A 55509-nucleotide genomic window follows, 5' to 3' on the forward strand; every position below is an offset into this window, starting at 1 on the left:
GGGCCAGGTCAAATAATTCCCGGGAAGAAATACCAGAAGGTAGTGTTACCCATAAAAACATACCTCCTTCTGGCCGGGTATAAGTAACTCCTTCTGGAAAGTACTCATCCATTAAAGATAACATGAGCTGGCATTGTTCATAATAACTCTTTTTTATGGTGGATATATGATCTTTTAAATCATTATCCTCCAGGAACTGGCAAACCACCCTCTGGGTAAAATAATTGGAATGTAAATCAGAGGCTTGTTTAGCAATTACCAGTTTTTCCATAATTTCTTCTTCAGCTACTATCCAACCTAAACGCATACCAGGAGAGACAATCTTAGAAAAAGAACCAAATAATATTCCTTCCTCATGGAAGGACTTAATGGGAGGAATATCCGTGCCTCTAAACCTGATATCACCATAGGGATTATCCTCTACCAGTACAGTATCACCTTCAGATAGAAGACCGGCTATTTTTTTCCTTTTTTCCAGGGAATAGCTTATACCGGTGGGGTTCTGGAAATTGGGAATAGCATAGTATAATTTTATTTTATTTTGAAGCAGAATATCTTCCAGATAATCCATATCCGGACCATCATCCTCTAAGGGCACTGACTTAAAAATTGGTTCATATAAACTGAATGATTGTATGGCCGCCAGATAAGTGGGTTTTTCCAGAAGAACCCTATCGTTTTTATCCAGGAACACCTTACCCACCAGATCCAGGCATTGCTGGGAACCATTGGTTATTAAAATTTCATCTGCATCTATTCTCAATCCCTGACTGGCATATCTCCCGGCAATATATTCCCTTAAAGGTAGATGTCCTTCGGTGGTACTGTACTGCAATACTTCTTTACCATACCGGGATAGAACATCATGGGATGCTTTTTTAATTTTCTCAACAGGGAAGCTAACAGGATGAGGTAAACCTCCGGCAAAAGAGATTATTTCTGGACTCTCAGTTACCTTTAATATTTCCCGGACAAAGGAAGGAGGTATATGGGACATCCTATCTGCAAATTTATATTTCATAAAAATCCTTCCTAATATTTCATAATTTTATAGATTCCATACGATCCAGGGCGGTTTCCAGAGCATCATAGGAAGTTGCATAGGAAATACGTATATGATTTTCACCACACTTACCAAAACCTTCCCCGGGAACCACCACCACCTCATTTTCCAGGGCTTTTTTAACAAATTCAGAAGAATTACCCACTTCCGGGAAAATATAAAATGCTCCCTCAGGTTGTCTGCAAGGCCAACCCATCTCATTTAACCGGGATACCACCATATCTCTTCTTCTTTTAAATTCACCTACCATTTCTGCCACGCAGTCTTGAGGCCCTTCTAATGCAGCTAGAGCGCCTTTTTGAGAGATGGAACTGGCACAGGCCGTGTTATATTGATGTACTTTCAGCAATTCTTCAATTATTTCTTCCCGGGCAGCAGCATAGCCCACCCGGAAACCAGTCATGGCATAGGTCTTAGAAAAACCATTGATGGTTATGGCCTTATCTGAAAATTCAGCCGGGGAATGCTGCTCTTTTTCATAGATTATTTTTTCATATATCTCATCTGATATGATGAATATGCCCTTATCCTGGGTAAGCTCGGCTATGGCCTTAACATCCTCTTTTTTCATAACACTTCCGGTAGGGTTAGAAGGGGAATTAAGAATCAAAGCCTTGGTTTTAGGGGTAATCCTTTTTTCAACATCTTCCACCGTCATCTGGAAATTATTTTCTTTTTTAAGAGGTACGGGAATAGTTTTCCCTTCAGAAAGCTTAATACAGGCATCATAAGATAAAAATCCAGGATCTGGAATAAGAACCTCATCACCCCGGTCTACCAGGCCTTGAGTACACATGTAAATGGCTTCACTGGCCCCTACTGTTACAATAACTTCTTCAGGACTAGCCTGAATGTTATTATCTCTCTTTAATTTGTGAGATATGGCTTCTCGTAATTCAATAATTCCTTTATTGGAGGTGTAATGGGTAAATCCCTCCTCCAGGGCATCCACCACCGCTTTTCTTATATGGAGTGGAGTGTCAAAATCAGGTTCTCCAATACCTAAATTTATAGCATCAGGACTTGCTATTTCAAACATTTTACGTATCTGGGATAATTCTATTGATTTTACTCGATTAGCAGGATTTATCATTTAATTCACCTAATTTTTATAATAATTAATCACTTTTATTTACATAATGATTTAGATGATGAACAATTATAACAGGCTGTTTCTTCACACCAGGGAGTTATTTCTCCTTCTTTCATTTTATCATATTCTTCTTTTAAGAAATCTGCTCTTAAACCCACATCAATATTCTTCCATGGCAATTCCAAACCAAAGTCTCTTCTAGTTGAATAAGCTAACCAGTCCCGGAAGGATAACTGATTTTTATATGATTTTTCAATTAAATCTGCCACTTCTAAACCTCCAGTTGAAAGCACATACTGGATTAGACCGGAACGGGGACTATCCACCTTAAGGGGATAACCCTTAAGCTGGGATTTGATATAGTTCAAACGGGACTTTATTTCTTTTACATCATAACCTTCCCACTGTAAAGGGGTGTGGGGTTTGGGAATAAGAGGGTTAACACTAAAACGTATAGCATTCTTACGGGGAGAGAGCTTTAAAAGGTCCTTCATCATAGTAACCAGCTCTTTTGTATCCTCATAAGTTTCAAAAGGTGAACCTGATAAAAAATACATTTTAATATTCATACCCATATGCAAAGCTTTTTTAAGGACTTTTATAGTTTTCTCATCACTCACTGGTTTATTTAAACTTTTTCTAACTTTCCACACTGATTCCGGGGCCAGGGTTATGGTTTTAAGGCCACTTTGTTGTAAGGATTCTAGAGTACCTGATGTTATAGATTCAATCCTTAAAGAAGGGGTCCCTACTTTAAAACCTCGCTCTAAAAGACCAGCACATAGCTCATCTATACGGGTGTAATCAGAAACTGCAGCACCAATTAAAGCTATTTTTTGAAGTCCGGTGGCATCATAGCCTTTTTCTGCAATTTTAAATAATTTATTTAAAGATGCTTCCCGGCGGGGACGGTATAAATATCCGGCCATGCAGAAACGACACCCCCGGGTACAACCCCGGGAAACCCCAAGTAAAAAAGAGGATCCCAGAGCCGGTATTAAATTTTTATCATCAGTTTCCGGGACCACCTGGTAAATGGGGTGGCAGGCCTGGTCCATATCCTTTACCAAAGCTTTTTGCACCGGATTATCTGGAACATACACTCCTTTAATATCTTTAAAAGCATCAATTTCTCCCTTAGGATCATCCAGTTCCAGATAGGTATCTATTAACTCATCCATGATTACTTCTGCCTCTCCCACAATAAACAAATCCACAAAAGGGGATAAGGGCAGGGGATTGGCGGTGGCACAGGGCCCTCCGGCAATAACTAAAGGATGATTATGGTCACGGTCTTTTTTCCGATAAGGAACACCACCTTTTTCCAGCATCTCCAGAAGATGGAAGTAATCCTGTTCATATTGCAGGGAAAAACCAATCATATCAAAGTTTTTAAGGGGGGTGGATGATTCCAGGCTGCGATAGTAAGGGTAAACCACCCTTTCACACCATACATCCTCCCGGGAGTTAAGAAAATGATAAATAATATGAAAACCCAGTGAAGACATGGCAGTACGATATAAATTAGGATAGCATGATGCAAAACGTAAATCTACCTGGCGGGGATTTTTCAACACAACGTGGTGTTCTTTTAACATAATTTATAATTTTATTTAAACTATTATCAACATATCGTTTTTAGATAAACTAAGAATCTAAGATTTAAGTGAAAAAATTAATCAGCTATTTGATGTTATAGATGGTTTAATTGGAATATAACTGGTAATCATGGTTAATGATGTGGCAGGGGTATAGATGGTTTAATGGGAATATAACTGGTGATCATGGTTAATGATGTGACAGGTATAATTAGTGGAGAAATACTTATTTCTGCTAAAATAAGTATAATTAAAAGATAATAATCATTAAATATTGTTAATTCAATTTTTGAAATTGTATTATACAAATAAAAGGTCCATATGATGGCTTCAAAAAAATATAAAAAGGTGGCAGTTGGGGGAACCTTTGATAAGTTCCACCAGGGTCACCGCTCCCTCCTGGAAGAAGCATTTAGAATTGGGGATGAAATAATTATTGGGGTTACTTCTGATGAGTTCGGAGGTAAAAAAGGGGATGTGGAATCCTGTGATACCCGGATGTCTAATTTAAATGAGTTTTTATCCACCATCTACCCCCAAAAATTCCATATAAAAAGACTGGAGGATCCCTTTGGAACCACCATCCATGAAGCAGATTTTGAGGCCATTGTGGTAAGTCAGGAAACCGAACCCACCGCAGTTAAGATAAATGAGATTAGAACCAAAAAAGGCATGGATCCTATGGATATAGTGGTCATAGAAACAGTGTTTGCCGAGGATGGTAGGCCCATATCTTCTACCCGTATACGAAAAGGAGAGATAGATCGCAAAGGACACATTTTAAAGAAACTAAGGAGTGTGTTTAAGTGAAGGTGATAGTTGGTTCTAAAAATCCAGTTAAATCCCGGGCAGTGGAAAATATTCTAAAAAAAATCTATCCCGAACAAGAAGTGGAAGTACTATCTCGGGAAGTGGACTCAGGAGTACCAGATCAACCCCTGGGCCAGGATGAAACCATCCAGGGAGCAGTTAATAGGGCTAAAAATGCCTATAGTGAAGAATTTGATTTAAGTGTAGGTATTGAATCTGGTCTGGTGCCGGTTAAAGAAACTATCACTGGTTATGTTGATATGCAATGGTGTGCTATCTATGATGGGGAAAAAGTTACTTTAGGGGTAAGTGCTGGTTTTGAATATCCTCCCCATGTGGTGGAGGAAGTTTTAAAGGGTAGAGAGGTAGGTCATATAATGGATGAGCTTACCGGGGTGGATAATCTGGGTAAAAAAAGAGGGGCGGTTAGTTTTTTGACTGATGGTTTGCTGGATCGGGTGGGTAATAGTGAGCAGTGTGTGTTGATGGCTATGGTGCCCTGGATGAATTCGGATCTTTATAAAATTTAAGGTGTGATTTATTGAAAAATAACATAAAAGGATTAAAGGACTACTTAAAGAAGGATAATTACTTTATATCTTATTTATTAACTCTACTATTAATCACTGTTATTATCACTTACTATAAAATCCAGGTTCAAATGACCATGGGGCCCATGTGGGATGCCTTTGATTTTCTGGCCAATGCAAAATACTTTGCCGGCCAGGGTTTTGGTTATATTGATCCAGCCAGACCACCTTTTTTATCATTCCTAACCTCTCTTTTATTTAGAGCAGGATTTGAATCAGAAATAGCTATTTTTATAGTGGATGGTATCTTATTTATTCTGGGAGTTATAGGACTTTATCTTTTCTTTAATTTACGTTTTAAACCATTATTGAGTTTCATAGGATCTCTATTTTATGTTTCCTTTCCAGTTGTATTATTATGGGTTGGGGCTGGTTATACCGATGTTGCCAGTGCATCTTTGTCCATTTGGGCACTTTATTTTACGGTGCTGGCAGTTAAAAGAAATAGTAAATTTTTTTACATATCTTTCCCAGTTTTTACATTAGCATTTTTAACCAGATACCCTTCAGCCATCTTAATATTCCCTATTGCTTTTTATGTATTGATAAACGACTCTCTAAAAAATAATTTAAAAGATATTATCATGGGAATAATTGCATCAATTCCCTTATTAATCCCGGCACTCATATTCTATTATAATAACTTTGGAAATCCTATAACTCCCCTCTTGGGGTTCTATTCAGCTACAACTGCTCAAACTGCAGGGCCCAGATTCGCCTACAACCCTGAAATATGGTACTATTTTAAAAATTCCCTTTACTCCTTAATTAACCTTGATTTTTTAAATAGCCCTTACTGGATTGTAATGATTATTTTCGCAGTTATAGCTGTTTTAATGGGCTACATGATTATTTTAGGAACTTATATTAATATTAGACAATTTTTAATATCCCGAAAAGAACGCTTAAACTTAAAAAACATTAAAAATAGGAAAATTTTATTCTTAGCTTGTTTTTTAGTATTATTTTTAATTAGTTTTAATAAGGTAAATTATTTAGTATCTATTTCAATTTTTTCAATAAGTAGTTATATTTTATATCTAATATTAAGAAGTGATGATTTAGAGAATCTGGATTTAGACATGCTTTTTTTACTCTGGCTAGCTTCTTATCTTATTTTTCATAGTGTATATTCTGTAAAAGTTATTAGATATTTTATTCCCATGGCCCCTGCTATTTCCTATTTTATTCTGATGGGTTTGAGTGGGTTTACTGAAAATACAAAGATTAAAATAAGGAATATTAGTATAAAAAATGGAATATATATTCTACTTGTATTTGCACTTTTAATTTCAAGTATTCAATTTGTGTATCAATTAGAACATGATCCTATAGCTAACGGCCAAAACTTTAGTTTAAATATTTCGGATAACGGGCAAAGAGAATTCATTATCCTCAACAATGATTATAGCGGCGAGCTATATCATGAGATATATAATACTCATAATGAATTAAAAATGATTAGTAGCTGGCTAGAAAATCATGATCCAGATTATAAAAATAAGATTATCTGCACAGACTATTTCTGGCCACACCTTAGATGGTACTTTAAAAAAAATATTTATGCTATAAATGTATTTGATAAAGAAAGAGATGGTGAAATAAATGATATTTTAATTGATAATGAAGTTGATTATTTTATAAGCTTAGCTTCTAACCAAAAATTAAATGACTATGAAATAATTGCTTCTTTTAAAACTAGATGGAGCAATATAATCATCTTTAAAAAAAAATAAATCTAATTTAATCATAACGTTATAATTTTAAATCTGCTATTGATAAATTTAGATAATCAAATAGGCTTTTAATAATATGTCAAAAAAAAAATTAATAATTACATTAACTTCTATTTTTTTAATAGTTTCCATAGCCTTATTTTTCAGAATAGAATCGGTTAATTTACCTGGAGTTGGAGCACAAAATCAGGAATTTTACAGGGATTTTGAAGGCAAACCCTATATGTATGAACTGGATTCATACTACAACTACCGCTTAACCAGAAATTATATTGAAAATGGACATCTTGGAGATAAAATAATTAATGGCCAGGAATGGGATTCTTATTCATATTCTCCACCAGGAGTACCAATGGATTATCCTCCGATGTTGATTTATATAACGGCATATATATATCATTTTATAAATTATTTTGTAACCATACCTCTACTTAATGTTGCTTTTTGGCTACCCTTACTAATTTCACCGTTAGCTGGAATTGCAGTTTATTTTTTTGTTAAGAGATTTTCAAATAATACAGCAGGAATAGTGGCAGGTATTTTAACTGTTATCACTCCTTTTTATTTGCTGAGAACAATCCCCGGCTGGTTTGATACAGACATGTTCAATGTTTTATTTCCGGTTTTGGTAGTTTGGTGTTTCATAGAAGCTCTTCAAGCGGATAATATTAAAAAAAAGGCATTTTATGCTTCCATATCCTCTATTTTAATGCTATTTTTCTCTATGGCCTGGAACGGATGGCAATATATTTTTTATATTATCATTTTCTTTACATTATTTTATATCATATGGGGTCTTATTAATGGTAAAAACGTTAAGGAATACTTATTTGTACTCTGCATATTTGCCGGAGGATCATTACTCTTAATATTAATATTTTTTGGCATTATAGAATTTTTAAAACCTTTTTATGGGCTTTTAGAACTTTTCAATTTGGTAGGTACTAATCCCTGGAGCCCCTGGCCAGATCTTTATATTATGGTTTCTGAATTACAAAGACCGTCTATTGGGGAAATAATATCTGAATTAGGTCTTGTTTTACCAATGGGTATAATGGGAATATTTCTTACATTTAGAATTTTAACAAATAATCAAATGAAAAAAATTTATTTAGGAAAAATGAGATGGTCTATATATTCTTTATTAGTTATATGGACGTTATTGGGATTCATATCTCTTTTAAAAGGAGCTAGATTCATACTGCTACTAATTCCTCCCCTTTCCATTCTGGCAGGAATCGCGGTGGGGATTTTATTTGATTATCTGAATAATATTTTTAAAAATAATAAAATTAGAAAAATTGCATATTGTATATTAATTATTTTTATACTGTCTCCCCAACTTATAATGGCAAATGAAAGCTTAAACTACGCCTTACCCATGTCCAATGATGATATTTGGAATTCTGCCCAATGGATTAGAAATAATACTTCTAATGATACTTTAATAATTTCTGATTGGAGTTATGGGCACTTTTTTAGTGCCATAGCGGAGCGTCCAGTAGCTTTTGATGGGCGTTCTGCCTATGTAGAAACGATACCTACCAGACAATTTTATGACTCAGATCTTACTTTTGATGAGAAAATACCCAATACTTCTAGGGAATACTGGATTAGCAGGGCTTTTTCAACCAGTAATGAAACTCTATCTGCTGGAATATTCCGCATGTTAGCAAATAGAGGAGATAGTGCCTATTTAACATTGGATGAGTATACTCATAACACTACTAAAACCGTGTTAATACTTAACGAGATTTTAGGAATAGATAAAGCATTAGCTTCTGAAGTTTTGATTAATAAATATAACTTAACTGAGAAACAATCAGTGGAAATATTAAAGTTTACCCATCCTGATAAGCTAAGGCCTTTTATAGTTTTAACCTATGATCGGATGATTAATACAGGATATTGGAATTTTTATTTTGGAAACTGGGATTTTGAAGAGGAAAAAGGAGGCAATTATACTTACTCGGTGGGAAATTTTGATTCTGATAATCCGGTTATAAATTCAACCAATGAAGTAATATTCGATTTGGAAAAGGGTGATATGACCTGGGAGAATCAGGAACCCTATTGTGTTATAGAAATAAAACAGGAAAATATAAAACGGAGATATGTAAATTCAAAAAGCAATTTTTGCATAGTTATTTTATGGGATGATGAAAAAACAGTGGTCATGGATAAGAAATTTGAAAATTCATTATTTACAAAATTAGTACTTCAAAAAGAAAATACTGAAAACTTTGAAACTATATATAAAAATAAAAAAGTAGTATTGTGGAAAGTTACATCTTATTAATAGTTGAATCGCGAGCAGTATCAATAACACTACTTATGTTGCCGGCAACGGATTGAGATATGTCAAACACGTATGATCCTGCAACCAATACTATTACCAATATTGCACCAATAAGTAGCACCATTTCGGCACTAATTTGCGCTTTTTCATCTATTAACATTATAACTTCCACTTATTAAATTATCCTTCTCGTGCTACATTAGTTCGGACTTCAGCAATATCTTGATCTGTGTTGAAATCTTGTCCAGTGAAGTAGGTCTGGTAGATAATTAAAGCAGCTATAGCAATAACAATCACACCACCGAATAATAGAATATATTCTGCTGCACCTTGTCCACTTTCATCTTTTAAAAAGTTCATGCGCCAACACCTCCATATGTTGTGTAATTAGTATCTTGTTGCATCTAATATATAAATTTATCAATGTCTTAATTAAACACAACCCAACACCAATCATTTAACTTAAATAAACTCACAAAGCCATTAATATTTATATTAGTTATTGTGAATATAATCACATAAAATAATAAAGGAATTAAAAATGCCTAGAAAATATGAAGTCCATCATGTGATAATCCAATCACTGGAAGAAAAAGATCTATCCAGGGTTGATTTATTAAAGCAGGTAAGAAAAAAATCAGGCCTGACTGTTTCAGATAAAACCTTAAATGAAGCATTAATGAGGCTTTTAAGGGATAATAAGATTACTGTTACCGGATATGATATTGGGATATATGAGGGAATATCAAGGGTCCAGTCTATGAAATCTGATGGGATAATATTCAGTAAAGTTAATACCGATCCAATTGAAATAGGAATCTTTCTAAAAAAATTAGAATCAGATAACCTGGAAGAGGCAAAAAAGGCCTTACATAAATTGAAAATTCTTTTTAGAATTAAGATGACTAAACTTAAAGGAATAGAAAATTCAAGTTCTGATAAATTCGATGAAATATTTACCAAAATTTTACGTTATATAAATACTCAGGATTTAAATCAAAAAAGAATAATTACCCAGAGATTGGCCTGGGCATTAAGTGATGAAAAAGATTCGCAAGAGATCTTAAAACAACTCTTGGCTGCTTTAAGGATTAATTAAATTTTATTAACTACGTTCTCTTGCTACATTAGTCCTTACAGTACCTAAATCATCATCTACAAATTCGGGACTGCCACTAAAATAATTTTGGTATATAATCAAGGCCGCAATTGCAATCACTATAACTCCACCAAATAATAAAATATATTCAGCGGCCCCCTGTCCGTTCTCATCCATTAAAATATCCATATATTTTCCTCCTAACATCAAATAATAATTATTTCATCATACTTTTATATACACTTTTCTAATAAAAAAAATTTATTTAAAAAAAAACTTCCTCCATAAGCAATATCCCTACCCAATAGTTTATTATTCAGAATATCAAATAAATAATCATTTATATTAATATGATGTTTTTATTGGGGGAGATTAAACATCTAATACTTATAAGGAGAATATTATATGATTGAAATGGGAGGCATCAGATGATATATTTAATAATTACTTTTGCAGGGTTAATCTTATTATTTGCCGGGCTTTATGCCATGTCTTTCGGATTTTCCACACCACCGAATTTTTTATTATTTTTTGCAGGTCTTTGTAGTTTTGTAATTGGGGTTATGCTGATTATATTGTTTGGTACACAGATAGACATGGCTGCTTTAAAATCTTCTAAAACTAAAACCAGGGTAGCTCCTTCTAAAGATAGAAGTAAAATGAGAAAACCACCCACCACGGTTAAGAAGATAATGGAAGAGAAAAAACCAGTACCTAAACCAGTAAAACCAGTAAAAAAAGCACAGGTAGTTAAAAAGGATGCCCCTAAAATCAAACCAGTAAAAGCCGAAGAAAAACCAACTAAATCCCCTCGTAAATTCTTGCGAATGCCCGGCCGGGGTAAAAAGAAAGCAGATTCTAAAGCCGTTGATGAAAAAGCCAAAGGAATAAAAGAAAAAGCAGTGCCTCCTGAAAAAAAAGAACTTAAAACTCCTAAAAGAGTACCTCGCAGGGCCCCTAAAGCTCCAGTAAAAGATAAAACAGATGAAGCTCCAGCAAAAGATAAATCACAAGCCGAATCTCCTGAAAAAGCAAAAAAAGAGACCAAAAAACCGGAACTTAAAACCATTAAACCAGTTAAAAAAATGGATAAAAATGACACTCACTATGTTAAAAACCGGCTGGATAAACTGAAAAAAGATTACATAGAAAATGTGGATGATGTGGAAGAATTGATTGAAGAAAGGTTGGATTCATTCAGAGGTGCTTTAAATCAAATCAGGTCGGAATCTAAAGCCCCCAGTATTATCTGGTCTTTTGATGCTGCTGATGTTCAGGATGCCATGAAAGAAACCATTATAAGTGCTGAAAAAAAAGTTATAATGATGTATCCCTGGATTAGAAATATAGATGTGGGTATTCTTAAAAAATTCATGGATACCAATAGCCGTATGATTATTCAGGAAGCCAGCCTGGATGATGATGCCGCAGTGGAGTTAATTAAAGTACTTCTGGATAATGATGTTCAGATTAAAACCATGCCTCATGTACATACGGTGGCGGTGGTTTCTGATGATAATCATGGTTTAATCATATCTACCGATCCTATCTATGAGAGCTTTGAAGTGGGTGTAATCTATAAGGATGAAAAATCCATTTCCGAGATTGAAAAATTATTTGAAGAAGCATGGGGACTTTCTAAAGATATAGAACTGGAGGCTAGCTAGTGGAAATACGATGGTTTGGTCACTCGGCATTTGAAATTGTCAGTGAAGAAAATCTAAAGATCCTTATTGATCCATTTATCAGTAACAATCCTTCCTGTCAGGTGGCGGTGGAGGATATAGGGGCAGATGTAATCCTGCTAACCCATGGTCATGCCGATCACTTTGGGGATGCTATGGAAATAGCCGACCGGAATAATGCCCTTTTAATTGCCAATCATGAGTTATCCATATTCCTAGCCCAGCAGGGTTTTGAAACCTTAGGTATGAATACCGGAGGATCTTGTATGGTTCAAAATGTTAAAATTACCATGGTTGATGCCCAGCACTCCTCAGATATTGACTTCATGGAAGAAGTGGCCCCAGGAGGCAGTGCCGCAGGTTTTATAATCCAGCTGGAAAATGGTTACCGTATTTACCATGCCGGGGACACCGGATTATTTGGGGATATGAAGCAGGTTATAGGGGAAATATTTAAACCAGATATGGCTATTTTACCTATGGGGGACCGGTTTACCATGGACCCGGAGGCAGCTTCTATTGCGGCTCAATGGATTTACCCTCAAAAGGTTATTCCCATGCATTATAATACTTTTCCCATTATACAGCAGGACCCGGATCATTTCGTAGAACTTGTTAAATCTAAAAGCCCGGAAATTGATGTGGTTATCTTAAAACCGGGCCAAACTTATCAGGAATAATATCGATGATAATAATTAATCTATTTACACTAAAAGAGTGATAAAATGCGTGAATTTTTCATGAGATTTTTAAATAAACTACTTAGAAGGGATGAAAAATTAAAAATTGGGCTTTATGGCCATCCTAATTCTGGAAAAACCACTCTTGCTAATACCATGTCTCAGGACTGGCTGGGAAAGCCTATTGGACTGGTTTCCAACATTCCTCACGAAACCCGTAGTGTTTACAGACAGGAAAGGGTTTCTATTAAACAGGACGGGGTGGAACTGGACTTTGATATAATTGATACCCCTGGAATTGCCACCAAGGTGGATTATAAAAACTTCCTGGAATTTGGATTATCCGAAGATGAAGCAAAAGAAAGAGCAAAAGAAGCGACTAAAGGGATAATCGAGGCTATTAAATGGTTGGATGATGTTACTGGAGTTTTACTGGTTATGGATGCCACCCGTGATCCATTAACTCAGGCCAATATTACCATTATCGGGAATTTAGAAGCTAGAAAAATTCCATTTGTAATAGTGGCCAATAAAATAGATATGGAGGAATCAAATCCAGATAGAATCATATCTGTATTTCCGCAACATACGGTGGTGCCTATTTCTGCTTTACATGGAGAGAATACTGGCGAATTATACATGTCCATGGTTAGAAAATTTAAATAATATTGGCGGGGTTGTAAAAATGGAAGGATTAAAAATGGATTTTCTATCATCTGATGCTCTTGAATCCCTCAGCAGCATGGAAAAGATTTCCATGATAGTCGATAGGGTTAAAGAGGGAGATTTGCTGGTAATTGAAGGCGGATTATCTCCAGCAGAAGAAGCAGAATTGATAGAAACCACTATGCGGGAAATTGATATTGAGCAATTTGTGGGAATTGATATATTCACCCTGGAAAAGGATGAAAGATCTTTTTTTGGGTTTTCTAAGAAAAGAAAAGTAGGCTTAACTATCATTGGTCCGGCCAATGTAATGAAAGCTGTTAAAAAGAAATCTAACTTCTTATCTATGATAGCAGAAATTGGTGATTCTGGTGCATCAGTGCATTAATTGTGGTGCTAAATTAAAAGCAACAGAAGAAATTCTTAAAGGCTGCCCCCAATGTGGTAGCAAATATTTCAAATACTCCAGCAAAGGAAAAAAAGAAAAAATAGAAGAAGTTAAAGGGGAATCCATTGAAACCATAATGGTAAAACAGCATGGAATCTATGAAGTGAATCTAAGTTCGCTTATGGAAGATGATTCCATAATAGTTTCTGATCAGGAAGGAAAATATGTGATTGATATCAATTTCCTTTTAAATAAAAAGATCAAAGACAAAAAGAAATCCAGGGAAATATAAACCTGGATTCTTGAACATTCTTTTTAAATTTTAATTCCAGCTATTTTTTTAAGGTAACAATATCACACTTACCGGAAGGCAATACCTGGATAACATCTTCCAGCTTGAAATTCCTGTTTTCATCTATTTTATTTAGTATCTCCTTGGCCACTGCTTCTTTTTTACCATAACCTGGTTTCAGGATAACATAATTATCTGTATACTTTTTAACCGCACTCACCGGCCCGGCCATTATCCGTTTTCCCTGATAATCCACCACCCCTACTGCCACCATTAAGGCAGCGCCCCGGATATAATTTCTACTTCCTCTAATTATAAAGGCACCTTTGGCTACGAATTCTCCGGATTGAGGTGTTTTTGATACTTGATCTGGTTTAACCCAGTAAACATCCTGTGAACCAAATCCTTTACTCCAGGCACTGGAAAAAGAAGCCGCAAATTCACCAGCTTCTTGGAGTGTTTCTTGGGAAATTTCCTCCTGATTTTTTTTGATTACCACTGAAGGGGCGCCATGGATATCACTGTGCAGGTAAATATCATTGTTTTCCAGGTGTTTTTTCACCACGATTTCATTGGTGTGGGCATCCCGCCCCCCAATAACCAGATTACCATCAGAACTTAAAAACCAGCGTAGTTTCTCAAACCATTTTAACTCTTTTTTAACTCTCTTTTGGGGGACCATGATGTTTTCTAAAGCCAGGTCTTTTTTCTTTTCCACTTTATCCAGTTTTTCCTTAGTTTTTTCTATGGCAATTAGAACTCCTTTTATCTTCCTTTTGGCCTTTTTAGCCTTTTCATAATAAATTTCAGCATTTTCCGGGATACTCTTTAAGGGGTCAATCATAACCTTCTCTTTTTCAATATTAAGGACCATAGCCCCCATTTTATCCATGGATTCCACTACCTGGGCTTCCTGGAGGCCTTTTTTCTTTCCTTCTTTTAGTATTTTCCTTATCTCTGCCCAGGAATACTTATTTCTTGCTTCTAAAATCACATTAACTAACTTTTCCAGGAGAGCATAATGGGCATAGATAAGATCCCCTTTTATGGTGGAGTTTTCTATGGTTTTTTCAAACTTTTCCAGGGTTTCTTCCTGGATTCTTAAACGTTTGGCATATTTATTAACCTTACCGGCCCATAATTCTTCCTGCACTCCCTTTATCTCTTTTCGTACTTTAGTGGAGAAAAACTCATCAGAGGCTTCATTGTAGGTATCAAAGTATGTTTTAGTAGTATTCTCATAAATTTCCAGCTCCAAAGGTAGCACATCTTCTTTATCACCTGAAACTATATGGGGCTTGAAATCATGATTTATTAAAGGTTCAAATAAGTTTAATATGGTTTCATAGAGAGTATCTAACTCTGATTTGGATATTTCAGCTGCAGTTATATTTTTATCCAATTTGCTGCGCTCTATTATTTCCTCGGCATATATACCTCCCAGACCATTTCGGGCCAGGGTACGTATCAGGTCACTATCTGATTTGGAAAACATTTCTCTTAATTGGGTTTTTTCCAGTTTTAAAGGGTTAATTCCTCTATCTGGAGGGAATTTATACTCTTCCCGGGATGAAATTTGCCTATCGCTCCATAATTTTCGTTTTAATGGAAGTATGATGTTATTATCTTTGTTAAGGAGTATTATGTTTCCTTTTGCAAATAATTCTACAATGAGAGTGTATTCTTCTTCTTTTGAGATTTTTATTTCCACTACCCGGTCGAAGTTGTGTTGTTTGACCTGGTTCACCATCCCTCCTTTTATATATTTTCGGAGCATCATGGGAAAGTTGGGAGGTAATTTAGGATTTTCCATAGGGTACTGGGAAGTATGCATACGGACACCTGCCTGAAACACTACATCAACTCTTCCTTTACCTTTAACATGAAAACGAATAATAATGGTGTCCTTGGTAGGTTGATAAGCTTTATCTACTCTGGAACCAACCAGTAAATCATTAAGTTCGTGGCATACAGCATAAATATCTACATTGGACATTTTTTTCATTTTAACACCAGGGTGAGATTTATTTTAATTTAAGATAATTTTATATTACAGGAATTTAATAGGAAATTAAATTTTAAAATAATATAGAAATATTTTCAGTTATCATAACTGATTATCCGGATAGCACCGGAGTTAAGGATGATAAGTATATTTATTAAACCTTAACTATTAATAATGTTGACAACTGGTAAATAAGTATAGAAATTTAATTTTATGGAGGAATAATGATGGATGTTGATGCTAAAATGGCAGGTATTCATGTTGTTGGGGCTATAATAGCCGCATTTGTATCTTTCACCATATCCAATGGATCAATTGCAGCATTAGGGAATAATCAAGCTCTTGGAACTTTGGCAGGTCTGGTAATATTAATAATTGTAGGAAACCTATCTGAAAGAATATTAGGTAAAGAAGCAGTAGGTGGATTTAAGGGTTGGCTATGGAGCGGTATTGTGCCCTTCATGTTCATCTGGTTTGTGGCATGGTCCATGCTACTTAACCTGACATAATTTTTTTTTATTTTTAAGATTTTATTTTCAAACTAAATTTCTTTTTTTTTAAAAAAATAAGGTTTAAAAACCTATAGGGTTAAAAGAAAAGTCCATACAAAGACGAATATCAGTGCCAGAATAAATACCAGTGGGGCGAATATCCTGCTTACAGCTACAATGGAACTGATAGTAGCTACAAGTTCGGTGGCATTGGTAGGCCCTAAAGTTTTCAAATTTTCTATTTTACTTAATTTACAACCTGCCTGAACAACTTCCAGATCTTCAACTGCTTTTTGGGTAGATTCAACTATTTTATTTATTATCTCATCTGCCTTTTTATTACCCACCGGATTATGTCCTCCGGCTAAGGTATTCACAGAATGAGTATCGGTGGTCATTACTTCCACCTGATCTATACCCTGGGACTTTACAGCATCTATGATCTTCTCCCTGAATCCAATAATCATGTTATTTGAGTCTAATAAAATATAGGCCATTTTTTGCCCGTTAACTTCTATCACCATAACTTTAACTCCGCTTTCACCTATTCCTTCTACCCGGGATAGGTTAACCAGAGGATCATGACTGCATCCCACCTGTATAGATCCATACTGATCCAGACATTCAATTTTTTCAACAGCTCCCATTAAATGGAAAACTTCCTTATTACCGGGAAGTACACGGCCGGATTCACCTTTAAAGCAGTTATGGCAATCAACAAGTATTATATTTTCAGCAGAACACCTATTTTTGGCCAGGTTTATCATGGCCAGCCCCACTCCAAAATCAATATCATCAAAGCCCTCTGGAGCAAAGGTGGCCATTAAAAGTAAATCATCACCAAAAAATTGAGCCCCTAATTTTGCTTTTTTGTTACCTAACCTTACAAATGTACTGGCTTTATCTGAATAAGAAATATCATCCAGGGAGCTTTTTATAGCATCCTCCACTTTCACTATTTCATTGGTGGATACCGGATTGAAGTCATGGGTGGAGGGCCCATGGGCTACCATGGTGAAATGATCAAACTTTTCCGCCAGTATGGTGGGCATATTGGAACCACCGATACTCCCAATAGGTCCGGGATGAACACAGGGACTAATAAAAAGAGCCTTAATGCCTTTTTTTGTTTTAAAACTCACTACTCCTACTAAGGTATCTATAGGTTCTCCTATTTCTTCAAAAAGCCCTTCCAATGCAGTAGAACCTTCAGTGATATGGGAAATAAATAAGCTTAATAATTCCAATCCACCCAGTCCCAGATTTTTACGCATAGGTGATTCAATTACCACTACAAAAGAATAAATTGCTAAAATGAGTATGGAACTGGCAATGATGATTTTTAATAAAAAGGCCAGCACACTGATGTAGCCTATAGCTGCAACCACGGTGGTGGATACAAATAATACCACAATCAACATACTGATTATTAGGCCGGGCTGGGCTGAGGCTATTAATACGGAATTAAGAAGACTAATATTGGAAGTACCCCATATGACCAGGGTCCTGAAAGCGAAAATTAATGCAAAACCAAATATCAAGGAATCCAGTATAACATTAATTTCAAAAATGGTGGAAACTGCACAGCCTATTAAATAAATAATGGAGATTATGCCCATGGAAAATAAGGCTAAAAACATGGATTGTTTCATCTTCATTTTTCTTCCATTAAGGGAGTTTACCCAGGGCTGGGTAATAGCCCCACTCATAATGGATCCCAATCCAAAAATCAAAAAACCAGCAGAGCCACCATAGATTATATCCTGCAGTAAGCTAACCCCCGGGGTGGGATCAATTGAAAATCCAATAGAACCTACGATGAAACTTAAAAAAACCATTGTAAATAATGAAATTTTTGTTTGGGGCAGACTGAGCATGTATTTACTCAGGCCCATTACATTATTCATACTAGACATATCATACCTCTTATAATCACGATTTATCAGTGAAACAATAATAATATAAAAACATATTCCTATTTTTTATTGAGCAAAGTACTATATTAAGTGATGCTGTTTTAGTATATTTTAAATAAATTATAATGCAATTAAGATTATCTTATTATAATTATAGTGCCTTTATTTGGAATATCATCTTTTAGGTCAAGTTAGGGGATTATCTTATTATAACTACTGTTAACTTGTTATCCCCCTCTATAATAATAAAATCAGGTGATGGAATCATGGAATTTAAACTTAAAACACCTCTTAAAGCAGAAGACATAGGAAAATTAAATACCGGGGATGTGGTATACATTTCTGGAACTATTTACACCGCCAGGGACAGGGCCCATCAAAGAATTATCCAGGAAGGCGCCCCTCATGATTTAGAAGGCTCGGTAATATTTCATGCAGGCCCTATTATAAAAATTGAGAAAAATAAAAATTCTACTGATTCCCTAAAAGTTACAGATGCTGAAATGGTAGCGGTTGGTCCCACCACCAGTACCCGGATGAATCCTTTTCAACGGGAAACAGTTGAAAGAGGGGTTTTAGCCGTTATTGGCAAGGGAGGGATGGATGATGATACTTCCCAGGCCCTGGTTGAAAATAATGCAGTTTACCTGGCGGCAGTAGGGGGCTGCGCTGCTCTTTATGTTAAAACGGTTAAATCCATTAAAAATGTCCATTGGTTAGATCTGGGAGTACCTGAGGCTATATGGGAATTGGAAGTGGATAATTTCGGTCCGCTGGTAGTGGCCATGGATTCTAAAGGTTCTAATTTATATAAAAAAGTTGAAAATAATATTAAATCCAGAAATAAATCAAATTAAGGGATAATATATAATGGAAAAAGATTTGATCAGGTTGGATAATTATATTGATACCCATGTCCACACCGCCCCGGATATAAAACCCCGTATATGCTCTGATCGGGAAGCAGCCACCACTGCCCGGAATGAAAATATGGCCGGATTGGTTATCAAGTGCCATGTGGAATCTACAGCCACCCGGGCATGGATAGCACAAAAATATTCTAATATTCCGGTTATAGGAGGCATATGTCTTAATTCCAGTGTAGGGGGTATTAATCCCTCGGCAGTTAAAATCTGTGCCCAGTTAGGGGGCAAAATAGTATGGTTACCCACCATCTCTGCTGGAGAAATACCACTTGATAGTGATAAATTGGAAGAAATACTGGCCCTGGTGCGAGATTATGACCTGGTACTCTCCACAGGCCACCTGGGGGTGGAAAATATTTTCAGAGTACTGGATCTGGCCCATAGCTGGAATTTAAAACGCATCCTTATTAATCATCCCCTAACCGGTGTTATTGGTGCCACCATAGATGAACAAAAAGAAATGTCCGGTTATGGATATTTAGAACATTGTTTTGTGGCCTGCATGCCCCAGCATGATGGGCTGGAACCTCAAAAAATAGCCCGGGCTATACAGGAGGTGGGAGCTCAAAAGTGCATCATGGCCACTGATTTTGGCCAGACACATAATGATATTCCGGTGCAGGGTTTTAAACAATTTATTCAGGCAATGCTAAATGAGGGAATTACAAAAAAACAGATTGATACCATGTGCCGGGATAATCCCTGTAACTTACTTTTTTAGCATATATACCAAAAACCCCTGATAAATCTTCATTTATATCTAGATAGATGGATCAAAATTATGAAGTAATTATGGATAATTTAAAATTAAAAAAAACCGGACCTGATCTTTTTTTACCCTGATAATTAAACTTATAACATTACTGATAGATAATAATAAATACCAAAGAACTTGAAAAAAAACATTTTACTGTAATTGATAATTTTCTAATAAAGTGATATTATGAGTGATAAACAAGCACAAAAAGCTGAAAAGGAACTCAAGGCCCGTATGAGATTATTTAAAAAACTCTTGAAAGATGAAAAAGAGAAAATTAAATTCTATGATGGTATTTGTGGTTCAGAAATTTTAGTTCGTTTAGAGTTATTCTTACCATCAGATAATCCTGATAAATTTGTGGATGGAATAATACTGTATATGAATGATTCCGGTAAGATAGTTGATGCTGAATACTACTTTAAAGAATTAGAAGAAGGTGCCATCACCCGAATTTCTGATGAAGATTTAAAAGTAGTGCAGGAACTATTCCAGGATGAATTTTCACTGGAAATAGAGTAATTAATAATCACCAGGGATTATTTATTTAACATCTCTTTTTTTTATTTTTTAATTTTTAGCTTTATCTTCACTTATTATCTTATTATTTTAAGGAGAGTAATGTGTTTGGGGGATGTGGACCTTTTTTTAAAGTTATATAACCTGCAAAAAAATCTTAACTATATATCCCATGAGATACATAACTTTTATGGTTATTTACAATCTTTATTCATCTTTTATCTATTTAAGATAAAATAAATGGAGGACATAAAAATGCGCAGCTTTGAAAAACTCACTTCATTGAAGGACTATATACCTTTAAAGAAGAAAGAGGCAGGCGATAAAGCTATTGGACTGTTAGTAGACGGACCCAACATGCTTAGAAAAGAATTTAGCCTTAATTTAGATTTAGTTAGAAAAATAATGGCGGATTATGGTAATATGCGTGTTGGGAAAGTACTTCTTAACCAATATGCATCAGATAAGCTTATAGAAGCAATAGTAAACCAGGGATTCACACCTATTGTAGTGGCAGGAGACACTGATGTTTACATGGCCGTGGAGGCTATGGAATTAATTTATAATCCTAGTATTGATGTTGTTGCCCTGATGACTCGTGATGCTGACTTTTTACCAATTATTAATAAGGCCAAAGAAAATGGAAAGGATACCATTGTTATTGGAGCAGAACCGGGATTTAGTGCTGCTTTACAAAACTCTGCTGATGAAGCTATTATTCTAAAATCAGAACCTAATAAAAATAGAAATCCCCATCCTTCTCCTGATAATAATTCTAATAATCATAAAAATGAGGATAAATCTGATTTCCTTAATCAAGAATAATTTATTTACAGGTAGACTTAACATGCTTATTAAAACTAATTTAGATGAAGTAAAAAAAAGGGAAACTGCTCTTTTTTTTATTAATGAACATATCCAGAAAAATGGTCGCAGGGATTTATATGATTTAACTGGTTTATCTGGAGCATATTTACTAAAAAAAGAGGATTTTGAAGTTTTAGAAACCTATGTGGGTCCGGCCGTATTTGAAAAAATGCTGGATGAATATGGAAAGACCCATTTAGGTGGAGAAAAAATTTTAGGATTTAATCGCACCAGTGCAGGTATTCTGGCTACTATTTTAGCACTGGTTAAAAAAGATAGTACCGTGGTTCACTACCTCCCTGAACTACCTTCCCATCCTTCTATCCCTCGCAGCACCCGGCTGGTGGGGGGGCATTATCTGGAATTTGATAATTTAAAAGATTTTATTTTACCCGAAAACACCTCTCTGGTGGTCATAACCGGATCAACCATGGATCATAAGGTGATTTCTGAGGAAGAATTTAAGCAAATAATTAAAAAAGCCCATTCTCATCCCGGGGGCAAAATTCCAGTGCTGGTGGATGATGCCTCAGGAGCAAGGTTAAGGACTATTGTTTTCAATCAACCTTCTGCTATGGACTTAGGTGCTGATTTAGTAGTAACCAGCACCGATAAACTAATGGACGGACCCCGAGGCGGTCTAATGGCCGGTAAATCGTCTTTAATTGATGAAATCAAATCAAAAGCCCATCAATTTGGTTTAGAAGCCCAGGCCCCTCTAGTTGCAGGTATGGTAAGAGCTCTGGAACAATTCGATCCAGAGAACATATTAAATTCCCTGGATAAAAAGAAAAAATTAAAAAAATTACTAAATCAAGAATTTGAAGGATTTAACGAAACTCCTACCGGAGTGATGATTTTACCCCGGGATATAGCTTTAGAACTGGAAAAAAGAAATATTGATACCCTTTTAAGTCCTGATGATCTATCCTTTTTATGGGCTATGATTTTATTAAAAGAATATGGAGTTATCACCATACCTGCTGTGGGGATGCCGGGTGCTTCTCCTACACTTAGACTGGATATGGCTTCTTTTGATGGAAAAAAATTGGAATTAAATGAAATAAAAAATATTTTAAAGGGCTCCTTTAAAAAATTGGAAATAATAGCTCCCCACATAGATAAATCTAAAGACATTCTTTTTAAAAAATAGATGATTCATATCCCACTAATTTTTTTTAAGGGGTTATTTTTTTTGATAGAAATAGATGGTTCTTCTGGCGAAGGAGGAGGAGCAGTGGTTCGAATCTCTGCTGCCCTGGCTTCTCTTACTTCTAAAAAACTTAATATAAAGAATATAAGGGCCCAAAGACCTCGTAAAGGCCTTTCATCCCAGCATTTAATGGCACTAACTGCCCTCTCCTGGCTATGTAATGCAGAATTTCAGGGTTTTCATACAGGTTCTGAGGAAATTTTTTTTTGTCCAGGCAAATTAAGGGGAGGGAATTTGGAATTAGATATAAAAACTGCGGGAAGCATGGCCCTGGTATTACAGGCATTTATGATACCCGCACCATTTGCCCCTAAAAAAGTAGAAATAACTCTAAAAGGAGGTTCTGATGTTAGATGGGCCCCACCATTCGATTATCTAAAATATATTACCCTGCCTATTTTAGAACTAATGGGATATAAATGTGGGATAGAGCTAATTCAAAGAGGTCATTACCCTCGTGGAGGTGGAATTTTAAAAGCTGAAATTTTACCTGTAAAAAAATTAAATCCTTTAAAAATTTTAGAACCTGAAATTGACTCCATTAAAGGAATTTCTCATGCCACCAACCTTCCCCTACATGTGGCTGAAAGGCAAGCTTTAGCTGCTCACAAAATTCTTGCTAAAACGGGTTACGAGGTGGATATAGCAGTAGAACATAGCACCAATAATTTATCCCCTGGTTCGGGTATTGTGGTCTGGGCCCAGGGAAATACTCGCATAGGAGGAAATGCTTTAGGAAAAAGAGGTAAATCTGCTGAAAAAGTTGGCGAAGATGCTGCTAAAAATATACTATATTCTCTGGGAAGGGAAGCCACTTTAGATAATTATATGGGAGACCAAATTATTCCCTACATGGCCCTGGCAGGCGGGTCCTGTTTTAAGATTCCCACTTTAAGCTCCCATGCCCGTACCAATATACAACTGGTTAAAAAAATAACTGGGAAAGTTTTCAGGGTACACCCCCGGGAGGAAGTGGTGGAAATTAGTACAAAATGAGAAAATTATAGGGGAATATAAAGAATTGTTTTTTAACTGACAACCATTTCCCTAAAAAAAAAAATTAAATAGATGACTTATTTTTCTCTAAGCCCAGGAATAAAAAATAAATATCCTATTATTTTTCAATATGTATACATTCTCCCGATATTACTTTACGGAGTGTATTATCATCTAATTCTAAAATAAGGGCTCCGGTGTTGGTTATGCCTATTGCTTCCCCTCTTACAATTTTTCCCAGCCTTTTTCTTACTTCCACATAACTACCAATGGTGGTGGATAGATTTCTCCAATCATTGAGAATATCAGGGAAATTACCTGATTTAAATTCTTCGTATGTTTCTTCAAATATCTTAGATAGGCTTTGAACCAGTTTCACACGATCTATTTCCTCTTCTAGTTCTTTTTTTAAGGAAGTGGCCAGGTGAACCACCTCTGAGGGGAAAATTTTAGTATCTACATTGGCATCAATTCCAATACCCACCACCACATAATCCACGGTATTGAATTTAGCATTTGCTTCGGTTAAAATTCCACAAACCTTTTTGTTTCCAATAAGAATATCATTAGGCCATTTGATTCCCACATCCAATCCAAATTCCTTTTTAAGAGTTTTTGCAACAGCAACTCCGGTCATTAAGGTGAGTTTAGGGGCATCAGCCGGGGGTATATGGGGCCTTAAAATAGTAGACATCCATATTCCACCTTCAGGAGAAATCCATTTTTTACCCCTTCTGCCTCTTCCCCTACTTTGTGTTTCCGCAATGACCATGGTTCCTTCTTCTGCTCCCTTTTCCGCCAGTTTCTTAGCCATATTATTGGTGGAATCAACTTCAGAGAAATAATGTATTTCACGACCAATGTATTTGGTTTCCAGATCTCTTTTTATCTCAAAGGGCAATAATAGGGTGGAAGACTCTTTTAATCTATATCCTAAATTGGATGAAAAATCGAATTGATATCCTAATTCTTTTAATTTATCTATATTGGTTTCTACTTCTTCTGGAGAAATGTCTAAATTGGAAGCAAGTTCCTCATGAAAAACATATTTTCCTTTATTTTTATGGAGAATATCTAATAATTTTTCCTGCATGCATTAATCCCCCTTTTAATAGTTCATTTTTTAGAAGTTTGAACAGATTTCATGTACGATCCCACCGCCGCAGATATGGCTGCCACTTTTTTTCCAGGTAAGAATGTGGATTTTAGACGGTTTTCCATTTCCTTATCTTGTGCTATGACTTTCTCCATGTTATCCTGTATGCCTTTGTGGTGTTCATCCACAAAATGGGTGTTAAGCCTTCCTTGTTGGAATGCTTCATGGTTCATAATGGCTTTATGGAAGGGAATGGTTGTTTTTACACCTAATATCACATATTCTCTCAGGGCACGTTTCATACGGTTTATGGCATCATTACGGCTGGGGCTCCATACAATTAGTTTGGATATCATGGAGTCATAAAAAGAGGGTATGGTGTAATTCATGTAAACCCCACTATCTACTCTTACTCCAATCCCTCCAGGAGATCGATAACCAGTTATTTTACCCGGGTTAGGAGCAAAGTCTGACAGAGGATCCTCAGCATTTATCCGGCATTCTATGGCATGCCCATTCACTTCAACCTCTTCCTGGGAACAGCAAATTTCATTTCCAGCCGCAATTTTAATTTGTTCTTTAACCAGATCCACATTGGTGATAATTTCTGTTATGGGATGCTCCACCTGGATTCTGGTATTCATTTCCAGGAAATAAAAATCTCCATTGGAATATAAAAATTCCACAGTACCTGCATTAGTGTAATCAATGTGTGTAGCAGCTTTAATAGCAGCAGAACCCATTCTTTCTCTAAGATCTTCGGTCATGATAGGAGATGGTGCTTCTTCAATTAATTTTTGATGTCGACGCTGTATGGAACATTCCCTATCTGCCAGGTGTATGGTATTTCCCTGTTCATCCGCCATTATCTGAAATTCAATATGCCGGGGTTCTTCCAGATACTTTTCAATATAAACGGTGGAATCTCCAAATGCAGATGAAGCAACAGATTGGGTAGATTCTATGGCCCTTACCAATTCATCTTCTTCATAAACAGTTCTCATCCCAATACCGCCTCCTCCAGCTGAGGCCTTAACAATTACCGGATAACCAATTGATTCTGCTATTTTTATCCCTTGATCTATGCTGGAGATTCCTTTATCCGTACCGGGTATCACTGGAACATTTGCCGCGCGCATAAGTTTTTTAGAGGTTATTTTGTCTCCCATGGCTTCTATAACTGAACCTTTGGGCCCTATGAGTTTGATACCATGTTTTTCACATTCTTTACCTAAATTAGAGTTTTCTGCTAAAAAACCATAGCCGGGGTGGATGGCATCTGCTTTTGACTTTTCAGCTATATCTATAATTTTTTCAATGTTCAAATAACTCTCGGAAGGAGTTGATTCGCCTATATGGTATGATTCATCGGCGTATTTAGCAAAGAGAGAAGTTTTATCTGCATCAGAGTAAATAGCAACACTATCAACCTCCAACTCACGGCAAGCTCTCATTACCCTTATGGCTATTTCGCCTCTATTGGCTACCAGGATCTTGTCAAACATTTCTTGTTCTCCTTTTTCTAGTTAGGAATTATTTCATTATTTTATAAATTCTAAAAGAACTCATTATTTAAAATAAGTTTTCAGGGGACTGTTTACCATTCTTTAAATACACTCATCACGTTACTTTTAGTTATATATATTCAATTTTTATCTAATTAATATTATATATGACTCCTTAATAATTTGCTCTTGCTATAACGGCTTATTGATTAATATTAATAAAGCCCCCTAGTATCAAATCATAAGTTACTTCCCCATCATTATATTAATTAATAGTACTTGATTATTGAAAATTGATCTTTCCTTAAAAATTATTTCAAATTGAGTACTATCCTTAGATTGGTAATGAATGAATCCTCAGATTATCATCCTCTAATAGGCATAAAACCAGGAGATAAAATGAATTCCAGTCCAAAGATTATTAAAAAGAAAAAACATCTGGAAATGGCATTGCAGAATATTCCCGGCCATATTAACCCCAAGGTAGAATTAGAACAGTATTCCACTCCTTCTATTATTGCATCAGATGTATTATGGAATGCATTTCGTTTAGGGGACATAAAGAATAAAAAAGTTGCAGATTTAGGATGCGGGACCGGAATTTTTGCAAAAGGCACTGCTCTTTTAGGTGCCCGCCTGGTTTGGGGCATGGATAAAGATAGGGAGGCCATTGAAAAAGCCAGAGAAATTTCTAAAAAAATGTCCTTACAGGATATCATTACCTACACCTCCCTGGATATTCATGATATTTCCCGGGATTTAAACAACAAATTTGACACAGTTATACAGAATCCTCCTTTTGGATCCCAGTCCAGATCAAAAAGGGGAGCTGATAGGGTTTTCATGGAAAAATCGCTGGAACTATCTCCGGTAGTATATTCTTTTCACATGGCTGAAACTGAGAACTTCCTGGAAAAATACTGGAATAAGTTAGGGTCAATAATTACCCATAAGTTTTATTATCACTTTCCACTACCCCAAATCTATCATTTTCATAAAAAAGAACTTAAAGACATAGAAGTTATAGTCTTACGGGTTGAAAGAAACAGAAACTAATTTTAAGATTATTAACTATTTATATGAAGTTAATTTAGTTTTGTCTGATTTTCAATCGTCATATTAACTGCTTTAAAGAAGAACATTAAACAGAAACTTTAAATACCATATTAAACTACATTAACTAACCTACATTCTAGTAAGAGTATTGGTATGCAGCATGAGCTGCCCGGTATTATATTTGATATATAATACGGTGTTAGAAAGTTTGCCTAGTTGGAACTATAGCAATATTTATAACCTATGAAAACAAATAGTGGAAGATGAATACAAGGCATTTATCACTTTTCATCCCGGATTCACTAACCGCGGAGACAAAAGATCTAAAGTTAAAAACATATAAAGTGGGCTTAATTGCTAGATCAGCGGCTATATTCAGGGCGAAACGGGTTGTAATTTATAAAGACGATGCTGATCCCGATGAGGCAAACTTCATCAGGGATATTCTTACTTATATGGATACACCTCAGTATCTTCGAAAGAAGGTCTTTCCTATAAGGAAGGAGTTAAAGCATGTGGGTATTCTCCCACCACTTAGAACTCCTCACCATCCTACAGGTACACCCGGCGAAGGCGATTTTAGGCAAGGATTGACTTTAAAAAGAACAAAGAAAGGAACCTTTGTTGATATAGGTGCTGAAAAACCTGCTTTTTGCAAGGAACAACTCACCGTAAATAAAGTGCTGAGCTTTAAAATAACCAAGCTGGGTAAAGAGATAATAGTTGACCCTGACCAACCAGATGACACATACTGGGGATATGAAACATTATCTACGAATAAAAATCTTCACCAAAGTTTAAAGTTAGTAAAACCGGAAGTTGTTGTGGCAACATCCCGTTATGGAAATCCTATAACTTCTATTTTAGATGAAGTAAAATCTAAGGTAAAAAAAGCCAATCATTGGGCTATTTTGTTTGGCGGTCCTTATTCCGGCTTACCCGATTACGTTTCCAGCCAGAATTTGGCGGATTTTGAGGTGAACATGGTTCCATCTCAGGGTACTCAAACCATAAGGACCGAAGAAGCGGTTTTATCTACTTTATCCATATTTAATTTGCTCTTAAACTTAGAATAATCAGGAAAAATGGAATATTTTGGAATGTAAGGAGGTTATATTAAATGGCTAGACATCACCAACCAAGAAAAGGATCAGTTGCATTTAGTCCTAGAAAAAGATCAGCCAAAGAGACACCAAGGATCAAGTCCTGGCCAAAGTCAGAAGAACAGGGTTTATTGGGTCTTGCTGGTTATAAAGTGGGCATGACTCACATTATGATGGTAGACAACACTAAAAATTCCCCTACTGAGGGAATGGAGATTGCTACCCCTGTAACTATTATGGAAGTACCACCTGTTTTTGTAATGGGTTTCCGTGCTTATGAGAAAACCAGTCGCGGTCTTAAGGCCCTGACAGATGTTCTCGCAGACAATCTGAATGAAGATCTTTCCCGGAAAATAAAACTTCCTAAAGACTATAATAAAGATAAATCACTGGCCAATATTCAGGAAAACATGGATTATGTGGTAGAAATAAGGGCTTTGATTAATACAAATCCCCGGGTAACCAGTGTACCTAAAAAGAAACCAGAGATATTTGAATGTGGACTGGGGGGTAAAACTCCGCAGGAACAATTGGATTTTGCTCTGGAAGTACTGGGCAAAGAAATCTCTGCCAGGGATGTTTTTGCAGATGGAGAACATGTTGATTCCATTGCAGTTACCAAGGGTAAAGGTTTCCAGGGCCCGGTTAAAAGATGGGGAATCAGAATTCAGTATGGTAAAGCTGCCCGAAGTAGTAAAGCTCGGCACGTAGGTTCCATAGGACCATGGACTCCTTCCAGGACCATGTGGACTGTTGCCCAAGCTGGTCAAATGGGATACCATAAAAGAACTGAATATAATAAAAAAATCTTAAAGATTGGAGATGCATCCGAAGTCGATGCAGTCAACCCTGATGGTGGTTTTATCAAGTACGGTCTGGTAAAAAATGATTATCTGATTATTAAAGGTTCATTACCTGGCCCTTCCAAGAGGCTCATAATATTAAGAAAAGCCATAAGGGCCCATGGAAAACATAATGACGCACCTCAGATTAATTATATCAGCACCGCATCTAAACAAGGTGTATAATTATTTTAACTTTAAGAGTGGTTTAAATGAAAAAAATTAAGGTTTATTCACTGGAAGGCGAAATTACAGAAGAGATTGAGTTGCCTGAAATATTCCTGGAAGAATTCAGGCCTGACCTTATTAAAAGAGCAGTGATTTCCGCACAGACCGCCCGAATACAGCCATGGGGTGCTAATCCTATGGCAGGTAAAAGAACTACTGCAAAATCATTCGGTGCTGGTAGGGGTGTGGCAATGGTGCCTCGTGTAAAAGGTAGTAGACATCCTGCAGCTTCTAAGGCTGCTTTTGTACCTCAAAGTGTTGGAGGTAGGAAAGCTCATCCTCCAAGATCTCAAAAGGTTCACCATGAGAAAATAAATAAAAAAGAAAGGAGATTTGCTATCCGTTCGGCAATAGCAGCTACAACCAATCAGGAACTGGTTGAAAATAGAGGCCACCGAATGGCCAATGTCCCTCAAATACCTCTGGTGGTGGATGATGAACTATGCAAAATTAAAAAAACCAGAGAAACCCGGGAAATATTCAAAAAACTGGGGATTATGGATGATGTAGTTCGAGCTAAAGAGGGTAAGAATATACGGGCTGGAAAAGGTAAGATGCGAGGTCGAAAATATAAATCACCTAAAGGACCACTAATAGTTGTTGGAGAAGATAAAGGCATAGGATTAGGTGCTAGAAACCACCCTGGTGTGGATGTAGTTTCTGTTGAAAATTTAAATGCTGAATTGCTTGCTCCAGGAACTCATCCCGGGCGATTGACCATTTTCACTAAATCTGCTGTAGAAAAATTAGGGGAGCTCTTTCAGTAGAGTTTAAAATATTTAGTAAAATAGGTGGGATAGTATGGATCCTTATGCAGTTATAGTAAAACCTCACATAACAGAAAAAAGCATGAATTTAATTGATCAAAATAATGAATTAACATTTGTGGTATTGAGAACCAGCAATAAATCTGCTATTCGGAAATCTTTTGAAGATCTCTTTGCAGTAAAAGTGGAAAGTGTTAATACTCAAATCAACTCCAAAGGCCTCAAATTAGCCTACATTAAACTGGCGGCCGAACACAAAGCGGAAGACATAGCAGTTAAAATGGGAGTATTTTAATTAAATAATTATTTAGATATTCTAAGTTTAACTTGGAGGAATAATAAATGGGAAAACGTTTGATTTCACAAAGGAGAGGACGGGGGACTCCTACTTACACCAGTGCTTCGCACCGTTTCAAAGGAAAAATTGAGTACCGCTCCTACGACGAACTCGAAAAAGAAGGTAGTTTGAAGGGTAAAGTAGTAGAAATAATGCATGACCCGGGAAGAAGTGCACCGGTGGCCATGGTTAAATTTGAAAATGGTGAAAAAAAGCTCATTTTAGCCCCGGAAAGTATACAAATTAATGATGATATTGCCTGTGGAATTTCTGCACCAATAAGTCCGGGAAACTCATTACCTATTGGAGAAATTCCAGAGGGTACTCCTGTTTACAACATTGAAAATAGACCTGGAGATGGTGGCAGATTTGTTAGATCTTCAGGAACTTATGCTTCTTTAATCACTCATGACGTGGATAAAGCAGTTATTGAACTTCCATCTGGTGAATTAAAATCATTTAATCCCCAATGCAGAGCTACAATAGGTGTAGTTGCTGGTGGAGGAAGAAAAGAAAAACCATTCCTCAAAGCAGGTAATAGATACCATTCCTTAAAAGCAAAGGGTAAAAAATGTATGACCGTTAGAGGAGTGGCTATGAATGCAGTAGATCACCCTCATGGTGGTGGAAACAGACAACACCCCGGACGGCCTACAACTGTATCCAGAAATGCTCCACCAGGACGTAAAGTTGGTTCAATTGCAGCAAGAAGGACAGGGAAGCGTAGATAAATAAATATTAGGAGGTGGCTGATTGGCACGTAAAGAATTTAAATATCGCGGATACACTTTAGAAGAACTTCAGGACATGCCACTGGACAATGTAATACAAATATTACCATCCAGACAAAGGAGATCCTTAAAAAGAGGATTTTTACCCCGGCAGAAAAAAGTGTTGGAACGAATACGAAAATTGAAAAAAGAGACAAATAAAGGTGGTAGACCCCAGATTATTAAAACTCACTGCAGGGACATGATTATCCTCCCTGAAATGGTGGGGATGACCTTTGGAATTTACAATGGTAAAGAATATGTGCAGGTACAGATCCAAGCGGAAATGATTGGATCTTACTTTGGGGAATACGCACCAACCAGACAGAAAGTTCAACATGGAGATCCCGGAATGGGAGCTACCAGATCATCTATGTTTGTACCTCTCAAATAAGGAGAATGAACAATGGCTAAAATTAATTACGCTTTCAAAGAAGACGATAAGGCCAAAACAGCCAAGGCAATTGGAAGAGCTCTCAAAATATCACCTAAGCACGCTGTTGAGATATGCAGAGAACTTAGAGGAATGAAACTGGAAAGAGCCAAAGTTTATCTTGAAGAGGTAATTCAGATGCAAAAAGCTGTTCCCTTCAAAAGACACAATAAAAAAGTAGGTCACCGTAAAGGATTGAAAGGCTGGCCTACTGGTAGATATCCAGTTAAAGCTGCAGGCCATATATTGAAGGTCCTGGAAAACGCGGAAGCCAATGCAGAATACAAAGGATTGGACTCTGAAAACTTGAAAATTATGCACATTTCCAGCCACAGAGGATTTGTTATTAGGGGCTGGACTCCCCGAGCTTTTGGAAGAGCAAGTCCATTTAATACTCCCACCACTCATGTGCAGATAGTTCTTGGGGAGGCTTAGATTTACATGATAGAAAAAGATTTTGTCACAGAAGGTCTTAAACGAACAAAAATCGACGAATATCTAGAAAGTGAACTCGAAAGAGCTGGATATGGTGGAATGGAAGTTCAAGTTACTCCCTTAGGTACTATGGTAGTAGTTTATGCTGAAAGACCAGGTATGGTTATTGGAAGAGGCGGAAAAACTGTCAGGGGAATAACTCAAAACCTGAAAACAAGGTTTGAACTGGAAAACCCCCAGGTAGAGGTTAAAGAAGTGGGTGTTCCTGAACTTAACCCTAAGATCATGGCCCATAAAATTGCTTCCATGTTACAAAGAGGAATGCACTTTAGAAGAGTAGCCTATACTTCTCTTAGGAGGATTATGGGTGCAGGAGCCCAGGGTGTGGAAGTTACCATTTCTGGAAAAATAAGAGGAGCCCGATCTGCCACTGCTAAATTCAGTGATGGATACATTAAAAAATGTGGTGAACCTGCCACCCGATTTGTTAAGGAAGGATTTGCTACTGTACAACTCAAACCTGGTGTACTGGGAATTTATGTTCGTATTATGCCTCCAGAAGTTACTTTACCTGATAAAGTTGATATTCACCCTCCAGTTATGGAAGAAACCGTTACTGAAGTTGTAGAAGAAACAGCAGAAATAGTTGAAGTTGAAGAAACTGCTGAAGAACCCGAATTAATTGAATCTGAAGAGGAACTAGAAGAACTGGAAGAATCTTTAGATGAATTAGAAGAGGAAGTTGAAGCTGAGGAAGTTGCTGAATCTGAAGAGGTTGAAGAGGAAGTTGAAGTTGCTGAATCTGAAGAGGAAGTTGAATCTGATGCTGCTGAAGAGGAAGTTGAAGTTGCTGAATCTGAAGAGGTTGAAGAGGAAGTTCCTGAAGAAAAATCAGAGTCTGCTGAAGAAAAGGAAGAATCCTCTTAAATCTTAATATTCAATTAAATACTAAAGGGATGAAAAAATGGCGATTTTGAGAAGTAAAGAAATACGGGATATGGAACTTGATGAGATCCATAAAAAACTGGATGAACTCAAGGCCGAATATGCCAAAAATGTTTCTAAAAGTTCTGCAGCCGGAGTATATGAAAACCCGGGGAAAATTAAGGAACTTAAAAGAACTATTGCTCGTGTTCTTACCATCATTAATGAAAAAGAGAAGGAGACATAAATGAAAATCTGCGATGTATGTGGTCTTCCAGATGAACTCTGCGTCTGTGAAGAAATAGCACGAGAAGTTCAGACCGTTAAAGTATACACAGTGCGAAGAAGATTCGGAAAACTGATGACCATTGTAGAGGGCATAGATGAGCATGATATTGATATGAAGGAACTTACCAAAGAATTAAAAGCCAAATGTGCCTGTGGCGGTACTGCAAAAAAAGGCCAGATTGAACTTCAAGGGGATCATAAAAAGAGAGTTAAAGAAGTTCTGGCAAATATGGGCTTTTCTTCCGATACTATCGAAATAAGGGAGATAGATCGAAGGAGCAACAGAAGAAGATAATTACCATATGATAACTCCACATAACCTATTTCGTCATGAACTGATTGGTTTAAATGTTGAAATAGTTGAAAGCTCTCATCAAGGGCTGGTAGGAATTAAAGGGAAAGTTGTAGACGAAACTCGAAATACTGTTTGCCTGGAAAGGCCGGATGGTAAAGAGATTGTCGTTGCAAAAAGTACCTCACTTTTCCATTTTCGAATCCCGGAAGGATCAGTGGTGGAGATAGATGGGAAGGTTCTGGTAAGTCGTCCTGAAGATAGAATAAAAAAGAAATTTAGGAAAATTTAATTGGTGATAATATGGTTGGCATTGAAGTTCCAAAACCTGAATCCGAGTGTAATGATCCTAACTGTCCTTTTCACGGAACTTTACCTGTTAGGGGACAAATCCTGGAAGGCATAGTTACAAGTGACAAATCTGAAAGGACCATTACATTGGAAAGAAGTTTTTATAAATTCATAAGAAAATACGAAAGATACGAAAAAAGAAAATCAAAAATTAGCGCCCATTTACCTGATTGTATTCAAGTAAATATTGGTGACACAGTGAAAGTCGCAGAATGCAGACCCTTAAGTAAGACCAAGCATTTTGTGGTGGTTGAGGTAAAGGGAGAGAAGTGAAATGAAGGCTATAACATCTAATGTTGCCAAAGCACTACCCATAGGCGCTCGACTTCAATGTGTGGATAACACCGGAGCAAGAGAAGTGGAAATCATTTCTGTTAAAGGATATAAAGGTGTTCGCCGAAGACTGGATGTAGCTGGTGTAGGTGATATGATCATTGTATCTGTAAAAAAAGGATCTGCCGACATGAGGAAAGAAGTCATGACTGCGGTTGTGGTCCGGCAGAAAAAAGAATACAGAAGGGCCGATGGACTCCGGGTGAAATTCGAAGATAATGCTGCGGTTATTATAAGTCCAGAAGGAGTTATAAAAGGTTCAGAAATTAGAGGTCCAGTTGCTAAAGAAGCAGCAGACCGATGGCCGGGCATAGGAAGCGCAGCTAGCATTATTGTATAATGGTGATATTATGTCAAAACAGCCTAGAAAGCAAAGGAAATTCATTTATAATGCACCCTTACACATTCGCCACAAATTAATGAGCGTAACCTTAAGTCAGGACTTAAGGGAAGAACATAACCGCAGATCCATACCTGTTAAAAAAGGGGATACAGTCCAGGTTATGCGTGGCGATTTTAAAGATCACGAGGGAAAAGTGGAAAAGGTAGATCTTAAAAACTACCGGGTACTGGTAGATGGAGCTACCGTCCAGAAAGTCGATGGAAACCCTGTTTACTTCCCTATTCATCCATCTAATTTGAGGATTGTGGAAATGGACTTAAGTGATGATAAAAGAAATAAAATTATAGAGCGGAAGGGATAAAATGGCAAAAATGGGATCAAGAAAACACTTAAAAAGATATAAATCCCCTAAACATTGGCCTATTCACCCAAAAGAGGATAAATGGACGGTTAAGCCGGCTGCAGGTCCTCACTCAATTGAAAGCTCACTACCTCTATTAATTGTTATTAGGGATATTTTGGAAATTGCTGATAACTCCCGGGAAGCAAAGAGGATATTGAATAATGGTGAGATACTGGTTGATGGCCATGTTAGAAAAGATTACAAATTCCCTGTTGGTTTTATGGATGTAATCCAAATTCCTAAAACTGGAGGAAATTATCGAGTTTTACCAGATGAAAAGGGTAGACTGGTTTTACACCCCATACCTGAAGAAAATGTTTCATTTAAACTATGCAAAATTGAAGATAAGACCATCATTAAAGGTGGAAAAACTCAATTAAATCTTCACGACGGTAAAAACTGTTTGAGCGATGAATCATTCTCTGCAGGGGATGTAATTAACCTTAAACTACCTGAAAAAGAAATTAATGATGCCATTAAATTTGAAGAAGGCAACATTGGTTTAGTTACTGGTGGTAAACACATCGGTGAAATTGGTAAAATTAAAGAAATCATAATTACCAAATCAGCTCGACCTAACACGGCAGTTATTGAAACTGCTGAGAAAAAGACTTTTTTGACTTTGAAAGATTACGTTTTTGTAATTGGTAAAGAAGAACCTGTTATTTCACTTCCCGGAGGTAAATAGATGAACCCCATGGAAGAGGTAATAATATCCAAAGCCACCATCAATATTGGTGTGGGTGAAGCCGGCGAAGCTCTGGCTAAAGCTGAAAAACTTATAAATTCTATCACCGGTCAAAAATCTGTCAGGACTTTCTCTAAAGTTACTAATCCTGAATTCGGTATTAGAAAAAATCAACCTATTGGTTGCAAAGTAACTTTGAGGGGCGAAAAAGCAGATAAAGCTATTAAAATGGTTTTAGATGGTATAGGCAACAAACTCAAATCAAGGCAGTTTGATTCCCAGGGTAATGTTTCATTTGGAATAAACGAACATATTGATATTCCTGGAATGAGATATGATCCGGATATCGGGATATATGGTATGAATGTGTCTGTTACCTTTGAAAAACCAGGCTACCGTATAAAAAAAAGGAAAATCCAACGGAAGAAAATACCAGCTAAACACATGGTTACCAAGGAAGATACCATGAAATTTATGCAGGAAAAATTCCAGATTGAGATAATTTAAGGGTGAAATTATGCCAAGAAAATATGGAAAGGCATCCAGAAAATGTTCAAGATGCGGGGATCACTCTGCTATGGTTAGAAGATACGGGCTCATGTTATGCAGACAGTGTTTCAGAGAACTCGCACCTAAAATCGGATTTAAAAAATATAATTAGATAGGAAAGGTGTTTACTAATGACTCTTATGGATCCTCTTGCAAATGCCCTGACCAATATGAGAAACAATGAATTGCAGGGAAATGAAAGATGTAAAATATCTCCTGCTTCTAAATTGATCGGGCATGTCTTAAGGACTATGCAAAAAGAAGCTTACATCGGCGAATTTGAATACGTGGATGATGGTAAAGCTGGAAAATTTATAGTTGAATTGGAAGGAAATATAAACCAGTGTGGGGTTATAAAGCCCAGACACGCGGTTAAAAAGGACGAATTTGAAAAATTCGAAACAAGATACTTGCCAGCTAAAAATTTTGGAATTATGATAGTTACCACTCCGGAGGGTATAATGACCCATAAGGAAGCTAAAGAAAAAGCTATTGGTGGCAGACTACTGGCATACATATATTAGGTGATATAATGGTTCTAGGAGCTTTGATTCGGGAAGAAATAGAAATCCCGGAAGATGTGGAAGTCACCATCAATGATGAAGTACAGGTGAAAGGACCTCAGGGTCAGATCTCCCGTAAATTCGTCTACCCTAACATCACCATTAAAAAGGATGATGATAAAATCATCGTGGAATCTTCTTTTCCTAAGAAGAATGATAAAGCAATGTTGGGAACTATCCGCTCCCATATACGCAATATGATTACAGGGGTAACTGATGGTTTCAGTTATAATATGAAAATTGTTTATGCTCATTTCCCTATGGCAGTTAAAGTCACAGGAAACAATGTTACCATTGAAAATTTCCTGGGGGAGAGACATCCTCGTAAAGCTAAAATCGTGGGCACTGCTCAGGTTAAGGTCAAAGGTGAGGAAGTGGAAATTACCGGCATTAACAAGGAAGACGTGGGACAAACAATGGCTAACTTGGAACAGGCCACTAAAGTCAAGGGAAGAGATCCACGGGTATTCCAGGACGGCATATACCTTACTAACAAGGGATAAGTCCAGTTGTAAACTAATTTACGGTGATTTAATGAAGAAAAAATTCAAAAGACAGGAATATGCCAGGTACAAAAAACTTGGTCAAAAGTGGAGAAAACCCAAGGGAAAAACTAGTAAAACTAGGAGATACGAAAAGGGTAAACCTGCAATGCCTTCTGTTGGATACGGTTCTCCTAAAGATTCAAGGGGTCTTCATCCCTCTGGTTATCAGGACATACTCCTATGTAACATTAAAGAATTAGAGGACTTAGATCCAGAGTACCAGGCAGGAAGAATCAGCTCTACTGTGGGCAGAAGAAAAAAGGAAATAATGCTTGAAAAAGCTAAAGAATTGGGTATTAAAATATTTAACAAATAAATATAATTTGATAATACCATTCTTTATTAAACCCGATTTAAAACCATGATTGTGATAAAGAGGGGAGATAAAATCCTTAAAACTCATTTAATGGCTTTAATAATTAAAAGGAAATATCGGGAGTAATTGGTAATATAAAATACTCTTTGGAATTTAAAAATATCAAAGCAGGATTTATAATTTCCAATACATGAATGCAGAAATAATTTATTAAAAATCTGTGTTTCTATTAAAGGGAAAAAACTTGAAAACCATTAAAAAGGATTCAAGTGTTTTATCAGCTAAATGCTGACAAAGGAGGTTTCTTAAATGAATCTTACTACTCAGAAAAGATTAGCTGCGGATATTCTAAAAGTAGGGGTTAACCGGGTATGGATTGACCCGGAACAACTTGAAGAGGTATCACGGGCCATAACCAGAGAAAGTGTGAAGCAGTTAATAGATAACAAAGCGATCAAGGCTAAACCTCAAAAAGGGACAAGCAGTTTCAGATCAAAGAAAATTGCAGAACAAAAAAGCAAAGGAAGAAGAAAAGGAAGAGGTAGTATAAAAGGAGCTAAAGGTGCTAGAAGACCTAAAAAAGAAGCTTGGATGACTACCATAAGGGCCTTAAGAAAGGACCTTAAAGATATGAGAGATAAAAGGGAAATTAACAATACTACTTATCGTAAATTATATAAAATGGCCAAGGGTGGTGCCTTCAGAAGTAAATCTTACATGAAAACCTACGCCCGGGACCATGACTTGCTCAGGTAGGAGGGATTTATTTGGCACGCGGATCAAGATACAAGGTATCATTTAGAAGAAGAAGAGAAGGAAAAACAGATTATAAGGCCAGATTAAGCTTGATTGATATTGATAAATCACGTTTAGTTGTTAGAATAACCAATAACCATGTCATTGCCCAGGTTATTAATGTGGCTGAGATGGGTGATGAAACTTTAGTTTCTGCACATTCCAAAGAATTAGAGAAAATGGGATGGAAGGCTGGAACCAAAAATACGGCTGCTGCTTATTTAACCGGATACCTGTGTGCTAAAAAAGCACTCAGTAAGGGCATTGAATATGCAGTTTTAGATATTGGACTTAAATCATCCATCAGAGGATCCAAAATTTTTGCAGTATTAAAAGGTGCTGCTGATGCTGGTTTGAATGTTCCTCATGGGGAATCTATTCTCCCTGATGAAAGCCGGATTAAAGGTGAACATATTGCAGAATATGCACAATCATTGGATGATGAACAATTAAAGCAAAAATTCTCCCAGTATCTGGATAAGGGAATCTCACCATCTGATTTACCGGAACACTTTGAAGAAATTAGAAAGAAGATAGATGAGGCTGAGGTATAACTATGAACAATTACAAAAAGGAGGAATGGGAGCCAAGAACCAATCTAGGTCGTATGGTGAAAGAAGGAGTCATCAGTAATATTGATGAGATATTTGAAAAAGGACTCCCCATCATGGAACTGGGAATCATTGATACTTTACTCCCTGATCTGGAAGAAGAGGTAATGGATGTTAACCTGGTCCAGAGAATGCACAAATCTGGAAGAAAAGTAAATTTCAGGGTGATTGTTGCTGTGGGTAACAAAAATGGTTACGTTGGTTTAGGACAGGGAAAAGCCCGAGAAGTAGGTCCTGCCATTAGAAAAGCAGTTGACGATGCCAAATATAACATTATAAAAGTTAGAAGAGGCTGCGGTGACTGGGGTTGTGTTTGTGGAAAAGAACACACCGTTCCTTTCAAAGTTGATGGAAAAAGAGGAAGTGTTCGAGTAACTTTAATCCCTGCTCCAGGAGGAGTGGGATTGGCTATTGGGGATGTAGGTAAAACTATAATGAAACTGGCTGGTGTGGATGACGTATGGTCTGCTACCAGTGGTCAAACCCAGACCACAGTTAACTTTGCCAGTGCAACATTTGATGCCCTTAAAAAGTTAAGTAAAGTGAAGGCTCAGAAGAAAGATCTTAAAAACCTGGGTGTTTGTACCAGCTAAGCGGTGATATTATGTACGTAGCAATTAGGGTAAGAGGTGAAGTCGGTGTCAAAAAAGACATCGCAGACACCATGATGATGTTAAGACTCAACAGAATTAATCACGCCGTGTTAATTGATGATAATCCCAGTTATAATGGTATGTTAGTAAAAGCCAAGGATTACATCACCTGGGGTGAAATTGACCAGGAAACTTTAAGCCAGCTAATTCAAAAAAGAGGAAGAATTGTTGGTGGCGAAAAAATTACTGATGAGTATCTAAAAGAAAACACAGATTATTCTTCAGTGGAAGAATTTGCAGAAGCAGTTTTACAATCTGAAATAAAATTAGAGGATGCTAATATTAAACCTGTTTTCCGCTTACATCCTCCCAGGAAAGGATATGAAAACACTAAAACTTCTTTCCGGGAAGGTGGAAGTTTAGGATACCGGGAAAACCAGATAACAGAACTGGTTAACAAGATGGTTTAATCCTTTAATTATTATTCAAATTAATAAAGCCCCCACTAATAGGAGAGGATTTATCATGATTAGAAGAAAAAGGAAAATAAATAAAATGAGAGGCTCAAGAACTGTGGGCGGTGGCTGTTCTAAGAAGAGAAGAGGTGCCGGTAATCGCGGTGGAAGAGGACAGGCCGGAGGCCATAAACATCACTGGAGCTGGATAGTAAAATTCGATCCCCAGCATTTTGGAAAATACGGATTTAAAAGACCAAAAAGTGCTGTAAATGATGTTAATCCGGTTAATGTCAGTTATCTGGATGAAAAATCTGAAGAATTACTCCAAAAAGGCATGGCAAGTTCTGAAAATGATATGATTGTCATTGATGTAACTGAGTTAGGCTTTAATAAAGTTCTGGGTCAGGGTAAGGTTACCCGGGCTTTACTTATTAAATCCCCTCAATTTTCAGGATCTGCTGAAAAGAAAATCCAGGAAGCTGGTGGAGAAGCATTAACTCTCTAATTAGTTAACCAATTTTTAAAATTTTTTTGGCAAGGAGTGAAAGTAATTGATTGAGAAACTACAGCCTTTCTTTTCAATTCTGCCTCAGGTTAAATCACCTGAACACAGGATTGCATTTAAAGAAAAATTAAAATGGACCGCGGTTATACTGGTTTTATATTTTATCCTGGCTCAAATACCCTTATTTGGACTCAGTGAATTTGCAGTTGACCAGTTTGCATCTCTAAGAGCAGTTTTAGCAGGTAGCTTTGGTTCTATCCTTACCCTGGGAATAGGACCCATAGTGACTGCGTCCATTGTACTGCAGCTTCTGGTTGGAGGGAAAATAATAAAACTTGACCTCTCCAAACATGAAGATAAGGCTGTCTTTCAGGGAACTCAAAAACTCCTTGCCATTATATTTACCTTATTTGAGGCACTGGTTCTGGTTTTAACCGGGGCTATAGCTCCCCAATCCCCGGATTTTGTTTGGATAATTATACTGCAAATGACCATTGGAGGGATACTGGTAATCTTTCTGGATGAAGTTATTTCCAAGTGGGGATTCGGAAGTGGTGTGGGACTTTTCATTGCTGCCGGGGTTGCCCAGCAAATAATTGTCGGTAGTTTCAATATACTGCCTTCACCTACTACTCCGGGAATACCTGCGGGTAATATACCTGCTTTCATATACTCCCTTACTACAGGACAACCAACTTTCGATTTACTGATACCGGTTATAGCAGTTATAGGTGTATTTCTGGTGGTGGTTTATGCTGAAAGTATGCGGGTTGAAATTCCACTTTCTTATGGAGGGGTAAAGGGTGCCCGGGGTAAATACCCCCTTCGATTTATTTACGCCAGCAATATGCCGGTAATTCTGGCCAGTGCACTTCTTTTAAATGTTCAGCTCTTTGCCAATATATTTCAGAGATTAGGATTCCCTATTCTGGGAGAAATTTCTCAGGGACAGGCTATAAGTGGACTGGCATATTACCTGACCCCTCCTTTTGGGCTGGATGTGATTTTCACTGATCCCTTAAGAGTGGCCTTTTACGGGATTGTATTTACCGGTATGTGTGTTCTATTTGCTGTCCTATGGGTTGAAATCAGTGGTATTGGCCCTAAAAAAGTTGCCAAACAACTTCATGGGATGGGAATGCAGATGCCTGGTTTCAGGAGTAGCAGAGGACAATTTGAAAAGATATTAAAGAAATATATACCTGCTATCACCGTGTTAGGTGGAGCTTTTGTGGGGCTTTTAGCATTTGGAGCTGACCTTACAGGGGCTTTAGGTGGAGGTACTGGGGTGCTGCTTACCGTGGGTATTGTATATCGATTGTATGAAGAAATAGCCCAGGAACAGCTCATGGACATGCATCCTATGTTAAGGAAGTTTTTAGGAGATTAACTTACCGGGGGAGTGAATCAAATGAAAGTAGTTGTAGTTGCAGGAATACCTGGTTCAGGGAGTACCACTGTGTTAGAACATGCACTGGAAAATTTGAATTATGAACATGTAAATTATGGGGACGTAATGTTACAAATAGGGCAGGAAAAAGCCCTGGTAGAAGATAGAGATGATATGAGAACTCTTCTACCAGATGTTCAAAAGGGTATTCAAAAGGATGCGGCAAAAAGTATAAGAGAGAGGTCGAAGCAAACTAACATAATCGTGGACACCCACTGTACTATAAAAACACCTGCTGGTTTTTTACCTGGACTTCCCCAATGGGTTCTGGATGAACTACAACCTGACATGTTTGTGCTAATAGAAGCTGATCCAGATGAGATTTTAATTAGAAGAATAAGTGATACCACCCGAACCAGGGACCAGGAAAGATTAAAGGATATTGTTCTACATCAAGAAATGAATAGAGCAGCGGCTATGGCTTATGCTGTCCTTACTGGAGCCACGGTTAAGATTATTGAAAATCATAACGATCAGCTGGATAATGCAGTTATAGAAATTAGTGAAACATTAAAAATTGAATAAACTGGTTTAAAATTAATTATCTTCACAATATGATAACTAAAAAAATTTTAAATCTCTATTTGAGTATGCTATAATTTAAGAGGAAATAACCATGGTACTTGAAATAATATATGAGGCTTTAAACGTAATTTTAGGCCCATTGATTGCCATAGATCCTAACTCTCAAAACCCCATGTTTGCCATATTTGTAATATCCACTCTGGTGGCCTTCATTACAACTCTGGCCAATAAACTACTGGTCAATCAGGATAGGTTGCAATCTTTGAAAAAGGAAATGCAAGAATTCCAGCAGGAAATGAATAATGCCCGAAAATCAGGAGATGCTAAGGCCTTAGAAAAAATTCAAAAGCAACAGATGGAATTCATGGATAAGCAGAAGGAAATGATGACCATGTCCTTCAAGCCCATGATTGTTACTTTTCTCCCTATTATTCTGGTATTTTACTGGATGGCTCAAGAACCAAGCATATCTCAAACTGTGGTAATGCTGCCTCAAGTGGCCTACTACGTACTTCTGGTACCGCTCTGGCACACCTTTTATGTACCTGCTGCCACCACTCCTCCGGGAGCAATCGAATGGTTGGGATGGTATATTTTATGTTCCTTTGCCATGTCACAAGTATTCCGGAAGTTCATGGGCCTCAAAGGTGGAATGTAACTCATTAATTGATTGCGGAATTAAATGAAATGATAGTGTTTTCTTTTTAACATTATCATTGGCTGCTTTACTTTAGTAATCTTATAATTTAGATATTTAGGAGAGATACTATGACAAATTTAAGACACAGATCCAGATCATATAAGAGGACTTTCAAAAGGACTCCTGGAGGAAAAACGGTTTTACAATATAAAAAGAAAAAACCAGCTAAGCACATATGTGCTGAATGTAACAAACTTCTCCATGGTGTTCCTCGAGGTAGATCCTACCAGATAAGAAAATTATCCAAGACTAAAAAGAGACCTAACCGCCCTTATGGTGGATATCTCTGTTCTGAATGCGCCCGCAAACATTTCAAAAAAGAGGCCAGGTCCTGATGATTATTACCATCGGTGGACTGGCAGGTACGGGAACCACCACTGCCGCCAGATTATTATCTGAAAAACTTAAAATACCCTTTGTATCTGCCGGGGATATCTTCCGTCAGATGGCTGCAGAAAACGGTCAGGATATTTTAACTTTCAGTAAATTCGCCGAGAATAATATTGAAGTTGACCTGGAAATTGATAGAAGGCAGGCACAGATGGCAAAGGAAGCTGAAGACCTTATTGTTGAAGGAAGGTTGTCAGCCCATTTTGTTGATGCTGATCTAAAAGTATGGATGATTGCTCCTTTTGAGGTTAGAGCCCATAGAATTAGTGGGAGGGAATCTAAACCTGTAGAAGTAACCAAAAAAGAAATCAAAATACGTGAAGACAGCGAAGCTAGTAGATATCTGGATATACATCAGATTGATATTCATAACATGGAAATTTACGACTTAATCTTGAATACTAACAGTTTTCAAGCTGAAAAAGTTGCAGAAATTATATTTAAAGTTCAAGAGGTGATTTGATTGCCAGCAATAGAAGTAGGAAGAGTATGTGTTAAAATAGCCGGTAGAGAAGCCGGACAAAAATGTGTAATTGTTGACATTATTGATGAAAAATTCGTAGAAGTGGTTGGTACTTCTGTTAAAAACCGCAGATGTAATATTAATCATCTGGAACCATTAGAAAAAACTATGGAAATAAATTCTGAAGATCCAGAAGTTATTAAAAAAGAACTGGAAGCTTTAGAATAATTTCTCTTTTTTTAGCTATTCAAAAAAGAAATAATTTAATTCATTCTGTGATAGCAGGCCTTCGGGCCTTATACCTATCCTATGAATTTTTTAAAGAAAATATTATTATGCAGGTTATGGGATGGAAAATTTTCTAATTAAGGCTGAAAGTGAAACCAGTTCTCTTTATGGGTGCTGGCCTGATAAAAGGCCTATTGAAGAACACCTACGTCTGGGCGTCATTAATCTAGACAAGCCTTCTGGACCTACCTCCCATGAAGTGGATTCCTGGGTTCGTAGAATTTTACATGCTGATAAAACCGGTCATGGTGGAACCCTGGATCCCCGGGTTACTGGCATACTGCCTGTGGGAGTAGATAATGCTACCCGGGTAATCCAGTTACTCCTGGGGGCTCCCAAAGAATATGTTTGTTTAATGAGACTACATCATGAAGTTGATGAAGAGGATATAAGAAACATATTGGCTGAATTTCAGGGTAAAATATATCAAACTCCTCCTTTAAAATCTGCAGTAAAAAGAGAACTAAGAGTCAGGAATATTTATTACATAAATATCCTGGAGATACAGGACAAAGATGTTTTATTCATCATTGGATGTGAGGCAGGAACTTATATTCGTAAGTACTGCCATGATATTGGTGAAGCACTGGGCATTGGGGCCCATATGGCGGAACTACGCCGAACTAAAGCAGGCCCCTTTGTGGAGGATGAAACTTTAACCACCCTGCATGATCTCAATGATGCTTATCATTACTGGAAGGAGGATAATGATGAGTCCTTCCTTAGAAAATGCGTACTTCCCATGGAAGTAGCAGTTACCCATTTACCTAAAATAGTAATTCGTGATTCCGCAGTGGATGCTATATGCCATGGTGCAGACTTAGCAGCAGGGGGTATAGTTGGACTGGATGATAACATCAAAAAAGGTGATTTAATATCAGTTCAAACCCTTAAAGGTGAGCTGGTGGCTTCTGGTGAAAGTATGGATAATTCACTGGAAATATTACAATCTGAGAAAGGTATTATGGTAGATATAAAAAAGGTTTTTATGGAACCGGGAACATATCCTAGGATGTGGAAATAAAATCCGTGTTTTAAATTCAAGGACCAATATTAAAATATTATTTTGCATTATCCTGCAATATAATTAATATATCTCCTCTCTATACCAAAAACTAATATACTAAAAAAACTAAAATACTATTTTACTATAAATAACCATCTGATTTTGTACTTAAAAAGAGGGTAATTAGATAGTAAACTATAAAATAAGCTGACTATGCAATTGTTTCAATTGCCGGGATAGTCTAGCCTGGTAAGGCGCAAGACTGGAAATCTTGTGGAGCTTTGCTCCGCCTGGGTTCAAATCCCAGTCCCGGCGTTTATTGGTATTTTAAGCAAGTTTTGAAGCAAGCTTCAATTCTTGCCCCTATGACATATTTGCACGAATAAATGAAAAAACAGACACTAAAATAAGTGTCTTGAATTTGCTATAAATCCTGTTTTGGCAAATTCGCTCTAAATTGGAGGTTAATAAATGGAAGAAGATTTTAAGCATTTGGTGCGTATTGCCCGAAAAGATATAGATGGTAATAAACCACTTTTAAATGCTCTAACTACTATCAAAGGTATTGGAGAAGGTTTATCCAAGGCCATTGGCATTGCCATGGGTTTTGATCTTGAACAAAAAATTGGTTATATTTCTGACGAGGATATTTTAAAAATCGAAGAAGCTTTAAAAGATCCTAAAAAGTACGATATTCCTGACTGGATGTTGAACCGGCGTAATGATTATGAAACTGGTGTCACTGTACATTTAATTGAATCAGATCTGGCTATGACTCTCAGAGATGATTTAAATCGAATGAAAAAGACCCGAAGTTACAAGGGCAGGCGACATGAAGTAGGATTACCAGTAAGGGGACAAAGGACCAAGTCAACTTTCAGAAAAGGTAGTTCTGTAGGTGTAAGGAGAAGGAAGGGAAGACAATAACTTAGATTATCGACTATAAGGAGACATTATTATGGGACATCCAAGAAAATCAAGAAAGCAATACGATACTCCTCCTCACCCCTGGAATGCTGAAAGGATTAAGAACGAAAATAAACTGGTATCCAAATATGGTTTAAAATCCAAAAAAGAAGTTTGGAAAGCAGAGACCATGGTTAGAAGGTACCGTAGAGATGCCCGGCATTTACTGGGTGTGGCTACCGAACATACCCCCACAGAAAGAAAACAGCTTTTAGCACATTTAATCCGTCTGGGTATACTGGCTGAAAATTCTAAACTGGAAGATGTTTTGAATTTAACTGTGGAAGATGTTTTAAAAAGAAGGCTTCAAACGGTAGTCCATCAGAAAGGATTATCTCGAACAGCTAAAGAAGCTAGAATATTTGTGGTGCATGGTCACATTGCCATGGATGGTAAAAAGGTAACATCCCCCAGCTATATGGTTAAAAGAGGAGAAGAAGATATAATAGATTTCTATTTTTCATCCCCTGTGGCTAAACAATTTAAAACTGAAAAAACCGCAGCTGCTAAGGAAAGTTCAGATTAAGAGGAGATAAAATGGCGGAAAAAGAAAAATGGGGTATTGCTAATATTTACTCATCATTTAACAATACTATCATAACTATTACAGATATAACCGGAGCAGAAACCATAACTCAATGGTCTGGTGGAAAGGTAGTTCGTGCTGATAGGCAGGAATCATCTCCTTTTGCTGCTATGGAAGCGGCTACTCGTGCTGCTGATGATGCAAGGGAAAAAGGAATCGTAGGATTACATATTAAGGTACGTGCTCCTGGTGGAAACGGTCCCCGTACTCCAGGTCCAGGTGCTCAGGCCACCATCAGGGCTTTGGCCAGGGCAGGTATAAGGATTGGAAAAATAGAAGATGTAACTCCCATACCTCACGACGGGACTGGAAGGCCTGGAGGTAAGAGAGGAAGAAGGGTCTAATATGGAGATTGATGTCAAAAAAAAGCAAGAAAATGAACTCGTTTTCGTAATTCGAGATTCAGACCTGTCTTTTGCCAATGCTATTCGCCGGATCTGCATGATGGAAGTTCCTAAAATAGCAATAGAAGACGTGCATATGATTAAAAATGAATCTGCTATGTTCGATGAGGTTTTAGCTCATCGTCTTGGTTTGATTCCTTTATTTTCTGATTCTGAATCTGCTGAAGCTCTTTTGATACCTTCAGAATGTGATTGCGAGGACCAATGCCCTAAGTGCAGTGTATCTCTGGTACTACGAAAAAAAGGACCAGGGGTAGTTTACAGCAGGGACTTATCTTCAGAAGACTCAAAAATAAAACCAGTATACGATACTATACCTCTTCTAAAACTCATGGAGGATCAGGAAGTTGAACTGGAAGCCACTGCCCGACTAGGCGTTGGTATGGACCATGCTAAATGGGAACCAACCACGGCATGCGCTTACAAATACTATCCTCATATAACTATTGATGAAAATTGTGATCAGTGCCAGAAATGCGCAGATGCATGCCCTCGAGGTGTTCTGGAATTTGATGAAAAGGACAACCAGATAAAGGTGGTTGACCTGGAAAACTGTTCCATGTGTAAGAGTTGTGTGAGGGTTTGTGACCATAAGTACATTACTATAGGTCATAAAGATGGTGATTTCATTTTCACTATAGAAACAGACGGATCAATACCTCCGGAAGAGGTTTTAATCAAAGCTTGCGATGTTTTATCAAATAAAGCAGATAAAATTATAACGTTTTGTGAAGGAGGAAGCTAATAATGGTAAGAAAAATTACCAAAACTAATCCTAATATCATTGAATTAATAATAAATCTTAGGAAACAATCTAATCAAGAACAAGCGGCCATCTGGAAGGACTTGGCCAAACGATTAGAAAGGTCTAACCGCCGAAGAGCCCAGGTAAATTTATCTAAAATCAGTAGAAATTCCAGTGTAGATGAAACAATTTTAATACCTGGAAAAGTTCTGGGAAGCGGCAATCTGGATCATAAAGTACAGGTTGTAGCACTTGGATTTTCTAAAATGGCTCAAGAAAAAATTAAAGAGGCAGGCGGAGAATGCCTGGATATAGCTACCATACTGGAAGAAAATCCTAAGGGGAGCAATATTCGAATTATTGAATAAGTATCAGGAAAACAACCTGTTAAAAAAAGATAAGTGGTGTTTTTATGATTATAAATGGAGAAGGACACATCATGGGAAGGCTGGCCAGTGTGGTAAGTCAAAAACTCTTAGAAGGAGAGAAAGTGGTGGTTCTAAATGCTGAAAAGATAATGATCACCGGTTCCAAAGAGTGGACATACAATAAATACAAACAGAGAGTTGACCGGGCCAGTATTTCTAACCCTCGTGACATGGGTCCTAAATACCCTAGACGGCCAGATGATATATTTAGAAGAACTGTTAGAGGAATGCTTCCTTATAAAAAATCAAAAGGTAGAGAAGCTTTTAAAGGCTTCAAAGCATTTGTTGGAATCCCCCGAGAATTCAATGAAGTTGAACTTGATCAAATACCGGAAGCACAGTTTGAAAATATTAAAAAAGGCATAGAACTGGGAGAAATATCTAAACTTCTGGGAGCTAAATTTTAAATTAGCTATTTATGTTTAAAACGATTATATTAAGAAGGGAAGTGTATAGATGAAAAAAGTTGTTCATACTAGCGGAAAGAGAAAAACTGCTATTGCCCGGGGTACTGTGAAAGAGGGTAAAGGTAGAGTGCGGATAAATAAATGTCCGGTTGAACTTTACGACCCGGAAATAGCTCGCCTGAAAATAGCAGAACCTCTAACCTTAGCTGGAGACATTACCAATGACCTGGATATTGATGTAAAAGTCATTGGCGGCGGAGTAATGGGCCAGGCAGAAGCTGCCCGTATGGTCATTGCTAAAGGATTGGTACAGTGGACCAGTGACATGGATTTGAAGGAAAAGTTTGTTCAGTACGACAGAACCATGCTGGTTGGAGATCCTCGAAGATCCGAACCTAAAAAGTACGGTGGAAGAGGAGCTAGAGCTAGAAAACAGAAAAGTTATCGATAAGTCGATAACCTTATATTCTTTTATATTTATAAAAAAATAAGAATCGTTGATTTATTATGATTCCTGTAAGATGTATAAGCTGCGGCAAAGTGGTATCTGCATATTTCGATGAATACCAGAATAGAACTGCAGAGGGAGAAGACCCTAAGGTAGTTTTAGATGATTTAGGAGTAAATCGATATTGTTGCAGAAGAATGTTGATTTCTCATGTAGAAACATGGTAGGGACCGTAGGGTAGCTTGGTCCATCCTCCCAGCCATTGAATTAAATATCTAAAGAATATTACAGGCCTTGCAAGTAGCGGGGATTAAAACTGGTATGATTCTAGGCCATTTATTCAACTGGATCGGGGATGGTCAACACCGGAACGCTGGAGACCCGAGTTCAAATCTCGGCGGTCCCATTACTTTAATTTAATAATTATCATCATACTGTAATTAGAAAATATAATTTTTTGGGGATGAGATGATATGGCATCAAGTAAATTAACCCGTTTTGAAAAGGCCAGAATTATAGGCGCAAGAGCTCTTCAGCTTTCTATGGGAGCAACACCATTAGTTGATGTTCCAAATTCTCTTGATCCTATTGATATAGCTACATTAGAACTTAAGAAGAAAGTTATCCCTCTAGATATTAGAAAATAACCATTATTTTTGCCTAAAGAGGTGTTTTTGTGGATAGCGTTATTGAAGACGTCCGTGTAAGGAAGATTTTAGATAGTAGAGGAAACCCTACACTGGAAGTAGATGTTATAACTTGGAATGGATTTGGAAGAGCTGCTGCTCCTAGTGGAGCCAGTACCGGATCTCGCGAAGTTGTAGCCTTTCCTGAAGGTGGGGTAGATAAGATTATTGGCGAAGTAGAGGATGTTATATCCTCGGAACTAATAGGTATGGATGCAGAGGACCTGCAGGATATTGACCTGGTACTTAAGGAAATTGATGGTACTGAAAATCTTTCAGCCATTGGTGGAAATACCACTGTAGCAGTTTCTATGGCTGTGGCTAAGGCGGCAGCAGCTTCCTATAATATGCCGTTATATAAATTTTTAGGCGGCAGTATGCGTACTGAAATACCATATCCTCTGGGTAATATGATTAATGGAGGGGCACATGCAGGAAAACATGCTCCTGATATCCAGGAGTTTTTGGTGGTTCCAGCTGGTGCTAGTAACATCACCGAAGCAGTTTTTGCCAATTCAAATGTTCATAAAAAGATTAAAGAATTCATCCAGTTAAAAGATAAAACCTTCACGGGTGGTAAAGGTGATGAAGGAGGATGGGCACCCAATCTTTCCAATTACGATGCATTAGAAATCCAATCTAAAGCATGTGAAGAAGTTGGAGATGAAATGGGTATAGAAATTCGACCTTCCCTGGATATGGCTGCCAGTGAAATGTGGGACTCTTCCCAGGAAAAGTATTTATACTCCCAGGAGAACATAGCCCGTGATACAGCCGAACAGATAGAATTTGTTAAAGAAATAATTGAAAACTATAACATGTTCTATGTGGAAGACCCTCTACATGAAGGTGATTTCCAGGGATTTTCAGAGCTGACTTCCAAAATTGGCCATAAATGCCTGATATGTGGTGATGATATCTTTGTAACCAACAAAGAAATACTAAAAGAAGGCATTGATGCGAAAGCTGGAAATTCCATTATCATCAAACCTAATCAGATTGGTACACTTACCGATACATATGAAACGGTTAAACTGGCCCGAGAAAATCAATATGTCCCTGTGGTATCCCATAGATCTGGAGAGACAACTGATGAAACTATAGCCCATCTTGCAGTGGCATTTTCTGCTCCTTTAATTAAAACTGGAGCTTTAGGTGGGGAGAGAATAGCCAAACTCAATGAACTGATACGTATAGAAGAAGAAGTTGCTAATCCACAAATGGCTTCTTTGAATAAATAAACTAAAAAAAAATTAACAAACTATCCTTTTTAAATTTATGTTGCTGGTTTATTTATAATACTTATAAAGGAGATATAAATGGTAAAAATAGTCATTGATTATGAAAAATGTGATGGAGCAGACTGTGGTGAATGTGTGGATGTCTGCCCCATGGAAGTCCTCATAATTGAAGGGGACAAAATTGTAATTCAAAATCTAGAAGAATGCAGCTTATGTGAGGTCTGCATGGATGTCTGCCCTAAAGAGGCTATAGATGTAGATGAAGATTAAGCTTTTTCCATTCTTAATTTAAACTAATTTAGTTAAGGAATATTTACTCCTTAATAAAAAAAAATAAAATAATATTTAATCAGTACTCGTGTCTAAGCTATTTAGATTAAACAAGAGGCGACAATATATAAAATGAGGTGATAAGTTGTCAGAACTTTTAATTCCACTCGACAAGTATTTAGCAGCAGGTTTGCACATTGGAACTCAACAGAAAACTAGTGATATGGAAAGATATATTTACCGGGTCAGATCCGATGGTTTGTATGTTTTAGATGTAAGAAAAACTAATGATAGAATTATGGATGCTGCCAAATTCCTGGCAAAATATGATACTGATGATATACTGGCGGTTTCTACCCGACAATACGGCCAAGCACCGGTAAGAAAATTTGGTGAAGTAACTGGTACTAAAACCATACCTGGAAGATTTATTCCTGGAACTCTGACCAATCCTAACTATGCCAAGTTCATAGAACCTAAGGTGCTTTTAATTACTGATCCTAGATCTGATTCCCAGGCAATTATTGAAGCCAATCAAATTGGAATACCGGTAGTTGCTCTTTGTGATACTGAAAATTTACTGGGCAATGTTGATCTGGTAATTCCCGTCAATAACAAGGGTAGAAAGGCCATTGCTCTGGTATACTGGCTACTCGCCCAGCAGCTACTCCGTGAAAAAGGAATCCTTAAAGAAGATGAAGAACTGGATATCCCTGCTACTGAATTTGAATTGAAAATTTAATACGGCTTAAAAGATATAAATTAACACATAAACTGAATTTATATTATTAAGGTCGTGAGTGTATGATAAGAAAACCTGCCGTTGCAGGACTTTTCTATGAGAGCAATCCTGCATCTCTAAAAAAAAGGATTAAATGGTGCTTCCAGCATACTCTGGGTCCGGGAAAGATACCGGTAAAGGGCCATAAACATAACATAATGGGTATGGTTGTCCCTCATGCGGGCTATGTCTATTCCGGACCAGTGGCAGCCCATGCCTATTATCAACTAGTAGAAGACGGATACCCGGACACTTTTGTTATTTTATGTCCCAACCATACTGGAATGGGCTCCGGGGTTTCTACCATGGTTAAAGGTGAATGGGAAACACCCCTGGGCTTGGTAGAAATTGATCAGGAACTGGCCAGTCTCATGGTTTCTAAATCCAGTATCATTGATACCAATCCTCAGGCACACTCTCAGGAACATAGCTGTGAAGTCCATTTACCATTTTTACAGTACTTTGAATCAGATTTTAAAATAGTTCCAGTATCCATGTGGATGCAGGATGAAGAAACATCTCTAGAAATTGGAGAATCCATTGCCACTGCTGCTCAGGAGCTAAAAAGAAATATAGTCATCATAGCCAGCACGGACTTTACCCATTATCAGCCTCAAAAAATAGCAGCACATAATGATCATCTACTTTTAGAAGCTATTGCCCGGCTAGATGAAAGCCAGATGTATGCTTTAATTCGTCAGCACAATATCAGCATGTGTGGCTATGGTCCGGTGGCTGCTACCAGCATAGCCTCTAAAATATTAGGTGCCAGGAGCGCTGAAATCTTAAAGTATGCTACCAGCGGAGATATTACCGGAGATCATAGTTCTGTGGTGGGTTATGGTTCCCTATTATTTAAATGAATTTATATCATGATTTATTTTACTATTAGGGAAATATGAGTTACAAATTTACTAAGCACTTATTAATAAGATGTTATAATCATCATTAAATTATTTTAAGCCACAGAAGGCTAAAAGGTGAACATATGGAATCCAAGGCATCTGCACCAGGTAAAGCAATTCTTTTTGGGGAACACGCAGTTGTTTTTGGACAGCCTGCCCTGGCCTTTGCAGTTGATAAAAGAGCATATGTCTCTCTTAAAAAAAGCTCTGGGAAAAAATCTACCATTAAATCTACAGATTTAAATTTTGAAGCTAGTTTTGATTTATCCCGAGGTATAGATATTCTTAAAAATCAAAAAAAAGGGATTGTCAATTATATATTAGGGGCCCTGTCTCTGGGCCATGATGGATCCCCTCTGGAAATTGAACTCAGCATGGAAATGCCTGTAGGTGCGGGGATGGGTTCTTCAGCTGCTGTAACTGTTGCCACACTTGCAGCAGCATATAATTTACATCATAAAAATATTGATATTTCTAATTTAGCTAAAAAAGCCCATGAAGTTGAATTAATGGTTCAGGGTGCAGCCAGCCCACTGGATACAGCAGTTAGTACTAATGGTGGTCTGGTTTATTTAGATGAAAATTCAGAAATTTCCTCCCATCAAGCCTATCTGGATAATTCTCTAATACTGGGTTACACTTCTTACCGGGGCAATACTGGTGAAATGGTGGATTCTGTTAGAAAAAGAAGAGAAAGATTCCCTCAAATAATGGATCCGGTTATTGAATCAGTGGGGAACATTACCCGCCAGGCCCTAAAATTACTATCACAGGATAATCTGGATAAAGAATACCTGGGGGAATTAATGAATATAAATCAGGGATTATTGGATTCTATGGGAGTAAACACTCCTGAACTCTCCCGGATGATTTTTAATGCACGTAAATATGGTGCATTAGGTTCTAAAATTACAGGTGCAGGGGGCGGGGGAAGTATTATTGCCTTTTGCCCGGGTAAACTAGAGGAAGTACTTCATATCCTTCAAAAAACAGATAGTGCAATTAATGCAGATTTTTCAAAAGAAGGAGTTTTAATTCACCATAAATAAATAAAGGTGCCTTTATGATAATATTAAAGTTAGGCGGAAGCATAATTACTGATAAGGCTGCAAAAGAACCTACTGTAAATCATAATCATTTAAACAGGATTGCCAGAGAAATTAAAAATTCAAATACATCTGATTTGATTATTGTACATGGGGCAGGATCATATGGTCATCCTTTTGCCAAAGAATACTCCATTGGAAAACCATTTTCTTCTGACGAAGACTTTCAGAAAAAAAGAATGGGATTTGCTATTACCCAGTCCTGGGTGAAAAAACTTAATTCTATTGTATGTGATGCTTTAAGAAAGCACGGTGTACCTGCTATTTCTATTCAACCTTCTTCTTTTATCACCACGGAAAATAAACGAATAAATAAAGCAGATATCAGTATTGTAGATAGTTATCTAAAAAAAGGCTTTGTACCGGTGATCTATGGGGATGTGGTTTTAGATGAGGATCCCTCTATCCAAATGGCGGTGGTTTCAGGGGACCAGATTATTTCTTATCTGGCGAAAAATCTTCTTCCAGAAAGGGTGATTTTGGGAACTGATGTTGATGGGGTATTCAATAAAAATCCGAAATTAAATAAAGATCCCCGGATAATTGAAACCCTTTCTTCCCTTCAGGAACTGGATTCTGTTGATTCAACCACCACGGTGGATGTAACTGGCGGAATGATAGGTAAACTTGAAGAATTATTAAAACTGGCCCAACTTGGAATTGAATCAGAAATTATCAATGCAGGGTGCAATAACTTGATTGAAGAAGCCCTTAAGGGCAAAAAAGTACCAGGCACAGTTATTAAAAAATAAAAGTATAGTTTTTATCTAAATTAGTGGAATTTTCATCTAAAAATTCCATCTAAAATAATTATTAAATCATTAAAGGGCGTTAACATGATTTCCAATCGAAAATTAGAACATTTACTGCTATGTGCACATTGTGATGTTCAGTAT

At 37.1% G+C, this 55509-nt stretch carries 75 protein-coding genes, 2 tRNA genes and 1 pseudogene (2 of these 78 only partly in view); 68 read left to right on the forward strand and 10 right to left on the reverse strand.

Annotated features, from left to right (window positions below; genetic code table 11):
• The 3 genes in view from HYG87_RS08990 to HYG87_RS09000 are tightly spaced (at most 35 nt apart) and all read right to left on the reverse strand, a layout consistent with a single transcriptional unit that may run on beyond the window.
• Positions 1-1021, reverse strand: partial view of an aminotransferase-like domain-containing protein gene (locus tag HYG87_RS08990; RefSeq protein WP_211532834.1) — the 5' portion only. The gene continues 155 nt to the left of window position 1, outside the view; only the first 1021 of its 1176 coding nucleotides appear in the window; its start codon is at positions 1019-1021; its stop codon lies off the left edge, out of view.
• Between the two features lie 19 nt (positions 1022-1040).
• Positions 1041-2156: a pyridoxal phosphate-dependent aminotransferase gene (locus tag HYG87_RS08995; protein WP_211532835.1), complete on the reverse strand. Its 1116-nt coding sequence runs from the start codon at positions 2154-2156 to the stop codon at positions 1041-1043.
• A 35-nt stretch (positions 2157-2191) separates the two neighbouring features.
• Positions 2192-3754, reverse strand: coding sequence for a radical SAM protein (locus HYG87_RS09000; protein ID WP_211532836.1), 1563 nt, complete (start codon positions 3752-3754; stop codon positions 2192-2194).
• 324 nt (positions 3755-4078) lie between these two features.
• Here HYG87_RS09000 and HYG87_RS09005 point away from each other — a divergent pair, with 324 nt between their 5' ends.
• From HYG87_RS09005 to HYG87_RS09020, 4 genes are all read left to right on the forward strand, one after another.
• The gene (locus tag HYG87_RS09005; RefSeq protein WP_211534287.1) at positions 4079-4564 is read left to right on the forward strand and encodes a phosphopantetheine adenylyltransferase; all 486 of its coding nucleotides are present in this window, start codon (positions 4079-4081) and stop codon (positions 4562-4564) included.
• Entirely contained in the window at positions 4561-5094 is a 534-nt protein-coding gene (gene yjjX, locus HYG87_RS09010) for an inosine/xanthosine triphosphatase (protein WP_211532837.1), read from the forward strand. Before HYG87_RS09005 ends, yjjX begins: the two co-directional genes overlap by 4 nt.
• Before the next feature lie 11 nt (positions 5095-5105).
• Positions 5106-6890 (forward strand): glycosyltransferase family 39 protein, encoded by a 1785-nt coding sequence (locus HYG87_RS09015; protein WP_211532838.1) that lies wholly within the window; start codon positions 5106-5108, stop codon positions 6888-6890.
• A 76-nt stretch (positions 6891-6966) separates the two neighbouring features.
• Entirely contained in the window at positions 6967-9189 is a 2223-nt protein-coding gene (locus tag HYG87_RS09020) for an STT3 domain-containing protein (protein ID WP_211532839.1), read from the forward strand.
• Here the strand turns inward: HYG87_RS09020 and HYG87_RS09025 are convergent.
• Positions 9176-9349, reverse strand: coding sequence for a class III signal peptide-containing protein (locus HYG87_RS09025; RefSeq protein WP_211532840.1), 174 nt, complete (start codon positions 9347-9349; stop codon positions 9176-9178). The genes HYG87_RS09020 and HYG87_RS09025 overlap by 14 nt on opposite strands.
• 20 nt (positions 9350-9369) lie before the next feature.
• Complete coding sequence (locus HYG87_RS09030; protein WP_211532841.1) at positions 9370-9549, reverse strand: Flp family type IVb pilin; 180 nt, start codon at positions 9547-9549, stop codon at positions 9370-9372.
• 181 nt (positions 9550-9730) lie between these two features.
• On the opposite strand from HYG87_RS09030, the gene HYG87_RS09035 reads away from it, so the two are divergent.
• The gene (locus HYG87_RS09035) at positions 9731-10288 is read left to right on the forward strand and encodes a hypothetical protein (protein ID WP_211532842.1); all 558 of its coding nucleotides are present in this window, start codon (positions 9731-9733) and stop codon (positions 10286-10288) included.
• A 6-nt stretch (positions 10289-10294) separates the two neighbouring features.
• On the opposite strand, the gene HYG87_RS09040 is transcribed toward HYG87_RS09035, so the two are convergent.
• Positions 10295-10477, reverse strand: coding sequence for a class III signal peptide-containing protein (locus HYG87_RS09040; RefSeq protein WP_211532843.1), 183 nt, complete (start codon positions 10475-10477; stop codon positions 10295-10297).
• A gap of 239 nt (positions 10478-10716) precedes the next feature.
• On the opposite strand from HYG87_RS09040, the gene HYG87_RS09045 reads away from it, so the two are divergent.
• From HYG87_RS09045 to HYG87_RS09065, 5 genes are read left to right on the forward strand one after another with little or no spacing between them, the layout of a single operon-like run.
• A complete protein-coding gene (locus tag HYG87_RS09045; protein WP_211532844.1) occupies positions 10717-11955 on the forward strand; it encodes a phospholipase D-like domain-containing protein in 1239 nt (412 codons plus the stop codon).
• Positions 11955-12653 (forward strand): metal-dependent hydrolase, encoded by a 699-nt coding sequence (locus HYG87_RS09050; RefSeq protein WP_211532845.1) that lies wholly within the window; start codon positions 11955-11957, stop codon positions 12651-12653. Before HYG87_RS09045 ends, HYG87_RS09050 begins: the two co-directional genes overlap by 1 nt.
• A 45-nt stretch (positions 12654-12698) precedes the next feature.
• The gene (locus tag HYG87_RS09055) at positions 12699-13319 is read left to right on the forward strand and encodes an Era-like GTP-binding protein (protein ID WP_211532846.1); all 621 of its coding nucleotides are present in this window, start codon (positions 12699-12701) and stop codon (positions 13317-13319) included.
• Positions 13320-13338: 19 nt separating this feature from the next.
• Positions 13339-13707 (forward strand): DUF2073 domain-containing protein, encoded by a 369-nt coding sequence (locus HYG87_RS09060; RefSeq protein ID WP_211532847.1) that lies wholly within the window; start codon positions 13339-13341, stop codon positions 13705-13707.
• Positions 13691-13999, forward strand: a complete 309-nt coding sequence (locus tag HYG87_RS09065) for an OapC/ArvC family zinc-ribbon domain-containing protein (protein WP_211532848.1) — start codon at positions 13691-13693, stop codon at positions 13997-13999. Before HYG87_RS09060 ends, HYG87_RS09065 begins: the two co-directional genes overlap by 17 nt.
• A 40-nt stretch (positions 14000-14039) precedes the next feature.
• Here the strand turns inward: HYG87_RS09065 and rqcH are convergent, their stop codons facing one another.
• Positions 14040-16004 carry a ribosome rescue protein RqcH gene (gene rqcH, locus HYG87_RS09070; protein ID WP_211532849.1) on the reverse strand — a complete coding sequence of 655 codons (1965 nt, stop codon included), beginning with the start codon at positions 16002-16004 and terminating at the stop codon, positions 14040-14042.
• Positions 16005-16228: 224 nt separating this feature from the next.
• Between rqcH and HYG87_RS09075 the strand changes: the two genes are divergently transcribed.
• Positions 16229-16513 carry an EMC6-like membrane protein gene (locus HYG87_RS09075; RefSeq protein WP_320055109.1) on the forward strand — a complete coding sequence of 95 codons (285 nt, stop codon included), beginning with the start codon at positions 16229-16231 and terminating at the stop codon, positions 16511-16513.
• A gap of 71 nt (positions 16514-16584) precedes the next feature.
• On the opposite strand, the gene HYG87_RS09080 is transcribed toward HYG87_RS09075, so the two are convergent.
• Complete coding sequence (locus HYG87_RS09080) at positions 16585-18411, reverse strand: DUF2070 family protein (protein ID WP_211532850.1); 1827 nt, start codon at positions 18409-18411, stop codon at positions 16585-16587.
• 266 nt (positions 18412-18677) lie between these two features.
• Here HYG87_RS09080 and HYG87_RS09085 point away from each other — a divergent pair, with 266 nt between their 5' ends.
• The 6 genes from HYG87_RS09085 (at position 18678) to rtcA (ending at position 23689) form a co-directional block, all read left to right on the forward strand.
• On the forward strand, positions 18678-19268 hold the full coding sequence (locus tag HYG87_RS09085) for a FumA C-terminus/TtdB family hydratase beta subunit (RefSeq protein ID WP_211532851.1): 591 nt from the start codon (positions 18678-18680) through the stop codon (positions 19266-19268).
• Positions 19269-19281: 13 nt separating this feature from the next.
• A complete protein-coding gene (locus HYG87_RS09090) occupies positions 19282-20058 on the forward strand; it encodes a DUF6282 family protein (RefSeq protein ID WP_211532852.1) in 777 nt (258 codons plus the stop codon).
• A 222-nt stretch (positions 20059-20280) separates the two neighbouring features.
• The gene (locus HYG87_RS09095) at positions 20281-20616 is read left to right on the forward strand and encodes a hypothetical protein (protein ID WP_211532853.1); all 336 of its coding nucleotides are present in this window, start codon (positions 20281-20283) and stop codon (positions 20614-20616) included.
• Positions 20617-20868: 252 nt separating this feature from the next.
• Entirely contained in the window at positions 20869-21438 is a 570-nt protein-coding gene (locus HYG87_RS09100; RefSeq protein ID WP_249164904.1) for a TIGR00288 family NYN domain-containing protein, read from the forward strand.
• A 22-nt stretch (positions 21439-21460) separates the two neighbouring features.
• Positions 21461-22633 carry a TIGR03576 family pyridoxal phosphate-dependent enzyme gene (locus tag HYG87_RS09105; protein WP_211532854.1) on the forward strand — a complete coding sequence of 391 codons (1173 nt, stop codon included), beginning with the start codon at positions 21461-21463 and terminating at the stop codon, positions 22631-22633.
• 42 nt (positions 22634-22675) lie between these two features.
• Positions 22676-23689: an RNA 3'-terminal phosphate cyclase gene (gene rtcA / locus HYG87_RS09110; protein ID WP_211532855.1), complete on the forward strand. Its 1014-nt coding sequence runs from the start codon at positions 22676-22678 to the stop codon at positions 23687-23689.
• A 118-nt stretch (positions 23690-23807) separates the two neighbouring features.
• Here rtcA and HYG87_RS09115 read toward each other — a convergent pair whose 3' ends face one another.
• Positions 23808-24782, reverse strand: a complete 975-nt coding sequence (locus tag HYG87_RS09115) for a biotin--[acetyl-CoA-carboxylase] ligase (RefSeq protein WP_211532856.1) — start codon at positions 24780-24782, stop codon at positions 23808-23810.
• 23 nt (positions 24783-24805) lie between these two features.
• Positions 24806-26290, reverse strand: coding sequence for an acetyl-CoA carboxylase biotin carboxylase subunit (locus HYG87_RS09120; protein WP_211532857.1), 1485 nt, complete (start codon positions 26288-26290; stop codon positions 24806-24808).
• Positions 26291-26689: 399 nt separating this feature from the next.
• Between HYG87_RS09120 and HYG87_RS09125 the strand changes: the two genes are divergently transcribed.
• The 51 genes and pseudogenes from HYG87_RS09125 to fni form a co-directional block, all read left to right on the forward strand.
• Entirely contained in the window at positions 26690-27346 is a 657-nt protein-coding gene (locus tag HYG87_RS09125) for an METTL5 family protein (protein WP_211532858.1), read from the forward strand.
• Between the two features lie 263 nt (positions 27347-27609).
• Complete coding sequence (locus HYG87_RS09130; RefSeq protein ID WP_211532859.1) at positions 27610-28422, forward strand: putative RNA uridine N3 methyltransferase; 813 nt, start codon at positions 27610-27612, stop codon at positions 28420-28422.
• Between the two features lie 44 nt (positions 28423-28466).
• Positions 28467-29477: a 50S ribosomal protein L3 gene (gene rpl3p / locus HYG87_RS09135; RefSeq protein ID WP_211532860.1), complete on the forward strand. Its 1011-nt coding sequence runs from the start codon at positions 28467-28469 to the stop codon at positions 29475-29477.
• Positions 29478-29503: 26 nt separating this feature from the next.
• Positions 29504-30286: a 50S ribosomal protein L4 gene (gene rpl4p / locus HYG87_RS09140; protein WP_211532861.1), complete on the forward strand. Its 783-nt coding sequence runs from the start codon at positions 29504-29506 to the stop codon at positions 30284-30286.
• Between the two features lie 34 nt (positions 30287-30320).
• Complete coding sequence (locus HYG87_RS09145) at positions 30321-30581, forward strand: 50S ribosomal protein L23 (protein ID WP_211532862.1); 261 nt, start codon at positions 30321-30323, stop codon at positions 30579-30581.
• Between the two features lie 47 nt (positions 30582-30628).
• Positions 30629-31354 (forward strand): 50S ribosomal protein L2, encoded by a 726-nt coding sequence (locus HYG87_RS09150; RefSeq protein WP_211532863.1) that lies wholly within the window; start codon positions 30629-30631, stop codon positions 31352-31354.
• Between the two features lie 22 nt (positions 31355-31376).
• A complete protein-coding gene (gene rpsS / locus HYG87_RS09155; RefSeq protein WP_211532864.1) occupies positions 31377-31787 on the forward strand; it encodes a 30S ribosomal protein S19 in 411 nt (136 codons plus the stop codon).
• A 12-nt stretch (positions 31788-31799) separates the two neighbouring features.
• The gene (gene rplV, locus HYG87_RS09160; RefSeq protein WP_211532865.1) at positions 31800-32261 is read left to right on the forward strand and encodes a 50S ribosomal protein L22; all 462 of its coding nucleotides are present in this window, start codon (positions 31800-31802) and stop codon (positions 32259-32261) included.
• 6 nt (positions 32262-32267) lie between these two features.
• Positions 32268-33035: pseudogene (locus tag HYG87_RS09165) on the forward strand (30S ribosomal protein S3); the annotation flags it as partial.
• Positions 33036-33225: 190 nt separating this feature from the next.
• Entirely contained in the window at positions 33226-33432 is a 207-nt protein-coding gene (rpmC, locus tag HYG87_RS09170) for a 50S ribosomal protein L29 (RefSeq protein WP_211532867.1), read from the forward strand.
• The gene (yciH, locus tag HYG87_RS09175) at positions 33433-33768 is read left to right on the forward strand and encodes a stress response translation initiation inhibitor YciH (protein ID WP_211532868.1); all 336 of its coding nucleotides are present in this window, start codon (positions 33433-33435) and stop codon (positions 33766-33768) included.
• A 7-nt stretch (positions 33769-33775) separates the two neighbouring features.
• Positions 33776-34057: a ribonuclease P protein component 1 gene (gene rnp1, locus HYG87_RS09180; protein WP_211532869.1), complete on the forward strand. Its 282-nt coding sequence runs from the start codon at positions 33776-33778 to the stop codon at positions 34055-34057.
• Positions 34058-34068: 11 nt separating this feature from the next.
• Positions 34069-34389, forward strand: coding sequence for a 30S ribosomal protein S17 (locus HYG87_RS09185; RefSeq protein ID WP_211532870.1), 321 nt, complete (start codon positions 34069-34071; stop codon positions 34387-34389).
• Position 34390: 1 nt separating this feature from the next.
• The gene (locus tag HYG87_RS09190) at positions 34391-34789 is read left to right on the forward strand and encodes a 50S ribosomal protein L14 (RefSeq protein WP_211532871.1); all 399 of its coding nucleotides are present in this window, start codon (positions 34391-34393) and stop codon (positions 34787-34789) included.
• 10 nt (positions 34790-34799) lie between these two features.
• Positions 34800-35153 carry a 50S ribosomal protein L24 gene (rplX, locus tag HYG87_RS09195; protein WP_211532872.1) on the forward strand — a complete coding sequence of 118 codons (354 nt, stop codon included), beginning with the start codon at positions 34800-34802 and terminating at the stop codon, positions 35151-35153.
• Between the two features lies 1 nt (position 35154).
• Positions 35155-35883, forward strand: a complete 729-nt coding sequence (locus HYG87_RS09200) for a 30S ribosomal protein S4e (protein ID WP_211532873.1) — start codon at positions 35155-35157, stop codon at positions 35881-35883.
• Entirely contained in the window at positions 35884-36390 is a 507-nt protein-coding gene (locus HYG87_RS09205) for a 50S ribosomal protein L5 (RefSeq protein WP_211532874.1), read from the forward strand.
• Between the two features lie 10 nt (positions 36391-36400).
• A complete protein-coding gene (locus HYG87_RS09210) occupies positions 36401-36544 on the forward strand; it encodes a 30S ribosomal protein S14 (RefSeq protein ID WP_211532875.1) in 144 nt (47 codons plus the stop codon).
• A gap of 19 nt (positions 36545-36563) precedes the next feature.
• A complete protein-coding gene (locus HYG87_RS09215) occupies positions 36564-36956 on the forward strand; it encodes a 30S ribosomal protein S8 (RefSeq protein WP_211532876.1) in 393 nt (130 codons plus the stop codon).
• Between the two features lie 8 nt (positions 36957-36964).
• On the forward strand, positions 36965-37498 hold the full coding sequence (locus HYG87_RS09220) for a 50S ribosomal protein L6 (protein WP_211532877.1): 534 nt from the start codon (positions 36965-36967) through the stop codon (positions 37496-37498).
• A gap of 31 nt (positions 37499-37529) precedes the next feature.
• Entirely contained in the window at positions 37530-37856 is a 327-nt protein-coding gene (locus HYG87_RS09225) for a 50S ribosomal protein L32e (protein ID WP_211532878.1), read from the forward strand.
• A 309-nt stretch (positions 37857-38165) separates the two neighbouring features.
• Positions 38166-38612, forward strand: a complete 447-nt coding sequence (locus tag HYG87_RS09230) for a 50S ribosomal protein L19e (protein WP_211532879.1) — start codon at positions 38166-38168, stop codon at positions 38610-38612.
• Between the two features lie 11 nt (positions 38613-38623).
• A complete protein-coding gene (locus HYG87_RS09235; RefSeq protein WP_211532880.1) occupies positions 38624-39205 on the forward strand; it encodes a 50S ribosomal protein L18 in 582 nt (193 codons plus the stop codon).
• A gap of 2 nt (positions 39206-39207) precedes the next feature.
• Entirely contained in the window at positions 39208-39855 is a 648-nt protein-coding gene (gene rpsE, locus HYG87_RS09240) for a 30S ribosomal protein S5 (protein WP_211532881.1), read from the forward strand.
• A gap of 11 nt (positions 39856-39866) precedes the next feature.
• Positions 39867-40325 carry a 50S ribosomal protein L30 gene (gene rpmD, locus HYG87_RS09245; RefSeq protein WP_211532882.1) on the forward strand — a complete coding sequence of 153 codons (459 nt, stop codon included), beginning with the start codon at positions 39867-39869 and terminating at the stop codon, positions 40323-40325.
• Positions 40326-40380: 55 nt separating this feature from the next.
• Positions 40381-40818 carry an uL15 family ribosomal protein gene (locus tag HYG87_RS09250; protein WP_211532883.1) on the forward strand — a complete coding sequence of 146 codons (438 nt, stop codon included), beginning with the start codon at positions 40381-40383 and terminating at the stop codon, positions 40816-40818.
• 46 nt (positions 40819-40864) lie between these two features.
• On the forward strand, positions 40865-42208 hold the full coding sequence (secY, locus tag HYG87_RS09255) for a preprotein translocase subunit SecY (protein ID WP_211532884.1): 1344 nt from the start codon (positions 40865-40867) through the stop codon (positions 42206-42208).
• A 21-nt stretch (positions 42209-42229) separates the two neighbouring features.
• Positions 42230-42793, forward strand: coding sequence for an adenylate kinase (locus HYG87_RS09260; protein WP_211532885.1), 564 nt, complete (start codon positions 42230-42232; stop codon positions 42791-42793).
• 91 nt (positions 42794-42884) lie between these two features.
• Positions 42885-43451, forward strand: a complete 567-nt coding sequence (locus HYG87_RS09265) for an EMC3/TMCO1 family protein (RefSeq protein WP_211532886.1) — start codon at positions 42885-42887, stop codon at positions 43449-43451.
• Positions 43452-43561: 110 nt separating this feature from the next.
• A complete protein-coding gene (locus HYG87_RS09270; RefSeq protein ID WP_211532887.1) occupies positions 43562-43828 on the forward strand; it encodes a 50S ribosomal protein L34e in 267 nt (88 codons plus the stop codon).
• Entirely contained in the window at positions 43828-44346 is a 519-nt protein-coding gene (cmk, locus tag HYG87_RS09275; RefSeq protein ID WP_211534291.1) for a (d)CMP kinase, read from the forward strand. Before HYG87_RS09270 ends, cmk begins: the two co-directional genes overlap by 1 nt.
• A complete protein-coding gene (locus HYG87_RS09280; protein WP_211532888.1) occupies positions 44347-44574 on the forward strand; it encodes a 50S ribosomal protein L14e in 228 nt (75 codons plus the stop codon).
• A gap of 121 nt (positions 44575-44695) precedes the next feature.
• Entirely contained in the window at positions 44696-45658 is a 963-nt protein-coding gene (locus HYG87_RS09285; RefSeq protein WP_211532889.1) for an RNA-guided pseudouridylation complex pseudouridine synthase subunit Cbf5, read from the forward strand.
• 212 nt (positions 45659-45870) lie between these two features.
• Positions 45871-45955: transfer RNA gene (locus HYG87_RS09290), tRNA-Ser, on the forward strand.
• A gap of 156 nt (positions 45956-46111) precedes the next feature.
• The gene (locus HYG87_RS09295) at positions 46112-46567 is read left to right on the forward strand and encodes a 30S ribosomal protein S13 (protein ID WP_211532890.1); all 456 of its coding nucleotides are present in this window, start codon (positions 46112-46114) and stop codon (positions 46565-46567) included.
• A 31-nt stretch (positions 46568-46598) separates the two neighbouring features.
• Positions 46599-47132 carry a 30S ribosomal protein S4 gene (locus HYG87_RS09300; protein WP_211532891.1) on the forward strand — a complete coding sequence of 178 codons (534 nt, stop codon included), beginning with the start codon at positions 46599-46601 and terminating at the stop codon, positions 47130-47132.
• A gap of 11 nt (positions 47133-47143) precedes the next feature.
• Positions 47144-47536 (forward strand): 30S ribosomal protein S11, encoded by a 393-nt coding sequence (locus HYG87_RS09305; protein ID WP_211532892.1) that lies wholly within the window; start codon positions 47144-47146, stop codon positions 47534-47536.
• A 1-nt stretch (position 47537) separates the two neighbouring features.
• Positions 47538-48341, forward strand: a complete 804-nt coding sequence (locus HYG87_RS09310) for a DNA-directed RNA polymerase subunit D (RefSeq protein WP_211532893.1) — start codon at positions 47538-47540, stop codon at positions 48339-48341.
• A gap of 2 nt (positions 48342-48343) precedes the next feature.
• Positions 48344-48709: a 50S ribosomal protein L18e gene (locus HYG87_RS09315; RefSeq protein WP_211532894.1), complete on the forward strand. Its 366-nt coding sequence runs from the start codon at positions 48344-48346 to the stop codon at positions 48707-48709.
• Between the two features lie 44 nt (positions 48710-48753).
• Positions 48754-49176: a 50S ribosomal protein L13 gene (locus HYG87_RS09320; protein ID WP_211532895.1), complete on the forward strand. Its 423-nt coding sequence runs from the start codon at positions 48754-48756 to the stop codon at positions 49174-49176.
• A 49-nt stretch (positions 49177-49225) separates the two neighbouring features.
• Positions 49226-49627, forward strand: coding sequence for a 30S ribosomal protein S9 (locus tag HYG87_RS09325; RefSeq protein ID WP_211532896.1), 402 nt, complete (start codon positions 49226-49228; stop codon positions 49625-49627).
• 56 nt (positions 49628-49683) lie between these two features.
• On the forward strand, positions 49684-49851 hold the full coding sequence (locus tag HYG87_RS09330; RefSeq protein WP_211532897.1) for a DNA-directed RNA polymerase subunit N: 168 nt from the start codon (positions 49684-49686) through the stop codon (positions 49849-49851).
• Positions 49851-50030 (forward strand) — tRNA-Gln (locus HYG87_RS09335). Before HYG87_RS09330 ends, HYG87_RS09335 begins: the two co-directional genes overlap by 1 nt.
• 67 nt (positions 50031-50097) lie before the next feature.
• The gene (locus HYG87_RS09340) at positions 50098-50271 is read left to right on the forward strand and encodes a DNA-directed RNA polymerase subunit K (RefSeq protein WP_211532898.1); all 174 of its coding nucleotides are present in this window, start codon (positions 50098-50100) and stop codon (positions 50269-50271) included.
• 29 nt (positions 50272-50300) lie between these two features.
• Entirely contained in the window at positions 50301-51551 is a 1251-nt protein-coding gene (gene eno / locus HYG87_RS09345) for a phosphopyruvate hydratase (protein ID WP_211532899.1), read from the forward strand.
• A 78-nt stretch (positions 51552-51629) separates the two neighbouring features.
• Positions 51630-51821 (forward strand): 4Fe-4S dicluster domain-containing protein, encoded by a 192-nt coding sequence (locus HYG87_RS09350; RefSeq protein ID WP_211532900.1) that lies wholly within the window; start codon positions 51630-51632, stop codon positions 51819-51821.
• A gap of 145 nt (positions 51822-51966) precedes the next feature.
• The gene (gene rpsB / locus HYG87_RS09355) at positions 51967-52563 is read left to right on the forward strand and encodes a 30S ribosomal protein S2 (protein WP_211532901.1); all 597 of its coding nucleotides are present in this window, start codon (positions 51967-51969) and stop codon (positions 52561-52563) included.
• 62 nt (positions 52564-52625) lie between these two features.
• Positions 52626-53465 (forward strand): AmmeMemoRadiSam system protein B, encoded by an 840-nt coding sequence (gene amrB / locus HYG87_RS09360; RefSeq protein ID WP_211532902.1) that lies wholly within the window; start codon positions 52626-52628, stop codon positions 53463-53465.
• 125 nt (positions 53466-53590) lie between these two features.
• The gene (gene mvk, locus HYG87_RS09365) at positions 53591-54556 is read left to right on the forward strand and encodes a mevalonate kinase (protein ID WP_211532903.1); all 966 of its coding nucleotides are present in this window, start codon (positions 53591-53593) and stop codon (positions 54554-54556) included.
• 14 nt (positions 54557-54570) lie between these two features.
• Positions 54571-55365, forward strand: coding sequence for an isopentenyl phosphate kinase (locus tag HYG87_RS09370; RefSeq protein ID WP_211532904.1), 795 nt, complete (start codon positions 54571-54573; stop codon positions 55363-55365).
• Positions 55366-55449: 84 nt separating this feature from the next.
• Positions 55450-55509, forward strand: partial view of a type 2 isopentenyl-diphosphate Delta-isomerase gene (gene fni, locus HYG87_RS09375; RefSeq protein WP_211532905.1) — the 5' end (the start) only. 993 nt of this gene lie beyond the right edge of the window; the window shows 60 of its 1053 coding nt (coding positions 1-60); its start codon is at positions 55450-55452; its stop codon lies beyond the right edge, outside the window.

The organism is Methanobacterium alkalithermotolerans, from assembly GCF_018141185.1.
Taxonomy (GTDB): Archaea; Methanobacteriota; Methanobacteria; order Methanobacteriales; family Methanobacteriaceae; genus Methanobacterium_F; species Methanobacterium_F alkalithermotolerans.

Coding starts and splice junctions, on each gene's coding strand:
- HYG87_RS08995 (WP_211532835.1), bottom strand. CDS start 2,156: ATGATAAATCCTGCTAATCGAGTAAAATCAATAGAATTATCCCAGATA.
- HYG87_RS09000 (WP_211532836.1), bottom strand. CDS start 3,754: ATGTTAAAAGAACACCACGTTGTGTTGAAAAATCCCCGCCAGGTAGAT.
- HYG87_RS09005 (WP_211534287.1), top strand. CDS start 4,079: ATGGCTTCAAAAAAATATAAAAAGGTGGCAGTTGGGGGAACCTTTGAT.
- HYG87_RS09020 (WP_211532839.1), top strand. CDS start 6,967: ATGTCAAAAAAAAAATTAATAATTACATTAACTTCTATTTTTTTAATA.
- HYG87_RS09025 (WP_211532840.1), bottom strand. CDS start 9,349: ATGTTAATAGATGAAAAAGCGCAAATTAGTGCCGAAATGGTGCTACTT.
- HYG87_RS09030 (WP_211532841.1), bottom strand. CDS start 9,549: ATGAACTTTTTAAAAGATGAAAGTGGACAAGGTGCAGCAGAATATATT.
- HYG87_RS09035 (WP_211532842.1), top strand. CDS start 9,731: ATGCCTAGAAAATATGAAGTCCATCATGTGATAATCCAATCACTGGAA.
- HYG87_RS09040 (WP_211532843.1), bottom strand. CDS start 10,477: ATGGATATTTTAATGGATGAGAACGGACAGGGGGCCGCTGAATATATT.
- HYG87_RS09045 (WP_211532844.1), top strand. CDS start 10,717: ATGATATATTTAATAATTACTTTTGCAGGGTTAATCTTATTATTTGCC.
- HYG87_RS09055 (WP_211532846.1), top strand. CDS start 12,699: ATGCGTGAATTTTTCATGAGATTTTTAAATAAACTACTTAGAAGGGAT.
- HYG87_RS09060 (WP_211532847.1), top strand. CDS start 13,339: ATGGAAGGATTAAAAATGGATTTTCTATCATCTGATGCTCTTGAATCC.
- rqcH (WP_211532849.1), bottom strand. CDS start 16,004: ATGAAAAAAATGTCCAATGTAGATATTTATGCTGTATGCCACGAACTT.
- HYG87_RS09075 (WP_320055109.1), top strand. CDS start 16,229: ATGATGGATGTTGATGCTAAAATGGCAGGTATTCATGTTGTTGGGGCT.
- HYG87_RS09080 (WP_211532850.1), bottom strand. CDS start 18,411: ATGTCTAGTATGAATAATGTAATGGGCCTGAGTAAATACATGCTCAGT.
- HYG87_RS09085 (WP_211532851.1), top strand. CDS start 18,678: ATGGAATTTAAACTTAAAACACCTCTTAAAGCAGAAGACATAGGAAAA.
- HYG87_RS09090 (WP_211532852.1), top strand. CDS start 19,282: ATGGAAAAAGATTTGATCAGGTTGGATAATTATATTGATACCCATGTC.
- HYG87_RS09095 (WP_211532853.1), top strand. CDS start 20,281: ATGAGTGATAAACAAGCACAAAAAGCTGAAAAGGAACTCAAGGCCCGT.
- HYG87_RS09100 (WP_249164904.1), top strand. CDS start 20,869: ATGCGCAGCTTTGAAAAACTCACTTCATTGAAGGACTATATACCTTTA.
- HYG87_RS09105 (WP_211532854.1), top strand. CDS start 21,461: ATGCTTATTAAAACTAATTTAGATGAAGTAAAAAAAAGGGAAACTGCT.
- HYG87_RS09115 (WP_211532856.1), bottom strand. CDS start 24,782: ATGCAGGAAAAATTATTAGATATTCTCCATAAAAATAAAGGAAAATAT.
- HYG87_RS09120 (WP_211532857.1), bottom strand. CDS start 26,290: ATGTTTGACAAGATCCTGGTAGCCAATAGAGGCGAAATAGCCATAAGG.
- HYG87_RS09125 (WP_211532858.1), top strand. CDS start 26,690: ATGAATTCCAGTCCAAAGATTATTAAAAAGAAAAAACATCTGGAAATG.
- HYG87_RS09130 (WP_211532859.1), top strand. CDS start 27,610: ATGAATACAAGGCATTTATCACTTTTCATCCCGGATTCACTAACCGCG.
- rpl3p (WP_211532860.1), top strand. CDS start 28,467: ATGGCTAGACATCACCAACCAAGAAAAGGATCAGTTGCATTTAGTCCT.
- rpl4p (WP_211532861.1), top strand. CDS start 29,504: ATGAAAAAAATTAAGGTTTATTCACTGGAAGGCGAAATTACAGAAGAG.
- HYG87_RS09145 (WP_211532862.1), top strand. CDS start 30,321: ATGGATCCTTATGCAGTTATAGTAAAACCTCACATAACAGAAAAAAGC.
- HYG87_RS09150 (WP_211532863.1), top strand. CDS start 30,629: ATGGGAAAACGTTTGATTTCACAAAGGAGAGGACGGGGGACTCCTACT.
- rplV (WP_211532865.1), top strand. CDS start 31,800: ATGGCTAAAATTAATTACGCTTTCAAAGAAGACGATAAGGCCAAAACA.
- rpmC (WP_211532867.1), top strand. CDS start 33,226: ATGGCGATTTTGAGAAGTAAAGAAATACGGGATATGGAACTTGATGAG.
- yciH (WP_211532868.1), top strand. CDS start 33,433: ATGAAAATCTGCGATGTATGTGGTCTTCCAGATGAACTCTGCGTCTGT.
- rnp1 (WP_211532869.1), top strand. CDS start 33,776: ATGATAACTCCACATAACCTATTTCGTCATGAACTGATTGGTTTAAAT.
- HYG87_RS09185 (WP_211532870.1), top strand. CDS start 34,069: ATGGTTGGCATTGAAGTTCCAAAACCTGAATCCGAGTGTAATGATCCT.
- HYG87_RS09190 (WP_211532871.1), top strand. CDS start 34,391: ATGAAGGCTATAACATCTAATGTTGCCAAAGCACTACCCATAGGCGCT.
- rplX (WP_211532872.1), top strand. CDS start 34,800: ATGTCAAAACAGCCTAGAAAGCAAAGGAAATTCATTTATAATGCACCC.
- HYG87_RS09200 (WP_211532873.1), top strand. CDS start 35,155: ATGGCAAAAATGGGATCAAGAAAACACTTAAAAAGATATAAATCCCCT.
- HYG87_RS09205 (WP_211532874.1), top strand. CDS start 35,884: ATGAACCCCATGGAAGAGGTAATAATATCCAAAGCCACCATCAATATT.
- HYG87_RS09210 (WP_211532875.1), top strand. CDS start 36,401: ATGCCAAGAAAATATGGAAAGGCATCCAGAAAATGTTCAAGATGCGGG.
- HYG87_RS09215 (WP_211532876.1), top strand. CDS start 36,564: ATGACTCTTATGGATCCTCTTGCAAATGCCCTGACCAATATGAGAAAC.
- HYG87_RS09220 (WP_211532877.1), top strand. CDS start 36,965: ATGGTTCTAGGAGCTTTGATTCGGGAAGAAATAGAAATCCCGGAAGAT.
- HYG87_RS09225 (WP_211532878.1), top strand. CDS start 37,530: ATGAAGAAAAAATTCAAAAGACAGGAATATGCCAGGTACAAAAAACTT.
- HYG87_RS09230 (WP_211532879.1), top strand. CDS start 38,166: ATGAATCTTACTACTCAGAAAAGATTAGCTGCGGATATTCTAAAAGTA.
- rpsE (WP_211532881.1), top strand. CDS start 39,208: ATGAACAATTACAAAAAGGAGGAATGGGAGCCAAGAACCAATCTAGGT.
- rpmD (WP_211532882.1), top strand. CDS start 39,867: ATGTACGTAGCAATTAGGGTAAGAGGTGAAGTCGGTGTCAAAAAAGAC.
- HYG87_RS09250 (WP_211532883.1), top strand. CDS start 40,381: ATGATTAGAAGAAAAAGGAAAATAAATAAAATGAGAGGCTCAAGAACT.
- HYG87_RS09260 (WP_211532885.1), top strand. CDS start 42,230: ATGAAAGTAGTTGTAGTTGCAGGAATACCTGGTTCAGGGAGTACCACT.
- HYG87_RS09265 (WP_211532886.1), top strand. CDS start 42,885: ATGGTACTTGAAATAATATATGAGGCTTTAAACGTAATTTTAGGCCCA.
- HYG87_RS09270 (WP_211532887.1), top strand. CDS start 43,562: ATGACAAATTTAAGACACAGATCCAGATCATATAAGAGGACTTTCAAA.
- cmk (WP_211534291.1), top strand. CDS start 43,828: ATGATTATTACCATCGGTGGACTGGCAGGTACGGGAACCACCACTGCC.
- HYG87_RS09285 (WP_211532889.1), top strand. CDS start 44,696: ATGGAAAATTTTCTAATTAAGGCTGAAAGTGAAACCAGTTCTCTTTAT.
- HYG87_RS09295 (WP_211532890.1), top strand. CDS start 46,112: ATGGAAGAAGATTTTAAGCATTTGGTGCGTATTGCCCGAAAAGATATA.
- HYG87_RS09300 (WP_211532891.1), top strand. CDS start 46,599: ATGGGACATCCAAGAAAATCAAGAAAGCAATACGATACTCCTCCTCAC.
- HYG87_RS09305 (WP_211532892.1), top strand. CDS start 47,144: ATGGCGGAAAAAGAAAAATGGGGTATTGCTAATATTTACTCATCATTT.
- HYG87_RS09310 (WP_211532893.1), top strand. CDS start 47,538: ATGGAGATTGATGTCAAAAAAAAGCAAGAAAATGAACTCGTTTTCGTA.
- HYG87_RS09315 (WP_211532894.1), top strand. CDS start 48,344: ATGGTAAGAAAAATTACCAAAACTAATCCTAATATCATTGAATTAATA.
- HYG87_RS09320 (WP_211532895.1), top strand. CDS start 48,754: ATGATTATAAATGGAGAAGGACACATCATGGGAAGGCTGGCCAGTGTG.
- HYG87_RS09325 (WP_211532896.1), top strand. CDS start 49,226: ATGAAAAAAGTTGTTCATACTAGCGGAAAGAGAAAAACTGCTATTGCC.
- HYG87_RS09330 (WP_211532897.1), top strand. CDS start 49,684: ATGATTCCTGTAAGATGTATAAGCTGCGGCAAAGTGGTATCTGCATAT.
- HYG87_RS09340 (WP_211532898.1), top strand. CDS start 50,098: ATGGCATCAAGTAAATTAACCCGTTTTGAAAAGGCCAGAATTATAGGC.
- HYG87_RS09350 (WP_211532900.1), top strand. CDS start 51,630: ATGGTAAAAATAGTCATTGATTATGAAAAATGTGATGGAGCAGACTGT.
- amrB (WP_211532902.1), top strand. CDS start 52,626: ATGATAAGAAAACCTGCCGTTGCAGGACTTTTCTATGAGAGCAATCCT.
- mvk (WP_211532903.1), top strand. CDS start 53,591: ATGGAATCCAAGGCATCTGCACCAGGTAAAGCAATTCTTTTTGGGGAA.
- HYG87_RS09370 (WP_211532904.1), top strand. CDS start 54,571: ATGATAATATTAAAGTTAGGCGGAAGCATAATTACTGATAAGGCTGCA.